Source organism: Chitinibacter fontanus, assembly GCF_013423785.1.
Lineage (GTDB): Bacteria > Pseudomonadota > Gammaproteobacteria > Burkholderiales > Chitinibacteraceae > Chitinibacter > Chitinibacter fontanus.
This window is the reverse complement of sequence record NZ_CP058952.1, coordinates 1,671,583-1,729,253: the sequence shown is the minus strand read 5'-3', so window position 1 is coordinate 1,729,253 and position 57,671 is coordinate 1,671,583. Positions and strand designations below refer to the sequence as shown.

Below are 57,671 nucleotides of genomic sequence, written 5' to 3'. Positions count from 1 at the left end.
TTGGCGGGGCGCGAGAATGAGCCAATGGCAGCTGGCACAACTGAATATTGCTCGGGCAGTCGCACCACTGGACGATCCTATAATGGCGGGTTTCACTGGGCAACTGGATGCTATTAATTTGCTAGCCGAGCAAAGCCCTGGCTTTGTTTGGCGTCTGCAAAGCGAAAGCGGCAATGCGACCGATATTGCTTATGACAGCGATCCACTGTTAATTGCCAATATGTCGGTGTGGACATCGTTGGCGGCCTTGCGTCGTTACGTCTATACCGGGGAACATTTGGCATTACTCAAACAACGCAAAGCCTGGTTTAGCAAACACGAAGGGCCAACACAGGTATTGTGGTGGATTCGAGCAGGGCATATTCCCGCACTCAGCGAAGGCCAAGCCGCACTGGAGATACTGCGGCTTAATGGCAGCACACCGCTAGCCTTTACTTTTGCCCAGCCATTTAGCGCCCCGAAGCGGCAAACACACATAGAGCCAGTGGGTATTACCTAGCGGATAGCTATTTTCCTAGCTTGAGCAATGATACCCACCCGATCAAACAAACCCGCTTCTTATCATGCCAGATTAATAATGGTTAATCTGGCCTTCAGCATTCTGCAATATAAGCTCCGGCATACTGCATTCACCTCATCAGCAAACCGCTGAAGGCACATGGACAAATAACTGGAGTCGTTTAACATGAAATTCGTAAAACACATCGTTTTAGCATTGGCATTGACTGGCTTCGGCACCGCCGCTTTTGCTAGCACTGCTTCTGCACCAGCAAAACACCACAAAGCTACTCACGCTTCTAAAGCCTCAACTGCACAAAAAGCTCAGGCTAAAAAAGCATCACACGTAGCATCTAAAGCTTCAACCGCACAAAAAGCCCAAGCTAAAAAAGCATCACACGCTTCTAAAGCTTCAGCAGCACAAAAAGCTCAAGCCAAAAAAGCATCACACGCTTCAAAAGCCTCAGCAGCACAAAAAGCTCAAGCTAAAAAAGCATCACACGCTTCAAAAGCTTCAGCAGCGCAAAAAGCTCAAGCTAAAAAAGCATCACACGCTTCAAAAGCTTCAGCAGCGCAAAAAGCTCAAGCTAAAAAAGCATCGCACGCTTCAAAAGCTTCAGCAGCACAAAAAGCTCAAGCTAAAAAAGCATCACACGCTTCAAAAGCTTCAGCAGCGCAAAAAGCTCAAGCTAAAAAAGCATCACACGCTTCTAAAGCTTCAGCAGCACAAAAAGCTCAAGCTAAAAAACACCACAAACATCACCACGCTGCAAAATAATCGGTACCCGTCTCCTTCTCAGGGTGTGTTGAAATGCCTTGCTGAGCAATCGGCAGGGCATTTTTTTGATCGGAGTTCACAATGCTCATCTCTGCAGCACTTTTCCTAGCAGTGGCGACCATACCGTCTCCCACCAGCGAACGCGATCAATTACGACAATCCGAACACATGTATTGGCGCGCCATCAATACCCAGCAGATTGATCTGTGGATGGGTAAAGAAGAAGTATGGCGCCTGACAGTGAGCCCCAACTGTCCAGCCTGGCCGACGGGCAATCTCACCTTGGTGACCCGCAAAGGGCACTTCAAACGTCAGCAGAGCATTGTGGCTAACGCGAGCGATAGCTGCCGATTGATGCGGATCGAGCCGCAACCAGGCAGTGCAAATCACAGTTTACCGACGCTCAAAGTATTAACAGTTGATGTTAATAGCCCGAAAGGCAACAATAAGCCATAAGCTCATTTCCAAGCGAGGCCCTATGCGAATTTTACTGGTTGAAGATCAACTGCAGCAGGCGCACTACACCCAAAAAGCGCTGCAAGAAGGTGGACACACTGTTGATCATGCCGCGGAAGGACGCACCGGCTTATTTATGGCGACCACAGAGCAGTACGACGCGCTCGTACTCGATCGCATGCTGCCGTTGGTTGATGGGCTAACAATTTTACGTACCTTGCGTGCTTCCGACATTCATACCCCAGTATTGCTACTTTCGTCACTGGGCGAACCTGATGAGCGAGTAGAGGGCCTGCGTGCGGGTGCCGATGACTATCTGGCGAAGCCGTTTCACAGTGCCGAATTGCTGGCCCGGATTGAAGTCATCACCCGCCGGATTCAAACCAGCCAAAGCACCAACCAATCCAATTTGCAAGTCGCTGATCTGGAGCTAGATCGCCTCGCCCGAACCGTTCACCGAGGGGGCAAATTAATTGATCTACAACCACGTGAATATCAGTTATTGGAATATTTGATGCGTCATGCTGGGCAAGTTGTAACGCGCACCATGCTGCTAGAAGGGGTCTGGAATTACCATTTTGACCCCAATACCAATGTCATTGATGTCCACATCAGCAAACTACGCGCAAAAATAGATACCGAAGGTCTCAAGCCCTTGCTGCATACCGTGCGTGGTGCTGGCTATCGCATGGCTGAGCAATGACACTACGCGGGATTATTCGCACCCTGCGCAGCCCATTTACCCGCTGGGCAATCGCGCTCCCCGTACTCATGTGCATTGTGGTCACCATTTTTGGTGCCTTGGCTTTTCGTGAAACACAGCAGGCTTTAATTGGTGAGTTTTATACTGCTCTGCGTGAAGAAGTGGTGATCTTGGAGCTAATTTACCGTGAAGATGGCATTTCGGCGCTCCAGTCTGCCATTGCCCGACGCGGCAATCGACAAGAAACCCAGCGCGTATATTTACTCACAGATCATCAAGGGCGGTTTCTAGCTGGCAACCTCAAGCAGTGGCCTCACAATGTTCCGGTCAAAGACGAAACCTCAGTGCTATTTGCCGACCCGGCAACCGGAGAAACCATCGCAGCCGAAGTATTTTTACTGTTTGGCGATAATCGTTTGCTGGTTGGTCGACGAGCTATTTACGAGCAAGTTGGGCAACATCTAATTCAAAACTATTTGGCTCTATGTGCAGCGATGTTTGCAGCGGCCATCGTAGCGGGATTGATTTTCTCCCGACTAATCCAGCGACGGCTCAATACCATCAGTCAAACTGCCCACCATATTCGGATTGGCCATCAAGACTCCCGCATCCCCTTGGCGGGCAGCCAAGATGAAATCGACGGGGTGATCACCGAGCTCAATGCCTTGCTGGATCAACAAAATAAATTGTTATCCTACGCACGGCAAACTTCGTCGGCGATTGCTCATGATTTGCGCCAACCGCTATCTATCTTGCGCGGTAAATTGCAAGAGCTGTCCGACTCCGGCCCAGATGCACCAGTGAAACACGCGGCACTTGAACAGCTGGAACAAATTCAAGCTCTATTTTCAGCTGTATTACGTTTGGGGCGGCTGGAGTCTGGCGCCCAAATACTTGATCACTCAGCACAATCACTCAAGAACATTGCAGAGGATGTTGCAGAGCTGTATCAACCGATGCTCGAAGATGCCAATTTGCAAATTCGGGTACTTGGTCAAGACATAATCAAATCGGTCGATCGCGAGCTGATTTTCACTGCTCTGTGCAATTTGATTGAAAATGCACTCCGCTATGCAGCGAGTAATATTGATATTGAATTGAGTGAACAGGCCATTAGTGTGCGCGACTACGGCCCCGGCGTTGCCGATAGCGAATTAAAGCGGCTGATTGAGCCATTTTATAAGGCAGAAGCTAGCCGCAATAGCAGTGGCCACGGGCTAGGGCTCGCCTTAGTCAAAGCCATTGCCGAATTACATGGTGGCCAATTAAATTTAAGCCAGCAACACCCCGGCCTTTTGGTCAGCATTGTGCTGCCCTGAACGCCAATTTTAACGAAGCTGCGGTTCTCTGCTAGACTTAGCCGCAATTCATCATCTGGTTTCACGTGAAACAATGGCTGCTCCTAAATACGACGAATCCTCGGTCAAGGTCCTCAAAGGCCTAGACCCTGTCCGCCACCGTCCGGGTATGTACACCCGTACCGACAATCCACTGCACATCTGCCAAGAGGTCATCGACAATGCTGCCGACGAGGCGCTCGGTGGCTACGCGACGCAGATTGAGGTCACGCTGTATCGTAACCAATCGATGCGCGTCATCGACAATGGTCGCGGCATTCCGGTCGGTTTGCATCCGGAAGAGGGCGTGCCAACGGTGCAAGTCGTTTTCACCCAGCTTCATGCTGGCGGTAAATTCGACAAAAAAGACGGCGGCGCGTACGCGTTTTCGGGCGGTTTGCACGGCGTTGGCGTATCGGTCACGAATGCGCTATCGACCCGCCTCGAAGTTGAAGTGCGTCGTGAAGGCCAGATTAACAAATTGGTGTTCTCCGGCGGCGATGTGATCGAGCCACTGTCTGTGCTGGGCACGACGACAAAAAAAGACACGGGTACGCGCGTTTTCGTGCAGCCTGATGCGCAATATTTTGATAGCCCAACCATTCCGCAAGCCGAGCTAGAACATCTACTGAAATCCAAAGCGGTGTTGTTGCCCGGCCTTGTTGTCATTCTGAATGTCGAGCAAGCCAGTGGCGAATTACTCGAAAAACGCTGGTGCTACCCCGATGGACTGCAAGGCTATCTGAACGAACAAGTCACTGGTTTCACGCAAATCGTACCGATTTTGCAAGGCGAGAAATACATCGAGGGCGAAGATGACACCTTTAGCCGCGGCGAAGGCTGCGCTTGGGCGTTAACGTGGACTGAAGACGGCACGATCAATCGTGAATCGTACGTCAATCTGATCCCGACGCCCGCTGGCGGTACGCACGAAAGCGGCCTGCGCGATGGCGTATTTCAGGTGGTGAAAACTTTTATCGATTTCCACAATTTGCTGCCGAAAGGCGTCAAGCTTCTGCCCGAGGATTTATTCAGCCGCTGCTCATTCGTGCTGTCGGCCAAAGTGCTCGATCCGCAATTTCAAGGTCAAACCAAAGATAAACTGACCAGCCGCGATGGCTTGAAACTCGTCTCAGCGATGGTGCGTGCGCCATTCGAGCTGTGGCTGAACGAGCACGTCGATCTGGGCAAAAAGCTCGCCGAGCTGGCGATTCGCGCCGCGCAATCGCGGCAGAAAAATGCGCAGAAAGTCGAAAAGAAAAAATCCTCAGGGGTGGCGGTGCTGCCGGGCAAGCTGACCGATTGCGCATCGGATGAAACCGAGCGCTGCGAATTATTCCTCGTCGAGGGTGATTCGGCGGGTGGCTCGGCCAAGCTCGGTCGGGATAAAGATTTCCAGGCCATTTTGCCGCTGCGCGGTAAGGTACTGAACACGTGGGAAGTCGATAAAGACCAGATTTTCGCCAATAACGAAGTCCACGATATGGCGGTCGCCATCGGCGTTGACCCGCACACGCTCGATAGCACTGTTGATTTATCCGGTCTGCGCTACGGCAAAGTCATCATCATGTCCGATGCGGACGTGGACGGCTCGCACATTCAGGTACTGCTGCTTACGCTGTTCTACCGCCATTTCCCGCAGCTGATCATGAATGGCCACATCTATGTCGCGCAGCCACCGCTATACCGCGTAGACGTGGCGGGCAGTGGCAAAGCCAAGCCACCACGTAAATTCTATGCGCTCGATGAAGGCGAATTGACGGCGATTTTGGATAAACTGCGCGGAGAAAAAATCCGCGAAGGCGCGTGGAGCATTTCGCGCTTCAAAGGTCTGGGCGAGATGAATGCCGAGCAATTGTTCGACACCACGATGAACCCCGACACTCGCCGCGTCATGCGCGTCTCTATCCCGCAGGACGTCAGCGCCAATACGCGCGATCTGATGAATATGTTGATGGGCAAAGGTGAAGCCAGCAGCCGCCGCGCATGGCTGGAAGCGCGTGGTAATGAGGTAGAGGCCGATTTGTAATACCCTGCCTGGTATTGCCATGTGGATCTTGAATAAACGAATCTGCATGGCAATACCTAGCCGTAGTCCAGGTGATACTGAGGCTAACTAGCGTATGGCATCATGAATTAATCAACTCCAACACGTTTTCCCACTGCCCAATCAACGACTCAATCAGCAACTCATCCGCTTTGGGCGCCAGCGCTTCGGCGCTGGCTTTGTGTCCAGTCGGTTTAGCGGTCAGCTCACCGGTTTCTGAGGCCGCCCATTGGTATTCTCCACAGCAACTTGGGCAGGCCAGCGTATCGCCAGCCTGTGCATTACGCACACGCACCAAGGTTGGGCCGCACATCATGCAATGCCCCAGCGGTATGCCGTCATCCGAATGCGAGACGATGTGGTCAAATTCACCGGCTCGGCCAAGTCGCACAAAGACTTCACCACACTGCTGATCAAACTGTTGGCCTAACTCAGATTCAATAATATTGAGTGCTTTTGCAATCGGCATGCCTTTACGGTAGGGGCGTGAGCTAGTCATTGCATCAAAAGCATCACTGATAGCGACAATTTTAGCATCCAAACTCATTTCTGCGCCCAGTAAACCTTCAGGATAGCCACGGCCATTGGGCATTTCGTGATGCCCCACAATCGCTTTGATGACCAAGGGAGCAAAAGGATGATGCGCGATCAAACGTTCACCAATACGCGGGTGAGTTTTAATCACCGCATATTCATCATCGGTAAGTTTTTCCGGCTTGCGCAAAATAGCATCAGGAATACCTATTTTGCCCAAGTCATGCAAAAACCCAGCCATAGCAATCCGATTAGTCTCTAAACGAGATAATCCTAGTGCCGTCGCTAAACGGGCCGAATACATCGCCACACGCCATAGATGCCCACCGGTATAAGGATCGCGCGCCTCAACTACCCAAGCCGAGGCTAATAAACTCGCGAGAAGGGACTTTTGCTGCCCACTCAGCTGAGTTTTTAGTTTGGCTAATTCACTATTGGCACTAGTTTTAAAAAACATGATGAGCTTTCCTTTGCAAGGCATTTAATTCGCTGGGCATATCATTTCATATTAGCCACCACATGCATTTCGCGATGCAAAAACCATCACAAAGCAAAACAGCCACATCAGAGTGGCTGTTTTCGAGTCGAGCGCTTGAATGATTAAGCGTTAACTTTACGACGACGCGTCGCGAGCAAACCCACCAAGCCCATGCCCATCAAGGCATAGGTTTCAGGTTCTGGCACCGGAGCTACAGCAGCTTCTGCACCAAAGCCATAACCAAGAGTAGGGAAGCCACCAGGATTCCACTGATCATTGAGCGGATTTACAGTGCCATTAGCCGCAAAAGTTTTGCCCTGCTCGAAGCCTTGGAAAAAGCCCGTAATAGTGGCTATGCTACCCACTTGTTTAATCGTGAAACTGAAACCACTTGATGAACCTTTTTCACCATACAAAGCACTAGCCGTTTTGCCATCCAAAGCGGCACCAGCAAAAAAAGTACCGATAAACGAGTGACGAACACCATCGGCAAATTTAGCCGCATCGAGATTAATAATCGCCCCATCGTTATTCAACGCAAGGGCTACACCATTGACCGATAAAGAACTAAAACCATGAACGCCAATTTCAACTTGATTGTTCGGTAGCATATCGCCAAAACCAACAAATGTTGCGTGTGCGCTGGCAGAAGATAATACCAGTGCGGCTGTTGCAATCTTCAGTGCTAATGCTTTCATCTAATAATTATCCCTTAATTTATGATTGATTACCCTGTAAGGGTGAGCCTATTCTTCCGGAATAGCTATGACGGAGCAATATATCGAAAGTACAATCAACGACCGATTTTGCGTAAGTTTTTGTAACTGGCGATGTGATGTCAGCCTATATCGCACTGTAAATTGGTATTATCTATCTAATAAATAAAAACCAATATTGCTCCGGTTGCGCTCGGCGGCATGGCTTAAGGCAATAAAAAAGCCCGCATAATGCGGGCTTTTAAGCTTGGGTGTATCTCTTAGCTTGCTATACGATCCAAAATAGCAACCATTTTCATGCTGGTTTGCTCCATGCGATTAAGTGCATCGAGCACCTGAGGTTTTTGCCCAGCAGAAGCCGCGTTGATTGCAGCCATACCTGCCTGATGAATTTCATTATGAGGTGTTTCCATTTCACGATAAGCTGGATGTTTACCCATCTGAGCCTGCCCTTCACCATCGTAATACCAACGCCCAAAGCGGCATTGATGCGGATCCCCCACCACGTGGCTATGCCCATGACTTGAACCAGAAACACTTTCATAGACTTTAAATTTGAAGAGCAAATGATCCAATTTGCTGACTTCCACAAAGCTATGCAGCATATTCTGCTCGACCAGCTCTTCCATCTCGCCTGAAACAGTGATTAGCAACTCCATGTCGCCAGCCGCATCGCGGCCCATACTGCTGTACTGCGCGGTTTGTTCGGCCATTGCATTCATGGTTTGCTTAACCGACTGAGTTTCTTGTCTGATTTCACCGACTAACTGCGTGATGTCTTTGGTCGCATTGCCGGTACGCTCAGCCAATTTACGTACTTCATCAGCCACCACAGCAAAACCACGCCCTTGCTCACCCGCACGGGCGGCTTCAATTGCCGCATTGAGTGCCAATAAATTGGTTTGATCTGCAATTTCTTTAATCAGTTGCACAATACCGCTAATTTGATCTGATTGCTGATCGAGTTTATCCACTTCAGTCACGGAAAGTGCGGCCGTATTCGATAGATTGGTCAGGTTTTCTGCAATCGCGCTGATAGTTTGGCTGTTATCGCTCGATACTCGGCTTAAAGCTGCCGCACAGCGACGCTCTTCTTTCATTTTTTCGCTGACCATACCCAAGGTTTGCGAAGAGGCCTCCAGCGAGGCCCCAAACTGGGTCATGGATTCAAAAATCGACGCAAGGAATTTACTATCGCCGGTATCTTGGTTTTGCAGTGTGCTGATGAAATCTTGGTCTTTAATCAGCTTGGCATTTTCCCTTTTGAGGTTTTGGTTTTCTTGCTCTAGATTGGCGATTTTTTCGTACAAACTAGCAATTAACTGCTTTTGACCAAAAAACATCTTAGTCCCCTGCGCAACGTAATAATCCAAGCAGTATAGTCAACCTACGTGACATATGCTTTGACTCAACCACAATAGGTGCAAAATGCAGACGATCTACTTAGCTGGCCCGGGTGTATTTCGCCCAGATGCACACAACTGGGGACTACAACTACAACAAGCGTGCCAGCAGTTTGGGCTGCGCGGCTTGTATCCGCTTGATCAGGCTGCGCCAGCGAATCTATCACCAGCCAAAACCGCAGCATGGATTTTTGCGGCAAATTGTGCGCTCATTCGCCAAGCGGATGCAGTTTTCGCCGATGTTCGCGCATTTCGTAGCATCAGCGAGCCCGATAGCGGCACGGCATTTGAGATTGGATTTGCTCATGCCTTAGGAAAACCCATTTTGCTGTGGCTACCTGATGTTCCGGCGAATATCACGATGTTGGATCGGGTAGGCCAGCGACACGATTTAGCAGGGTGGAGCGTCGAAGATTTCGATGCTCCACTAAATTTGATGTTGTGGCACAGTGCCTCACATGTGATTTACCACACAGAAGTACTCAGCGCCATCGAGTCAGCAGCGAATTATCTTAATAATTCAACAACTTAATCTATTAGCGATTAGCGAAAACCCTAATAGCATTACTTATAGCGTGGCGTAGCATCGGCGGCCTTGTCTGTCATTCTTACATTTCTAATCCATGAAAAAAATGCTTATTGGCGCCATCGTGATTGCCGCCGGCGCAGCTACTGCTTGGCAGTATCTTGGTACAGCCCAATCTAAACAAGCATCTTCAGGCAATACACCCCAAGTTGCTTCGACTGCGACTGAGCAAAAAACACTGCGAATTGCACTGGAAGGCAAATATCCACCGTTTGAATACGTAGATGCCAATAATCAGCTCGTTGGTTTTAATGTCGATTTAGCCAATGCTTTGTGCGCCGAAATGAAAGTGCGCTGCGAATTTACCCGCTTTGAATTCGACCAGCTGATTCCATCACTAAACGAAAACAAAGCTGACGCAATCGTCGCCTCATTGTCGATCACAGACGAACGTGAAAAACAGGTGCAATTTACTGACGTATATTCACGCGTCCCCGGCACCTATGTGGCCAGCAAGCAATCCAAAATCATCTGGCCAGTGATTACCGCCGAGCGCATTCGGGGGGCCAGCATCGGTGTAGTGGCAAAAACCACCTTTGATGATTACCTCAGCAATGAAATGGATCAAAGCAAGGTAACGATCAAGCGATTTGCCAGCGCCGATGCCATGATGAGCGCGTTGGAAAAAGGCGAAGTGAAACTGGTATTTGATGACAGCGCGGTACTGGGGCATTTCTTAAAATCGGCCAGCAATCAGGATCGTTTTGAAATGGTCGGCAATCGCATCGACTCGCCAAAATGGTTAGGTCGCGGCGAGGCCATTGCACTACGCAAAGACGATATCGAGCTGCGTAATCAATTTAACAGCGCGTTGCACAAATTGATCGAAAGCGGGCAGCATCAGCAACTAGGTTATAAATACTTCACTTTGCGCGTTTTATAACGCCAGATCACTCCAGAAAAAGCAGCAAAACCCGAGGCCTGTTTCACGTGAAACAGGCCTTAGATTTTTGTACTTGGATAAAATAGTCGATTACCCGCTAAAATAGCTGCAATTGTATAAACCAGCAGCAACGGAAACCATGTCTGAAACGATTGACTTGCTAGACGACAGCCCAGAATTTAGCCCTGAAGTAACACCTCTCGCCAGCAGCGGTGGGCAAGGGGGGCGATTTATCGAAGCACAAGTGTCTGCCACACCCGATGATGGCGAATCGGTTCAGCTCGGCCTCTATGCTGAAAAAAGCTATCTCGAATACGCCATGAGCGTGGTGAAAAGCCGCGCTTTGCCGCAGGTGGAAGATGGGCAAAAACCGGTACAGCGCCGTATTTTGTATGCGATGCACGAGCTAGGCCTCACGGCGACGGCAAAACCAATGAAGTCGGCACGTATCGTCGGCGATGTACTGGGTAAATATCACCCGCACGGCGACCAATCAGCCTACGACGCGCTAGTCCGGATTGCGCAGGATTTCTCGCTACGCTATCCACTCATCGACGGCCACGGCAATTTTGGCTCGCGTGATGGAGATGGCGCAGCCGCTTATCGTTACACCGAGGCGCGTTTAACGCCAGTGGCTGATTTGCTGTTGGGCGAACTCGATCAAGGTACGACCGACTTTATTCCAAACTACGACGGCGCGTTTAAAGAGCCGGTGTTGCTGCCAGCGCGCTTGCCGATGCTATTGCTTAATGGCGCATCGGGCATTGCTGTCGGGATGGCGACTGAGATGCCATCGCACAATCTGGGCGAAGTTGCTGACGCTAGCGTTGCCTTGATTCGCAACCCGAACCTCACCACTGCCGAGTTGATGGCCTATATCCAAGGCCCAGATTTACCCGGTGGCGGACAAATTATTTCATCGCCTCGTGATATTACTGCGGCGTATGAAAATGGTCGCGGCAGCCTGAAAGTACGTGCGCGTTGGGAAAAAGAAGACCTTGCGCGTGGCCAATGGCAACTGATTATTACCGAGTTACCACACGGCGCTTCGAGCCAGAAAATCCTCGAAGAAATCGAAGATCTGACCAATCCAAAGGTTAAAAAAGGCAAAAAAGCGCTTTCGCAAGAACAAATTCAGACCAAGCAATTGATCCTGAGCGTGCTCGATCGCGTGCGCGACGAATCAGGCCGTCATTGCGATGTGCGACTGGTATTCGAGCCAAAATCTTCGCGCCAAAATCCTGACGAGTTGATGAATCTGCTGATGGCACACACCAGCCTCGAAACCAGCTTGTCGATCAATATGGTAACGATCGGTCGTGATGGCCGCCCGGGGCAGAAAACGCTGCGCGATGTGATTGCCGAATGGGTCGATTTCCGCTTTGTGACCGTGACGCGCCGGGTGCAACATCGTCTTGGCCAAGTGAACGATCGGATTCATATTTTGGAAGGCCGCTTGCTGGTCTTGCTCAATATCGACGAAGTAATCCGCATTATCCGCAATGCCGATGATCCGAAAGCCGATCTGATGGCGGCGTTCAATCTATCCGAACGTCAGGCCGAAGATATTTTGGAAATCCGCTTGCGCCAATTGGCGCGACTGGAAGGCATTAAGATTGAGCAAGAATTAACTAACTTGCGCAATGAAAAAGCCGAGCTGGAAAACCTGCTCTCGAACCCGCAGGCAATGCAGCGCCAAATCATCAAAGAAATCGAGCAGGACAAGAAAAAATACGCCGATCCACGCCGCACGCTGATCGAACACGCCGAGCGCGCCTCAGTTGAAGTGGCCGTCGTAGATGAGCCGTGCACGATTATCTTATCGGAAAAAGGCTGGCTGCGTTCACGCCAAGGCCATGGCTTAGATTTACAAAATCTGACGTTCAAAGACGGCGATACACTGCTCGCGTCGATCGAGTGCCGTACCGTCGATCAGCTGGCGCTGTTTGGCAGCGATGGCCGCGTGTACACCATCCAGGCCTCCGTCGTACCGGGCGGACGTGGTGATGGTGTGCCGGTCACAACGCTGGTCGATCTGGTCGCTAAAACCCGCATCACGCAAATGATCGTGGCCAAACTAGGCGAATGGCTGGTGATTGCCAATTCAGCCGGTTATGGCTTTGCCTGTCAGGCCGATAATCTGATCAGTCGCCAAAAAGCCGGTAAGAGCTTTATCACGCTCGAAGGCGATGAAACCTTGCTGCGCGTGACCAGCTTTACACCAAGCGCGGAAGCCATGGTGGCTTGTTTGTCCAAAGCCGGTAAGCTGCATCTGTTTGCCTACAGCGAATTCAAGCAATTGGCTGGTGGCGGTCGCGGTGTAATTACGATGGCGCTGGATGATAAAGACGAGCTAGCGGCAATTACCGTGTGCGATGGACAAACACTTAAGCTCACAGGCACAGGCCGTGGTGGTGTGCCAAAAGAAATGATCTTGGATGCCAATGAAATGGCCCCCTACATCGGCAAACGCGCACGTAAAGGCAAGCCGATTAACGCCGGGTTGAAATTCCCAGGGTTCTAAAATGGCACTCCGGCTCCTGTTATTGGCTTTGTTTGCAGCGATCATTTACCGCTACTTCAAATCACGTCGACAACAGGAGCAATTTTATTACCTCAATCATTATCAGTTCCCAAGCGGGATTCGCCGACGACTCAGTAGCAAGTATCCGCAATTGAGTGATCAACAATGGGATTTGGTCGCAGATGCAATGCGGCAATATTTCCGCCTGCATCGGCATAGCAAACGTGCGACACTGGCGATGCCATCGCGCATCGTTGATGATTTCTGGCATGAGTTTATTTTGCACACCGCCGTTTACCAAGAATTTTGCCAAAAAGCACTCGGGCGCTTTATTCATCACACGCCCGCAGAAAGCACTGTTCAAAGCAAATCAGTGCGCAGATCATGGAACCTAGCTTGCCGTGACGAAGGCATCCAAGCAGGTCAAATTGCCAGCATGCCACTACTATTTGCCATTGATCGCCATCTGCAGATTCCTGAAGGTTTTCTGTACAGCGCCACTACATTTCAAAACTCAAATAAAGACACCAGCAGTTGCAGTGGCGGCAGCTGCGGCTCTGGCTCAACTTGCAGTAGTAATGATTGCGGAGATAGTGGCAGTTGCAGTAGTTGTGGGGGTGGCGGAGATTAATGATGTATTTACCTGAACATTTAGAAACTATCTGGCAGCAATTGGGCATTGCGCCCGAAATACTGCAGCAAAAATCTCTGTGTGTATTTGAAGAAGCAGCTGAGCTGGTTGATGTCGAAACCGCTGCCGATGGCCGCGTTTGGCAACTGATACCTGCGGCCGCACAAGCATGGCAAGCGATGCAAGCTACGGCGCTTAGTAATGGCATTGAGCTAAAAATCGCCTCAGCTTACCGCGCCAGCTCACGCCAAGTTGAGCTGATCGAGCGCAAGCTCAATCTCGGTCAATCAATCGATGAAATCCTGCAAGTGCTCGCACCACCCGGTTGCAGCGAACACCATACCGGCCGAGCTATCGACATTTATCAACCTGGTGGGCCAGTGATTGAAGAAGCTTTTGAACAGACGACTGCATTTGCTTGGCTTTCACAATTTGCCGTCGAGTATGGATTTAGCCTATCTTTCCCACGCAACAATCCATTTGGCTATGTGTATGAACCCTGGCATTGGTGCTGGCAAGCCCAGCTAGGACAAAAGAACTAGGGGATAAAAGGTACTTCAATATTTGCCCAAACGCACGATATTAGCAGTGTAGGCAATAGAATCACGGCATCCGCCGCATCGCCTCAAGAAGTACATCATGATCTATGCTATTCATCCCGTGTGGGGCACCACGCAGCGTCCAGAGTCATTACGCTATGGCTTATACCAAGTAAGCCCTCAGGGCGAAATCGAAATCGCACGCGCAAATCGGCTAGCCTTCATCGAAAACCTACGCCAACATCTATTAAACCAACACAGATTTAAGTAAATAATTGGTAAGTTACTGTGATGCACTACATTTTTCCCGCGCTCAGCCCGTTGGCAATTTTGTGAAGTACATCATTGTTTTAAAGGTGAAAGATCGGAGTTTCACCGCATAATCACCGCATGTACTTCATGCTAGCAATTATTACAAATCTTACAAAAAATCACCTATTCGTCGGATGCCCAACAACATTTATTAGGGTTTACACTTAGATATATCACTGAAAACACATCATTTTTACTAGATATTCACATTTAATTTACTAATTACTTTCCAAATAAACAAATAGTAGTAAGTTATATTTGAGTACACACGTACACTCACGAACAATACCCCTGCCAGTTTGGCACTAAATAACCAAAAAATTTCAGGGGAAAATGACGTGAGATTCACGGCACTTCATGCAATGATTGCACTCGGTTCGCTTACCATAGGGTCGATGGCGTCCGCCGCCGCGTGTGCGCCAAGTTGGCAAACCACCACAACTTATCTCGCTGGCAACAGTGTCAATTATCAAGGCCAAGACTATCGAGCCAAATGGTGGACACAGGGGGAAAATCCGGCAAATAACAGCACTGTAGGTAAACCATGGGAACTGGTTGCTGCGTGCAACCCAACGAATGCAACACCAATACCAACCCCCAGTATCACTCCAAGCATAAGACCAAGCAATGCACCAACATTAATACCCCAAACCCCAACGCCAACCAGCACGCCTACATTAAAACCCACCACAAACCCGAGTAGCACTCCTCGTCCATCGGCAAGCCCATCACCCACTGCGAGCCCGACTGCGACGCCAATACCATCGAGCAGTACTTGCTTTAACGAATGGAACGGCAGCTCTGTTTACGTCGTGGGAAATAAAGTAACGCGCAATGGCATCAACTACCAAGCCAAATGGTGGACGCAAGGTAATGATCCTGCGGTCAACTCTGGTGATGCACAGCCTTGGCAAAATCTAGGCAGCTGCGGTAATACCAATACGACGCCGGCACCAAGCCCAAGCAACAACCCTACGAGCAGTCCCAATCCTAACCCCACAACCACGCCGCCCAATACTGGGGTCATAGATCATTTGGTCATCAACGAGGTTGCTGCTGATGCCACGGGGCAAGGTAGCTGGTTTGAAATATACAACCCAACCCAACAAACGGTTTCGCTCAATGACATCAGTGTCCGCATCCAAAGCAAAACCCAATCAACGATCAATAGTTATGCATTGAGTGGGTCACTAGATGCAAATAGCTATGTTGTGATTTCCAGCAACAGCGAAGCCAACCCCCCAAAGAAAAACCAGCAAATCCAATTTATCGGCAACTATCAAGATTGGCCGGTCTGGAGCAATGACAGCGGCGCTATCGAATTAGTGCGTAATGGGCAAACGGTCGATTTTGTACGCTTTGGCAATAATGTCACCTTGCCACTAACCACCAATGCTTGGCAGGGTAAAGCAGCACCAGCATTAAGCGGTAATGCTAGTTATTCTTTGGTGCGCTATTTCACGCAAACCAGCGATACTGATAGTGCTGCGGATTGGCGAGTGGTGCCATTTGGCACACCCGCTGGACGTAATGATGTGGATAGCAATGCCACTGATAACGATCACGATGGTATTCCCACCAGTGCCAAACAGCCTGGCGGTAGCTATGCAGGCCTAGATTTATACGCAATGGGTGTGCGAGCGGGACGCCCAAGCATTTTATTGCATGTCGACTGGATGCAAAGCTCAACAGACGAAGGCATCAAACCTCGCAAAGAAGCGCTGCAAATGGTGCGCGAAGCATTTAATCGCAAGGGAATCGATCTGCTGATCGATGCAGGTCAGTTATATAGCCCTGTATTTAACCCTGCCGATTTCAACTTGGGCAATGGTAAAGAAGTACCTTTTGCCCGTTGCGTAAGCCTGTACAAAAACCCCGATTGTGCTGATGTAATCAGCTACAAAAACGACAGCATGGACGTACGTCGCCGTTTGATTTTCCACTATATGCTGATGGGCTCCACCCAGAATACCAATGGCTACGGGGGGTCTTCCGGCTTGGCAGAAATCAACGGCAATGATCTGCTAGTCAGCTTAGGGTTTTGGGGGCTTAACAGTAGTAGCGCCAACAATCTATATATGCTGATCAATTATCAGGCTGGAACCATCATGCATGAGCTTGGGCATAATCTAGGCTTGCAGCATGGTGGAAATGAAGCCACCAACGATAAGCCCAATTATTTGAGTGTGATGAATTACTTGTATCAGCTTAATGGAGTTCCGAGCGATCCAAGCGGCCAAAGCATGATGGAACGTATTTATTACAACCTAAATAACCGAGGCAAAGCGACGCCAGGCCGTGCGGCCAATACCTATGGGGTTTGCGATGTACTCGATGGCCCGTGTGGTAACCGCTTTGTGATTGATTACTCTAATGGGAGCAGCACATCATTAAATGAAAATGCGCTCAATGAGGCCAAACTAGTAGGCCGTGGCGCTAATAATGGCACCTTTGCCGACTGGAATGCCAATGCAATTGTGGATAGCAATGTGAGTTTTGATACCAACAATGATGGGCAAATTCAAACAAGCCTTAGTGACTATGATGACTGGGGCAAAATCCAGTTGGCATTTAATGGTGGGCTATATAGCGTATTTGGGGTCAGTCTAGAACCGATCCTAAACTCAAAACAGAATCGCACCTTGAAAGAAACACAATTGGAAACCGCAATAGAAACACCACCTGCCGCATATTTATTACCGCGTTAAACTCGAACATCCATCCACAAAAAAGCCGCGTCAATCGCGGCTTTTTATTTTGACCGAAAACCCAATCACCCATCGATAACTCAGTGGTTGTAGGCTATCTGCATATCATCCACACCTTGATCATCCGGGTCGGCATACTCAATTGCTATTTGATTAAATTGATCTGCAATGGTTAAAAATGCGTCCACCAGATCAGGGTCAAAGTGCTTGGCTCGCCCTTCCACAATAATTTTGACCGCCATTTCGTGGCTAAACGGCGGTTTATAAACCCGACGGCTTAGCAGTGCGTCGTAAACGTCAGCCAATGCCATCAAACGTGCGGCGATCGGGATTTCATCACCTTGCAAACCTTCTGGGTAACCACTGCCATCCCATTTTTCCTGATGACCGTAGGCAATTTCACGGGCATAGCGTAAAAATACACTCCCTTCGCCCACAACCCGCTCTACTTCGTGAATGATGTTTCGCCCGTAGCGCGGGTGATGCTTCATGATTGCAAATTCTTCTTCGCTTAGTTTGCCCGGCTTATGCAAAATGGCATCTGGAATACCCACTTTGCCAATATCATGCAGAGGTGCCGATTTGGCCATCCACTCGATATTTTCTGGGGTCAACTCTGGGCTAAATCTAGGATTATCAGCAACTGCACTTGCCAGCAAGCGCAGATATTCCTGTGTTCGTTTCAAATGCAAACCGGTTTCTTCATCCCGCATTTCGGCCATTACCCCCATGGCCATAATGGTGGCATTCTGCATTTTCAGTAGCTCTGCCGTACGCTCAACAACACGCTCTTCCAAGGTGTGGTTGTGCATGCGCAGTGCTGTTTTTAAATCTTGAACCTGCAAATGTGTTTTCACGCGGGTCAGTACAATCGCCGGCACTAAAGGCTTGTGGATATAATCTGCAGCCCCGACATCAAAGCCTTCAATTTCGTCCGATTCTTGAATTTTGGCAGTAAGAAAAATAACTGGAATCTCTGCAGTCAGCGGGTTAGCCTTCAGGCGACGACACACCTCAAAGCCATCTATATCCGGCATCATGACATCCAGCAAAATCAGATCCGGAATCGGATCTCGCTGCGCCAATTCCAAGGCTAATTGCCCATGCGTAGCAATACGCAATTTGTATTGATCTTTGAGAATGGCATTTAATACCACCAAATTACTTGGGGTATCGTCCACTACCAAAATCGTGCGCCGATATTGCAGATTAAATTCATCCATGGGACGCCCCCCATACTGCTTGTTTTAGCTCCTGCAAATATTGCTGTGCGTGTACAAAATTGAAATCACTGGTTATTGCATACCCAAGGCGATCGAGCATTTTTTGATCAGGCCAGCGTTTTAACTGCAGCTGTAATTGCTCGTAACGATCTACCGCATCACCATCATAGTTTTGCAGCAACTGCTCTAACTCATCAAACAATGCCATTACATCAGGGGTGTTAAAAGCAAACTCCGGTGGTGTGGGCTCTTGCGCTGGATACACTTTGGCAACAGCCTGTAGCATCTGATTCAAGCTTGAAGTAAATGCCAGCTTTAGGTCGCCAGCATCACCCGGATTCAGACGTAGCCGTTGCTCTAGTTTAGCGGCAACCTCGGCGAGCTGACTCATACCTAAGGTGCCAGCAACCCCCTTAATCGAATGTGCTAAACGCTCGGCAGCCTGCCAATCACTGCCCAATAATTGTTCAAATTGCTGATCGGCCGCTTGATAATCGTGCAAAAACTGCCGAAACAACATTTCATACAATTGCACATCACCCATCAGTCTTGCCACTACATCATGGGTATCCACCCCTTCAATAACTGGAAAGAGGCTTTCATCAAAATACCCAAATGGAGTATGACAAATTTCTGGCGTAGTGATTTTATCTCCTACCCATTTAGCAATGGTGGCAAACAAAATATCAGGTTGAATTGGCTTTGTTACATAGTCATTCATCCCAGCATCGAGACAGCGTTGCCGCTCATCCGACATCGCATGGGCGGTCATAGCAATAATAGGAACACTCTGCAAGCGCGGATCAGAGCGTAATAAACGGGTAGTTTCATTCCCATCCAGCACCGGCATTTGCAGATCCATCAAAATCACATCACACGGCAAAGGCTCAATCGATAGCCATCCCAGCGCTTCACCACCGTGCTGCGCCAAAATTACACTGGCCCCGACACCACTCAGTAGCTCACTGGCCACCTGCTGATTAAGTGGGTTATCTTCCACCAGCAAAATACGAATCCCATGCAAAAACTTCGCATCGCGATGAGCATCATTTTCTGCTTGTAATTGAGCTTCATGGCATTTGTCGAGTAATAAGGTGAAGTGGAAAATACTCCCAATATTCGGGGTGCTTTCAACCCAGATATCCCCGCCCATCAACTCCACCAAGCGCTTTGAAATGGACAAACCTAAACCAGTACCGCCAAATTTTCGGGTGGTTGAACCATCGGCCTGGCTAAATGGTTTGAACAATTTCTTGATTTGATCCGCGTTCAGACCAATCCCCGAGTCCTGCACCGTAGCGTGTAAACGTATCTGCTTGTCCAGCTCGGCCACTCGCTCAAGATGGACGTTTACACTACCTTTCTGAGTAAATTTAATGGCGTTTCCCACCAGATTATTCAAAATCTGTCCCAGCCTTAATGGATCACCTATCACTGCTGGTGGGCAATCAGCTGCCAGCGTTACATTCAGGCTTAGCCCTTTTTCTTCGGCCTTCATCTGATGCAAGGCACATACCTGCTCAATCACCGACGCCAAACGGAACGGGGTTATTTCAATTTGAAGACGATTGGCTTCAATTTTGGAAAAGTCGAGAATGTCATTCAGGATATGCAATAAAGACTCAGCCGCCGCACTGGTTTTTTGCAAATAATCGCGCTGCTTACTACTTAAATCTGTTTTCAGCGTTAAATGTGTCATGCCTAAAATGGCATTCATCGGTGTACGAATTTCATGGCTCATATTGGCCAAAAAATCACTTTTTAACTGATTGGCCTGATCGGCTGCTTCTTTGGCCGCCACTAATTGTGCTTCAGCATTTTTGCGGACATCAATGTCTTCATACACCGCCACGTAGTGCGTCATCCCTTGCTCTTCGCTATAGATAGGCGAAATGGATAGCGACATCCACAATTCGTGACCACGCCGATGCCGATGCAAAATATCGTAATGCCAATCTAGTTCAGGCGTGACATCTGCAGCCCATAAGCTCTGAAACCGTGCATGATCAACCGGATGGGCGACAAAAAAATCCAGCCGTCGCTGCTTCACGTCATCCATTTGATAACCCAGAATGGATTCAAACTTGGGGTTGATATACTCGATTAAGCCCTGCGCATTGGTGATTACCACCGGGCTTGGGCTTGCCTCAATCGCCGCGGAAAGCTGGCGTAAACGCTCGGCGGCGTGTTTTTGCTCGGTAATATCAAAGATAATCCCGTCCAAATAGAGAGCGTGTCCTTCGGTACTACGCACAACTTGCCCGCGCTCAAATACCCAGCGGATTGCGCCATCACGATGATGAATTCGGTATTCGATGTTGTAACGGCCATCGCCCGCTAATGCATTATTAATCACTTGCTCAACAGCGGGTAAATCACTGGCTTGAATAAACTCGCCATAATGAACTTCAGCGGCATCACCCATAAATGCCTCAGGGGTATAGCCCGTGATGGCATGTATTTGCTGGTTGATAAACAACATACTCCATGGGTATTCCAATTGACAACGGAAAACAACCCCCGGGATATTGCCAACCAAGGTACTAAATTGTGCTTCTTTGCGCAGCATGGCGGCTTCGGCTTGCTGCTTTTCCTGCACCAAACTAAGCATCAAATTGCTCAGCTGTTCAAGATTGGTCTGATCACGCGCCAAGGTGGGGCGGCCCAAATCTTGTAGCAACACATTAGTGGTATCCCACAGCGAATCAATGACCCGCTGGCGTGCGATCGCTTCTTGACGTAAATCTTGATTGGCTTGGGTTAATTCTGTCGAGCTCAATTCCAAACTGCGGGAGCGCAGCTCCAAATCACGCTCACCCTGCTCATACGCTTCAGCAACCGCAGTTAAAAAGCCACGGATTTTTTCAGGCGGCAATAGATCTAGCCGGCCCAATTCAATTGCCGACAACGCAGCCTCACAGGCAGCCTCATCTTGCCAGCCAAAATGGCGTTTAAGTTGCCGAAATAACAAGCGATTCATAGCTAAGCTTCACGCAATACGCTGATGGTCATCGTTTGATTATGTAATTTGCAATCGGTTGAATTTACAAAGGGGCTAATCTCGCCATATGAATAAAACCCTGTGAGCGTTGCACCCTGGCCCAACACATCTGCCACGGCTTCAACTTCTTCTTCTACCCTCCCACCCATCACCAGCTTGCGACCGACACAGCTCACCAAAATAGCCAATGAAGAATCGGTATCGGCCAACATTGCATGCGCATGATTGGCAGCCACTTCCGCACCATCAATGAGGGCATCATTACTGGCGTGCATCAAACGTAAATATCCATCCTGCACAATATCGCCCGCCAAAATCAGTGATCCGGCAGCTTCATCAACTCCCAAAATGGTGCGTACTAAGCCCATTTCGGAATGATCTTGCCCCAACATTTCAAATGGAAATAGCAAGCCAGATGATGGTAATTGCGCGGCATAATCGCCCAAATAGCGTTTATAAATGTCCAAAGCCGATTCACCATCGAGCTCATACAAAACATTACCAACACAACGTGTGACCTTGCGGGCGGGGCCAAATGGCTTCCAGCCACCGTAGGAGCCATGCCCCACTTTAATCCCCGCAGGTAAGCCCAGTGCTACGACGGTTTGTTCGCTCACCCCCTCATTATTGAGCACACACGTTTGCTTGAATGCGCCACCATCTCCAGCCAAGCCACCAATAATCGGCAATTGCGATCCCAGCTGGCTCACCAAGCCGGTAATCAAAGCACTACCATTAATGTTTACCCCTTGCCCCAGCACCAGCACACCCGCCAATTCAAGGCCCGCGAGTTGCTGCCCCAAGCGCAAGCCAGCCGCTTCGCTGTCTTCCATATTGGCTAACTGAGTCGATGCCAATGTAGGTTTGCCAAAAGACCAATTGATCGTGGTAATCAGGGCACTGGCATCTTCCACGCCTTTGCCGCTAATTTCGCCGGCTGTAGAGCAACCTAGCAGCACTGAATCGGGAAATGCCTGACGCAATTGAGCATAGAAAACCGGGTTTTCCAGTAGGCTAATGCCTGAAAATACCAACACCCAATCCGGCACCAAACCGTTAAAGTGGCTTAAGGCGGGGTGAAGCTCATTAATGTTGCGAATATGTTGTTGCGCGATTTGCATAAACAAATTCCTCCGAACGTATGAGTCAGTCTAGACAAGCCTTGCCAATTTATCAGGCAGAAAATATGCCCCGCTTGCGGCATGAAGCACTGATTGGCCTATTTTTTGCCCACAAAAAAGCCGCCGGAATCATCTGACTCGCGGCGGCTGCTTGGCTATAACGGGTAACTTTTAAACTTGCCCTAGAAAATCTGCTTTGCCAATCTCAACTCCGTTACTGCGTAGCAGCGCATACGCAGTAGAAATATGGAAATACAGATTGGGTGCCACAAATTGCAACAAATACACTTCAGCAGTCATTGGATTGGGCAAAAATGATAACTGGATGGTTTTCTGGCTGGCATTTGCGAATGCGGCTTCAGGAATGCTGTTAATAAACGCAATCGTTTGCTCAACACGTTGTTTAAGCTCGGCAAAAGTTTTTTCATTATCGTCGTGCTTTGGCGCTGCGGTATCTGAAAAGCGCGCAGCCGCAAATTTAGCCGTATCACAGGCAATCTGAATCTGCTTCACAAACGGCAGCATATCTGGCGCCAAGCGCAGGCCCAGCATCGTTTCGTCGCTGACTTTCTTGCTCAAAGCAAATTCCATGGCTTTATCCAGCAAATGGGATAGCTGAGTCAATGCACGGGTATAAACAGGTACGCTAAGTTGGTAGTAACTAAACATCAGATAGCTCCATAAGGAATGAGGTCGGACTTATGCATCACGCAGTGATGACATTTGCTCTAGCATTGGTGCTTAACCCAACATAATCAAGTTTTCCAGCGAATCTATCGCTGCATTCAATATACATCCATCCTGTATATATTTATAAATATTATTGGCATTATCTTCTGGAGATATACCCATAGTATTAATCTCTAGATCATAGCTCATATCTTGATGAACGCGTTCATACTCCCAAGCAGCCATACCGATGGGGCAATCTTTACGTACAGCCTCACGTTCAACGAGTACCGCTAAATCACAATGTACCCCAATCAGTAAACAGCGATACCCAGCCAACTCGGTGAGTAATTCACGCTTCTGTATGCGTTCACACCATGCATGATCCAAAATCACACAGCACCCAGCCTGTAACAAACCCGGCAACGCATAATGATAGGCACGTACTAGTTGTGCCAAATCGTGTCCTTGTCGCTGAACAGGCTGCGCAGTTTGTAGCGATGTCAGATCACTGGCAGGCAGCGTCTGCAAAAAACTATCCAGACTAAAATTCAGATATTGCTGGGGTAATAGCTCTTGTAATGCACGAGCGAGGCTGGTTTTTCCGGCACCTCGACAACCATTTAGAATAATAATTTGTGGGTAATTCAGCATCGATCTGACTCAAAAAAGCCCGATCAAAACCGGGCTGTTCATGGATTACTGCGGGGGATTACTGGACTGTTTTTGGTTCATCATCACTGGGATCAAAATCAATCACCGTGGTCGGCACTTCTTCGGCTGGCGGCCGCGCCCAGAACAGGCGATCTGGAATCATTTGTCCCATCCCTGGACGATAGGCATTGGATAAGGCTTGGAAAGTGTAATCCTGAGCTTCCTGCATTGCCGTAGCGATATCCGCACCGTTGGCCATCGCACCAGCAATCGCGGATGCCAAGGTCGCCCCTGCACCATGAAAACTACCCGGTAGACGCTCCCAATTATCGCTGCGTACCCGGCCTAAGGCGCTGTATAAGGTATTCACAACCTTCGGGGTTTTTTCATGCGTGCCCGCAATCAGTACATATTCGCAGCCGCACTGCAAAATGCGCTGTGCAGCTGCATCAAGCGGCAGATCTTCTTGCTCTTCGGGGTCTTCAGTGCCTAATTTGCGCGCATCATTACTATTGCAACTCACCAAATAAGTATGGGGAATCAGTAGCTCGCGCATTGCACTGTACAAATCTTCATCAGCCAGCTCTTCACCGCGGCCCATGCTAAATACAGGCTCTAAAATCAGCGGAATATCTGGGTAATCAGAAGCAATTTCGGCAATGACCGCCAGATTTTCCACGGTGCCCACCATGCCAACTTTAATGGCATCGATTTTAATGTCTTCCAGAATAAAACGCGCTTGTTCGTCCAGAAACTCACTATCAACAGCCTGAAAACTTTGCACACCAGCGGAATCTTGCACGGTCATTGCTGTCACAATTGGTAATGCATGACAGCCCAGTGAAGCCAGCGTCAAAATATCAGCCATCAGGCCAGCACCGCCTGAAGGATCATTGGCAGCAAAAACCAATACGGTGGGCGGAGTCGAAATCATAAGTGGAAAGAGCCCAGAATAAGTTTAAAATCGGTCACATTGAATTCTAAACCACTCTGCCTGGATTGACGCTGATGAAAAAATATATGTGCCTGATTTGTGCGTTTATTTACGACGAAGCTGCTGGCCGCCCAGAAGACAATATTGCCCCGGGTACCAAATGGGAAGACGTGCCAGTGAATTGGACTTGCCCCGACTGTGGCGCACGTAAAGACGACTTCGAGATGGTTCAAATCTAAAAGGTCAACCATGAAACCCTGTTTCATCATTACTGCACTCACGCTGGCACTGCTCACGGGTTGCCAACAAGTCAACACTACTCAAGCTGGCGCCGTCGGTGCCACTCGCAAGCAAAAAATGAGTACCTTGCTACCCAGTGAGCAAGTAGATCAAATGGCTGCCGCCGCATATAGCCAAACGATTAATGAAGCACGGCAAAAAAATGTTTTATTACCAGCCAATCACCCAACCACACTGCGGGTGAAAAAAATCGCCGAGCGCTTAATTCCACAAACCGGGGTTTTCCGGCCCGAAGCCGTTAATTGGAAATGGGAAGTCAACGTCGAGCATAACAAGCAGCTCAACGCCTATTGCATGGCGGGTGGCAAGATCATGTTTTTCACCGGCATTATTGATCAACTTAAACTCAGTGATGATGAAATTGCTCAAATTATGGGCCATGAAATCAGCCATGCCTTACGCGAACACAGTCGTGAACGCATGAGTGAGGAATATAATAAACAAATGGGTATGCGCGGCATCTCAGTTGCAGCCTCGATTCTCGGCGGCGGCAAATATGCTGATTTAACCAATACCGCCTTAGGCGTTGGCAGTCAGGCCTACGATCTTGCTTTAGCATTACCCAATAGCCGTACCCATGAATCCGAAGCCGATATGATGGGTTTGGAATTGGCAGCACGCGCCGGTTATAACCCGCAAGCAGCAGTAAGCCTATGGCAAAAAATGGCGGCGGCTAACCGCGGCGCACCGCCAGAGTTTCTGTCGACTCACCCATCCAGCCAAACCCGAATCGCTGAACTGCAGGCCAAAATTCCGCTGGTACAACCGCTATACGATGCCAGCGTGAAACAACCCGCACCACCAGCGAGTAACGGTAAAAAGAAAAAAGGCTGATCTAGGCTAAAACCGACATCCTGTGTCCCCCTTACAGTGATCGCTTATGCGGGGACACATGATGTGACTCCGACTCATTAATTGCTCTGGAATCAATATGCTTTGGGTTAAAGCGTTTCACCTTATTTTTGTTATTAGCTGGTTTGCTGGGCTGTTTTATTTGCCACGGATTTTCGTCAATCAAGCCATGGCAACCCAGCCAGCCGAAATTGAACGATTGGGTTTAATGACCAGAAAACTCTATCGCTTTATGACTCCGATCGCCGGATTAGCTTTAATTTTTGGTATCTGGACTTGGGCTTATTATGATTTTTATCTCGGACCCGGCTGGGTATGGATGCACATCAAGCTGACATTGGTGGCCTTCTTAATTGCGTATCACGCTTGGTGTGGCAAAATCTATCGCGACTTTGCCGCGGGTAAAAATACTCGCAGCCACGTGTGGTATCGGGTGTTTAACGAAATACCAGTACTGGTCTTGATGGCCGTGGTGATATTGGTCATCGTCAAACCCTTTTAATCGCCCTGTGATCATCACAGGCCTTCATCAATTTGATTGAAAATATTATGAAAACTATCATTCTGGCCGCCAGTCTGGCAGCCCTGTTGTCGGCCTGTGGCGAACCCAAAGCCCAATGCGGCGTTTACGCCATTGGGCCAAATCAAATCAAAGAATTTCTAAAAGAAAACAAAGCTGAACCCGCACCAGGGCGCACTGAAAAGGCCAAACTACCTGCCGATTTTCCCGCTCAACTGATCGATAAAGAGGGTTATTACCGCGGCATGCAGGTTTTCTGCAAAATTGATGAAGCCAAAGCAGCACTCAGCAGCCAAGGCCATCAAGATTGGGGCGTTTACGAGCTCAATACCGAGTGGGATAAAGGTGTTTATCAAGCCGACGATCAGGCCTACCACCTAAAAGACATCACCACGATTAAGCAGGCAATCGAATAATGGCGCTAGAAATCGAACGCAAATTTCTGCTAAACAACGATAACTGGCGACCATTGGTACATAAAAGCACACGGATAGCACAAGGCTACCTGAATGCCGAGCCTGAGCGCACCGTACGCGTGCGGGTAAAAGGTGACAGCGGTTTTCTGACCATCAAAGGCAAAAACGATGGCATCAGTAGATTGGAGTTTGAATACCCAATTCCGGTAGCTGATGCGCTCGACTTACTCAAGTTGTGCCCCAATGTGCTTGATAAAACCCGTCATTTGGTCAATATCGATGGTCATACGTTTGAAATCGACGAATTTCATGGTTTGAACGATGGATTGATCGTCGCCGAAATTGAATTGGAAAGCGAAACTGCGAGTTACCCGCAACCCGATTGGCTGGGCGATGAAGTCTCTGGTGATGCGCGTTATTACAATAGTGCGCTATCGGAAAAACCGTTTTCAAGCTGGTAAAATAGCCATACACCATCGGGTCGACTCAGTCGGCCCTTATTTTTATCTAGGGTATATCGCTGAATATTAATCAGCATAATGCAAATAGATAAATACCATAATGAGGTATCTATGAATCGCAACGAACAACTCTTCGCAGCAGCGCAGCAACACATTCCTGGTGGCGTCAATTCGCCGGTGCGTGCTTTTGGCTCGGTTGGTGGCACACCACGCTTTTTCAAAAAAGGCGAAGGCGCTTATGTATGGGATGCCGACGGCAAAAAGTATATTGATTATGTCGGCTCTTGGGGCCCGTTGATTCTCGGCCACGCGCATCCTGCCGTGATCGAAGCTGTCACCCGCACCGCGCAAAACGGCATGAGTTTTGGCGCGCCAACCGAAGGCGAAGTTGAAATCGCCGATTTACTGTGCCAAATGTTGCCATCGATGCAGCAAGTGCGTCTGGTTTCCAGCGGCACCGAAGCGACAATGAGCGCGATTCGCCTCGCACGCGGTTTTACCGGCCGCGATAAATTGGTCAAATTTGAAGGCTGCTACCACGGCCACGCCGATAGCTTGCTGGTAAAAGCCGGCTCGGGCTTGCTGACTTTTGGCAATCCATCTTCAGCGGGTGTACCAGCCGCCGTTGCAGCCGATACCATCGTGCTACCGTACAACGACGTTGCCGCGCTGGAAACGCTGTTTGCCGAACAAGGCGACAAAATCGCAGCGCTGATTGTCGAGCCGATCGCAGGCAATATGAATCTGGTTCAACCGAGTAAAGCGTTCGTCGCAGCGATGCGCAAGTTAACGCAAGATCACGGTGCAGTGCTTATTTATGATGAAGTAATGACGGGGTTTCGCGTTGGACTCCAATGCTCACAAGGCCTGCACGGCATTACCCCCGATCTCACCTGCCTAGGCAAAGTCGTTGGTGGTGGCCTGCCACTGGCTGCATTCGGTGGTCGCGCCGACATCATGGGCAAATTAGCCCCGCTCGGCCCCGTTTACCAAGCCGGCACTTTATCGGGTAATCCACTGGCCGTTGCTGCGGGGATGGCGACCTTGCAGGAAATCAGTAAACCGGGCTTTTTTGAAGCACTCACCGCCAAAACCAAGGCGTTTGCTGATGGCCTTAATGCCATTGGCGCACAATTTCCGAGTGACAAAACCATCAGCGCACAAGCCGTTGGTGGCATGTTCGGCATTTACTGCAGCCCAAGCATTCCGCACAGCTACAATGACGTTATGAACAGCGACCGAGCGCGCTTTAATGCCTTCTTCCACGCCATGCTCGAAGAAGGCGTCTACCTCGCCCCATCGGCATTTGAGGCTGGGTTTGTAAGCGCTGCACATGACGATATCGATATTCAATATACTTTACATGCCACGCAGAGAGTCCTACAAAATCTCTAAGCACTAAGCTATATCAAAATATAAACCCCTAATTTTTAGGGGTTTTTTTTCGCCTAACTATAAGTGACCACTCATCATCCAATCTTATCCCATTATCGCCTTCAAATGACAGTTGGATAACTTAGGCCTAACTTAAAAATACGAGTGGATATAGACGCAAACAAAATCTGAAAAGCAACAACACACTGACCACCTATCCTCTCTAAACCTGCACTGGTCAGAAAATGGCCACGTACAAACCAGCCTGTATATTATTAAACTCTAATGTATGTTGGAGCAAAGAATATGAAGCATCACGGGTTTACGTTGATTGAAATGCTAATCGTCGTAGCGATTCTTGGCATCGTTCTGGCTGTAGCGTTTCCCTCATATCAACAACTGATCGCAAAACAAGCCTTGATTGATCAGGCCGAGGAAATGGTGCAAACCATTAATGCTGGTCGAGTAGCTGCATTTACCCAAAAAAAACCAGTTTATCTAAGTGCAAAATCCACAGTTGCAGATGATGCAGTGACATGGTGCTATGGAACAAATTACACAGCTAGCTGTGATTGTGCAGATACATCATGCAGCTTAAGCGTCAAACAATTTAGTGATGCAAATACAACTGCACAATTAAATGGTTTATCGGCTAATGATGTTTTCATCGATCCAGTTAGAGGGTTATTGAATAAATCAGTTGCTGTAATGACTCTAACTGATAAATACAACCAAGTTGTAAAAATTGAAATTGCACAAAATGGTACTGCTACCCGAGTTAAGTGAGATCAGCCATGAATAAAATAAAAGGTTTTACTTTAATTGAATTATTGATAGCAATGAGCTTAGCCATATTAATTTTAGGTGCGCTTGGTGTTCAACTTACCAGTCAATTAAACGCGAGCACATTTAATATTAAACAGCATAAGGTCAACGCTAATTTGCGTACAACGTTAGACATTTTAGCAAATGATATTATGCGAGCAGGCTATACCAGTAATACAACTAATCAATCAGTTTTTATAGATAAAACAAAATTTAACTTATATACCATTAAAAAAACAGACAGCAAAAGTTTTGCTACCACTTCCGATGCAAGCTGTCTAACCTTTGCTTATGATCGAAATGATAATGGCACACTGGGCAATGATGAATATTTCGGATTTGCATACCGTAGTAGTGATAAAACAGTCGTTGCCTATACGGGATCAAGCCCAGATTGCTCTGATTTAAGTGGCTGGACTCCGATTACAAATAAAAATGCGATTCTAGTTAATGAGCTTAGATTTACGCTGATCGAACCAGAAGCCACCGTAGGTGCCACAGAACTTCCTGCTGGAATTTGCCCACTATCAATTAATATTTTTATTAGTGCAACAAGCGCTGAAACAAATAACACCTACACCAGTAATCAAGATATGAATATTAAAATTCGTAACGACACAGGCTTAGATTGGAATACCGGCACTAGCAAATGTGATTACACAAGAACATAAGGAATAATTAAATGTCTAAAATAAAACAATCAGGCGCAGTGAGTTTAATTGTTTCTGTACTCACTTTAATCCTAGCTTCTGGTGTAGTGGTTTATGTTAATCGCAGTACCATCGGTGAGATTATATCTAGACAAAATCAATATAACACCAAAATATCCAAAGATGCCGCGGAGGCAGGATTAGCATATGTGATTGCCAAAATTAATGCCAGTGGGGCTACATATATAGACAGCACTACTGGGTTAATTAAAGGTGGTGTTTCACCTGTTACTGGCCAATTACCAGATATTACTATCGATGGTAATACTGTTAATTTGAAACAATATTTCGAAGTGACATTATCTAGAGCCAGCAATACTTCACCAATTGAAATTACGAGTACAGGTGGTTACAACTGTAGTGCTAGCACTGACTTAGCAAACAAATGCAAAGCCACTAGCACGGTAAAACTCAAAGTGAATATTACAAACACTACAGGTACAGGGCCTACAGATGCAATGATTACAGTTGGATCAGCGGTATTTGATGGCTCCACCTGTATTGAAGGTGGTGCCAATGGTAATGCAATCCATGCAGGTGGCACAATTGAACGAAATAAAACGTTCTCAGGTGAAAATTGTACCGATCAAAATGGTAAAGGAATTTACGGTGATTCATTTCAAACCGATGGTAATTTAGCTTCTTTGGCTGGGGCAAATAGTCTGGCTGCAGAATATATTTGGGGGAAATCACCGAAAGATTTGTGTGCTAATAATCAGGCTTCTGGCTCAAAAGATTCAAATAATATGGTGAGTGCATCAGGAAAATTGGACCCAGCTAATTTTACTGGTGGAGTCTATTGCTTCAAGGGAAATGTCACTTTTGGTGGCTCCGGTAATGATACCTTTGGTTCGGCAAGTAGCCCAGTCATTATTTATGTAGATGGAACGGTCACATTTAACGGTAATGCTGAAATTAATGGCGTAGTTCATTCAACTGGTTCTGCAGAACAAGCAGGTGGAAACGTAACGATTAATGGATCATATATTTCAAATGGCTCAATGCACCAAGGGTCAGGGAATATGAAAATTCGTTATGTTGATTACAATTCCATACTAAATCCAGGTGGTGATGGTAAATACCGTGCCTTATCTGGAAGCTGGAAAGATTGGAATTAATAGGTATTTGGAGAAGATCATGAAAAAATATCAGCTAAAGCAAGGTTTTGCATTGATTGAAATCCTTGTATCTGCATTTATCTTAACAGTTGGACTACTGGCAATAGCGAAATTACAAGTTTATTTAATGCAAGAATCAACATTAAGTGCAGAAAAATCTAAGGCATTAACTGAATCTGGTCAAATGCTGGAAAACATACGTTATAATAATTATCAATATTCAAATTTGAATATAGACCATATTAAAGCAGCTAATAATAATAGCTCATCAGCGAGTTTTACATTCAATATGCTGAGCGCCGCAACCACGGTAGCCGATTTAGCACAATATGTAACGCAAACTAAATGGACAGATGCATTTGGTAGAACACAAAATTTGTATAGTGTGTCATATATAAGTAGTTTACTGCAAATATCTGGTAGTACTACTGGTGGTACAACTGCTAAGAATAAAAGTGGCATTAATCCAATTGAATTTGATAGAAACAAAACTTACTATAAAGATAGTATAGTCAAAAAAGATGGTAAGCAATATATTCTAGATGGAAGTGGATATACTACACCCGTATTGAATCCAGTAAATGGGAATACTAATGATCCTGGTGTAAACAGCAAGTGGCAAGAAATTGATTACTATGCTGAAGGTAGTTTATTTTGGGAAAATACTAATGCAACGCATGGTATTTGTACGATTAAAATTAAAAACGCCGACAATTTTAAATGTGCGCCGAATGAATTTAGCGGAATTACTAAACGAACCTTATGCGAAGATCAATCAGGTCCTAGCACCGATTGTACTGCTGTCACAGAAAAAGGAAAAACTAGTTACTACAAATATGGTGGTAAATATATTATGCAGGCTGATTTTTCTTGCGCAATTGTTGCTTCATCATCTGACTCAGCTTTGGTTGAATTAAGTTGCGATTCATTACAAGGTAGTCAAACAACGCTAGTAGGTACTTTGAATTTAACATCAAAATCTACGCTTGCAACAGCCACAAAACAATTTGATGATCATACAATGCCATTGCAAAACCTAGGTACTCAGTATGTTTCTTCAAATACCGCATCTACTATCCCAGATTCGTGCACTCCAGATGTAATTTTCTGGGAACCTAAAAATATTAGCGGTACTACTTATGCATACAATGCTGGTGATGCTGTGTGTTACAACAAAGTAATTTATGTAGCTAAAACAGGTGTTGGTGGGCCTTATGCAGCATATGCAACTAATAGCCCGCCTGATGTTATGAGTTCAACCTCTGCTGTATGGGCATACAGTAAGGCATGTACCAATAGTGTTTCTACGCCAGAGTGGACTACTGCTAATAATAAAGACTTTTTAACAGTAGGGCAGAAAGCTTGTTATCAAGGCGTTGAGATTTATATTTCAAGCAATTTGCAAACAACAGGTAGTAATAAAAATACGACTAGCTTGCCAGGTGCTACAAATAGCAAATGGTTGTTTAGCTATTCGACCAGTACGGTGACACCTACGCCTAGTGTTACCACTTCGCCAACAGTAACACCTAGTGTAACTGCTACACCATCACCAACTGCCACACCTGATTCTACTGGCTTATGTCCGACTTATTCCAATAGTGTGACATATAGTAAAGACATGGTAGTTAAGTACGACAGTAAATATTGGAATTCTCTGACTACTATTTATGCCAACAGTAATTGGTCACCAGGTGTACCAGGTACATGGGGTACAATTATTAATTGGAATAGTACAACAAAATATGTAGCTAATACTTTTGTACTTTACTCAGGCAAAGTATACAAAACTGCGAATGGTACCAATAAAAATGAAACAGACCCAAGTGTGAATACAAAATGGGCATTTGTTTGTCAGTAATAAATCATTAGTTAATAAAAAAGGGGCATAAGCCCCTTTTTTATTTTATAACTCTTATAGAACTATAGCTTACTTATAATTTCAGCATAATCAGGAATTCCAATATATTTTTTAACTAAATTACCATTTTTCCCAATTAAAAAATTAGTGGGTGTTAATGTAACACCGCCAAATTCTTCAGCAATTTTCCCATCGGTATCATGAATAATTTTAAAAGGAATATTTTCCTTTTTATTGTAGTTTTTAATGTATTCAATATTGTCATAGCTCATTGCAATTGCAATGGTTTGAAAGCGGTCAGTACCATACTTGAGCTGTAGTTTTTTCAATTCTGGCATTTCTTGCATACAGCCTGTGCAGCTGGTTGCCCAAAAGTTGACGAGTACAACTTTACCTTTGTAGTCAGACAGCTTGATCTGCTGACCTTCTAAAGTGGTCATCATACGTTCACTGGGTAACTTTGCTTCACTTGAAAGTACCAAGTAGCTAGTTAGAGCTACTGCTAGTAGCCCAATAATGAATATTGGTAGACGGGTTTTCATGGTTTTCCTCACTTTAGAGTGTCTATTTTACGGGATAGCCGATGAATTTGATCATTTTTCGTGATTTTGCAAGATAGGTTCTCTTTACATATATATTGATAAGGAAAAGATAGTAATAATAGATAAGGGCATAACTTGGCTGTGGATAAGCTAAAATTAACAAATAATTCATATACTTACGTTATCCACAACCCTTCTGAGCGTTCTGGTAAAGCCTGTGGGTAATTTGGTGAGGCTTTTATCCACATGCGCCGTTTGATATTTATCCACAGAGCCGACTTGCTTTGCTCACATGCCAAGTGGCTGATTTGATAAGACGTTTGTGAATAAGCGTATAATCGCGCTTTTTCTTGAGGGTGCATGATGGCAATTCAGTGGTTTCCGGGGCACATGCATGTGGCTCGCAAGAAAGTGGCGGAGACGTTAGCCAAGGTTGATGTCGTGATTGAGATTGTCGATGCACGAATGCCTTTATCCAGTAGCAACCCTATGATTGAAAAGTTGCGGATGCATCGGCAGCGGCCTGCTCTGAAAATTTTGAATAAGGCAGATCTAGCTGATCCCGTTCTTAATAAGATATGGCTCGAATGGTTTAGGGCTCAGCCTGGTACCGAGGCAATCTTGCTGGGTGAAGATAATAAGCAAGAAGCCCTGAAAAAAATCCCACAACTGTGTTTGCGCCTTGCCCCATTTCGAACTGGCATTGAAAAACCCTTGCGAGCCATGATTATGGGTATTCCCAATGTTGGTAAATCAACCCTGCTCAATACTTTGGCGCAGCGAAAAGTGGCTAAAGTTGCGGATACTCCGGGTGTAACTAAGTCCCAGCAAAGGATTGAAACTTTGGGTGGGGTAATTTTGTACGATACCCCTGGTTTGATGTGGCCTAAGGTTGAGCATGAGCCATCCGGTTTCCGTCTTGCACTGGGTGGCTCAATAGGTCGTAATGCCTATGATGAAGTTGAAGTAGCCTACTTTGCCTTGGAAGAGCTTAAAGTGCGTTACCCTGAGCTATTGATGAAGCGCTACAAACTGCCAGATCTCAATGGTGAAGCAGATGAGTTATTTGAGCGTATTGGCCGCAAACGTGGGGCGGTGATGAGTGGCGGTGTTATTGATGAGCAAAAAACCGCTGATTTGATCATTACAGACTATCGCACTAAAGCAATTGGCCGAATGACGCTGGAGACGCCTGATGATTTTATTGGTGTTGACTTAGGTTCAGGTGAAGATGTGCCTGAACAGGCCGCAAGCAGTGATGAAGAGCTTTAGTATGCGGATGCTGCAAACCTACCTTGTAGGTATATTGCAGAAAACTTTCCTGTGATTGGGCTGGATTAGAATACTGGGTTAGGTATCTTTATCTGAAGGTACCCGTAGTATAAGCCGAAGCAATAATGCAAAATTGGCTTTACTATTGCCTTAGTGTGATACGAATGGATGCTTGTGATGGATACAGAATTAACTGCACTAGAAACCAAAGTACAGTTGTTGGCTGATTTATGTCGCCAGCTGCGTGATGAAAATCGAACCTTGCGGCAAACGTTGTTGCAAACCAGCCAGGAAAATCAACAGCTACAGCAAAAGCTGGCGGGTACAAAAGAGCGCGTTGCAACTATTTTGGCTAAATTGCCGGAGGATATGGCATGAGCGAAATAATCAAGCAGTTAGATATTTCGATTATGGGGCGCGAGTTTCGAGTTGCTTGCCCTGAAAGTGAAGAGGCAACTCTATTACAAGCTGTTCAATTGCTCGATACTCGCATGCACGAAATTCGCAATAATGGAAAAGTCATCGGTTTGGAAAAAATCGCGATTATGGCTGCCTTGAATATGACGCATGAGTTTCTGCAAACCAAGGTTCCGGGTGGAATTGACATTGGTTCGTTTCAGCGTAGAATCGATAGCATGAATTCAACAGTTGATGCTGTGTTACAAGAGCAAACCGAGCTTTTCTAATGCATCAATTGCACCCTTGCTTTCCTGCGGTGTTCGTAACGGCTCAGATTCTTTGAACCGATAAGCTGTATAGCATGTCCGCCGGGTCTCCCGACGCCTGTTGTGAGCGCTCTCGCTGTTTCGGCAGTTGACGAACGCACCTGATGGCATCGACCTGGTGGCAACTTGAACCATTGGGTTCAAGATGCGAGTCGGTACGGCATTCGCGGGAAGCCCCCCTTTCAAATCTATGTTCCCACACCAGCAACTCGATAAAGCTTCCACTCGGCGTAATTTACGCGCCGCACGAGCGGCTATTACACCAGAACAGCGTTTAGCTGCAGCGTGGGCGGTCACTCGTTCCCCCCAAATTTTAAGACGTTTGCGGCACGGGCAAAAAATAGCGATATATGTTCCAGTTGCTGGTGAATTTCCCACCTGGCCTTTAATCTTGCACGCCATGCAGCGTGGTTGCGAAGTGTATTTACCACGTACACCGCGATTTGGACGGCAGCTGCAATTTGTTAGGCTCGATCAGCAATCACGCTGGCAGCTGGGGAAATTTGGAATTCCTGTGCCTTGCCACCCGCAAACGTGCGATCCCAAACAACTTGATACCGTGTTTGTGCCTTTAGTAGGTTTTGATCTGCAAATGGCGCGTTTAGGGCAGGGAGGCGGCTATTACGATACGACCTTTGCATTTCGGCGTTTAAGACGTTTATGGCAAAAGCCCAAATTGATTGGGTTGGCCTTTAGCGTACAGCAGCTAGCCAATATTCCAACCGAGCCATGGGATCTGCATCTCGATGCCGTACAAACTGAATGTAAATATTTGCAAGCTGCTGTGGATCAAATTACCAACTGATAATGGTTATTCCGCAGGTACATTCAGCTAGAATTTAGCTATGATGTGTGCATGATAATTTTTCTGTCAGGCATTTTTTTGTGCCTGTTCTCCATTTCACGCTTGAGGTAATTATGGCTGCTATCGTATCTAATCCTGTTAGTATCGTTAACGCGACTGGCCTGCATGCTCGCCCCGCCGCCAATGTTGTGAATGTTGCTAAGCAATATCAATCAGATATCAAATTGGTGTTCAAATCAATCGAAGCGAATGCCAAGTCTGTTGTATCAGTGATGGGTCTGGATGTGAGCTTGGGTGACAAGATCCAAATCAAGGCTGATGGCCCGGACGCTCAGGCAGCGATTACCGCCCTGACTCAGGTGATTAGCAGTGGCTGCGGTGAGAAATAAACCGCTAAACATAACGAGGGCAGCTAGCTGCCCTTTTTGTTTGCCTATTTCTCTGTAAATCAAAATATGTAATTGTAAACTTACGTAATTACAAGCGTTTATCACACTGCGAATCTGACGACAGACAATTTTTTGCGTGCTTGATGATTGCACAATGTGCATCTACAAAATGTACCGCACTACAAATGAGTAATTATTGGCTTTGCAGAGGCAACTATTTACTTCATGCAGATGGAATAGCGTTCTAAACTGATTTTCATCGAATATTGCTTTTTTGCTTTAGCCAGAAATCGAACAAAACGAGGTATTTATGTCGAATCCTGCAACCCAGATTGAATTGAAAGCCCCTTTATCTGGGGTTATGGTGCCATTAGAAAAAGTGCCCGACCCCGTGTTTGCCCAAAAAATGGTGGGTGATGGGATCTCGATTGATCCAACCAGCAATATTTTGTTGGCACCGTTAACCGGCAAAGTGACCCAGCTACATTCTTCTAAGCATGCCGTGACGATTACAGCGCCTAGTGGTGTTGAAGTTTTGATGCACATTGGCTTAGATACCGTGATGCTCAAAGGCAATGGTTTCATTGCCAAAGTGAAAGAGGGCGATATTGTCGATGTAGGTCAACCACTGATTGAATTCGATATGGACCTGGTGGCACGCAAAGCAGTGTCATTGCTTACTCAAATCGTGATAACTAACAGTGATTTGGTTGCGAAATTCATACCAGCTACTGGTTTAGTGCAAGCCGGTCAGCAAACGGCATTGACCTTGCAATTGGCGGCAGGCGCAGGCAGCGTAACTGCAAATACGGGCGCAGCAAGTGAGGCTTATTCTGACCCAATTAAGGTGCCAAACCACACAGGGCTGCATGCACGTCCATCTGCAGTATTAGCTAACGCAGCCAAAACTTTCCAATCTGATATCAAATTGGTACGCGCAGGTGAAGAAGCCAATGCCAAATCAGTCGTGGCCATCATGGGTTTGGAAGTACAACATGGTGATGAGATTCGTGTACGAGCTGCGGGTGCGGATGCTGCGGCGGCAGTCAAAGCAATTTCGGAGTTGATTCAAACTGGTTGTGGTGAAGACGTTGGAGGCCCTGCCCCAAAAGCTAAACCGGCACCGATGAATATCAAAACAGCAAAACCAAAACCAAAATCTGATGATCCAAATATCCTAACAGGCGTTTCAGCATCACCTGGCTTGGCCGTTGGTAATGTGTTTCATGTGAAACAAGAAGAAATCACTGTCGTTGAACAAGGCGAAGGCCAGCAAGTTGAAAAGCGTCGCTTGGATAAAGCGCTAAAAGATGCACATCAACAGCTTGAAGCGTTGAAGTCTGAAATTACTGATGCAAGCAAAGCAGAAATTTTTGCCGCCCACCAAGAGTTGCTCGAAGATCCAGATTTGCTCGCTATTGCGATTGCCAATATTGGCAAGGAAAAAAGCGCGGCCTTTGCCTGGAAAGTGGCATTCAACACTTACGCAGATAAATTGGCTGGTTTGAAAAACGAAGTCTTGGCTGGTCGCGCCAATGATATTCGTGACGTTGGTCGCCGCGTATTACGTCTGATTGCTGGTATTGAAGAAGCTGCGATGGTCGTTCCAGAAAATGCAATTTTGATTGCCGAGGAACTAACTCCATCAGATACCGCGAGCATGGATCGCACCAAAGTATTGGGTTTCTGCACCACTGGTGGTGGTGCGACTAGTCACGTAGCGATTCTGGCGCGCTCGCTGAATATCCCTGCGATTTGCGGCATTGATGAAGATGTGATGCAGCTGGCGAACGGTACCCCCGTAATTTTGGATGGTACTCGCGGCACGCTGCGCAAAAACCCATCGGAAGCCGAAATCACCGATATCCGTGAAAAACAAGCCAAGCAAGCCGCGAAGCGTGAAGCCGAATTGGCCGCTGCCTTTCAGCCGGCCGTGACTAAAGATGGTGTCCACGTTGAAGTTGTGGCCAATATTGGTGGTCTGGATGATGCCGAGCAAGGCGTGAAGCTGGGTAGTGAAGGCGTAGGTCTGCTGCGCAGCGAGTTCCTCTATTTGGAGCGCACCGATGCGCCGACTGAAGACGAACAAAGCCAAATCTACATCGACATCGCCAAAGCTTTGGGTACCGACAAAACCTTCGTGGTACGCACGCTGGATGTCGGTGGCGATAAACCTCTGCCATATCTGCCAATGCCCGCCGAAGAAAATCCATTCCTTGGCGTGCGCGGGGTGCGCTTGTGTCTGGCCGAGCCAGAGCTCTTGCATACCCAAGTACGCGCGGTACTACGTTCAGCCCCATTCTCGAAACTGGCGATCATGTTCCCAATGATCACCAGCCTAGAAGAAGTACGCGAAGTAAAACGCATCGTGGCCGAAGAAAAAGCGGCGCTGGGTATTACGCAGGAAGTCCAAGTCGGCATCATGGTCGAAGTTCCTGCCACCGCAGTGTTGGCCGAGCAATTTGCTCGTGAAGTGGATTTCTTCTCGATCGGTACCAACGATCTGACCCAGTACACGCTGGCGATGGACCGTGGTCATCCGAAGCTGGCCAAGCAAGCTGATGCAATGCACCCAGGCGTATTGAATCTGATCAATATGACTGTGCAAGGAGCACATAAGCACGGTAAGTGGGTAGGCGTTTGTGGTGGTATCGCTTCGGATCCGATGGCAATTCCACTATTGCTTGGTATTGGTGTTGATGAATTATCGGCTAGCGTGCCAACGATTCCAGCAATCAAAGCACTTGTTCGTACTTTGGATAAAGCCGAATGTCAGAAATTGGCAACGGAAGTCTTGCAATTGGGTACTGCGGCTGAAGTCCGTGCCCGTTTGTCTCAACTGGTTGATTAAGGAGAGCCAAAATGGCGTTGGTAATCAGTTTTATCGTAGGTTTGGTGTTGGGTGTAATTGGTGTACAACTCACGCGCAAAAAACCTGAAGCTAAGCAATCTGTTGTATCACAGCCAGTTGTTGTGGCACCAGTCGCGCCAACAGTGAAGGCACTGACTAAACCTGCATCCGTATTAAAGGATGCTTGGTTTGTTGGCCTTGGTGGCGAGCACAATGTGCAACAAGCAGAAGCGATTGCTGCTACACGGGTGCGCGTCAGTCTGCAAGACGGTACTCGTTTAAACGAATCTGTTTTGAAAAAAGCAGGTGTGCTTGCTGTGGCGCCAATTAATGCGCAAGTGTTCCACCTGATTGTTGGCCCGCAAGCTGCCTAATTTTTGAATTGAATAAACCCATAGCAATGGTTGGTCAGATTGATGCTGAAGCGATCTTTGTGTGTCATACCCTGATCGGGTAATGGCAAACGGTTTCAAGCTCAACTGACCCACCTTTATGGTGGGTTTATTTTTGATCTAAATCAATAAATACCCCGTACTAGTATTTCTATGTAGGTCTTTTAATGTATTGCTCGCGTCTTTATACCCAAGAATAATCAATAAAAATTATTCAAGTTTTATAGTCGACCATTTGGATCGGCTGGAAAAACAGGAGAAAGTCGATGTTTAAAAATGCATTTGCAGTACTGCAGCAGATTGGTAAAGCGCTAATGCTACCGGTAGCTGTATTACCGGTAGCCGGCCTATTACTGGGTATTGGTGCTTCACATTTTTCCTTCCTGCCGACCGTAGTGTCGCAGTTAATGGAAGCCGGTGGCGGGGCCATTTTTGGCCATCTGCCGCTGATTTTTGCCATTGGTGTGGCCTTAGGTTTAACCGAAAATGATGGCGTTGCCGCCATTGCTGCGTCCGTAGGTTTTGTTGTGTTGCTGGCGACGATGGGTGTAATGGCACCGATCATGGGTGTAGAGCCTGCCACTGTCATGGGCATGAAATCGATGGAAACCGGCGTGTTTGGCGGGATTATCATCGGTGGCGTGGCCGCAACCTTATTCAACAAGTATTACCGCATCGAGCTGCCACCGTATCTGGGGTTCTTTGCCGGTAAACGCTTTGTGCCGATCGTAACCGGAATTGCCGCGATTTTCGTCGGTGTGATCATGTCGGTGATTTGGCCTTCGATCCAAGGCGCGATCAACAGCTTCTCACAATGGGCGGCGCATTCTGATCCGCGTATGGCGGCCACCGTGTATGGTTTCATCGAGCGTCTGCTGATTCCATTCGGTTTGCACCATATCTGGAACGTACCATTCTTCTTTGAAATCGGTAGCTTTACCGATGCAGCAGGCAAAGTGGTGCACGGTGATATCGCGCGCTTCTTCGCCGGTGACCCAACTGCAGGGATCTTGTCAGGCGCCTTCTTCTTCAAAATGTTTGGTTTGCCAGCTGCAGCATTTGCGATTTGGCATACTGCCAAACCAGAGAAGAAAGTCATGGTCGGCGGGATTATGATCTCCGCGGCACTAACTTCCTTCCTTACCGGGATTACCGAGCCGATCGAATTTGCCTTTATGTTTGTGGCACCGGTGCTGTATGTGATTCACGCCTTCCTGGCGGCCAGCGGTCAGTTCATTGCCAATACGCTCGACATGCATATGGGCTTTACTTTCTCGCAGGGCGGGATCGACTTCCTGATGTTCAATGCCTTGGGTAAATATGCGCAAAACTGGTGGTATGTGCTGATCATCGGCCCAATCTACGCCGCGATTTACTACAGTGTATTCCGCTTTGTGATTGTGAAATGGAATCTGAAAACCCCTGGTCGTGAAGATGAAAGCGCGGAAGAAGTGATTGCAGGTGTAAGTGGTTCTGGCATGGCGCATGATCTGGTACTCGCATTTGGTGGCGCAGCCAATATCAAATCGCTGGATGCATGTATCACACGCTTGCGTATTTCAGTTGATGATGTGGCAAAAGTTGATCAAGCAAAACTGAAAGCCTTGGGTGCAGCCGGAGTGATGCAGGTCGGCAATAATATGCAGGCTATCTTCGGTACTCGCTCTGAAAACCTCAAAACGGATATGTCCGAATATATCAAAGCAGGTGGCGGTAAAGTGGCCGCAGCAACGGCAGTGCAACAAACTGCAAGCCCAGTTGCGAAGCAGGCAGCCAATCCAGCGCTACTTTCTGCATTAGGTGGTAAAGCCAATATTCGCAGTGCTGCACCGATGGCGGCCACGCGAGTGCGTGTTGAATTGGCTGATGCGAATCTGCTTGATTTGGCTGCACTGAAAACGCAAGGAATCGATGCCGTGGCTCCACTCGCGGATGGTGTGGTGCATTTGATTGTGGGTGAGCGTGCGGAACAGATTGCAGGGTCATTGCTATAAAAGTGCAATTTAGTCGCTAAATGAAAAAGCCATCGCAATGCGATGGCTTTTTTCTTACCGGCGTTGAGTCATGCCATTATTTTGCTGGATAGTCACCGTAGTTTCAGCCACACTTTCGCTATGGCACGTGAAAAGCATTTAGACCTTCCGATATATCATTCGTCATCTTGGCTACCCGGTGGGCATGCCCAGACGATCTACCCTGCCACCTTGTTATGGCAGCGCCCCCTCAACTACAAGCGTGAGCACTGGATTACGCCCGATTTAGATTCGATTGGTGTAGATTGGACTGATGGCCGTGCTGGTACACCGCTAATCGTGTTGTTTCATGGTTTGGAAGGCAGCTCACGCAGCCATTACGCAATTTCCTTATTCCATCATGCCTACCGTCAGGGCTGGCGTGGTGTGGTGCCGCATTTTCGGACTTGCGGTAATGTGCCAAATCGTTTGCCGCGTAGCTATCACGCAGGGGATTCGGCCGAGATCGATTGGATTTTGCATCGTTTAAAGAAAACTTTCCCAGATACACCATTATTTGCCGTCGGGTATTCATTGGGCGGCAATGCCTTATTGAAATGGTTGGGCGAGCAAGGTGATACTGCCAACGAATTAATCTATGCAGCTGCTGCAGTCTCTGCGCCCATGGATTTGGCGGCCTGCGGGAATGCTTTAGATAACGGAATAAATCGCCATCTATACACTCGGGAATTTCTTGGCACGATGCGCAAGAAAGCGCAGTACAAGCTCAAATTATCAGAAAACCCGTTTATTGATTGGCAACAGGTTAAAAAAGTGCGAACGCTGCGAGAATTCGATGATCTGGTTACCGCGCCCTTGCATGGTTTTTTTGGGGTCGAAGATTATTGGTCGCGGGCGAGCAGCAAAAGCGTACTCAAACAAATTGCGGTGCCGACTTTGCTTATTAATGCGCTGAATGATCCATTTATGCCTGCACACAGTTTGCCCTCGGTGCATGATGTATCCAAAGCGGTGCATCTAATCCAGCCACGTGAAGGTGGGCACGTTGGTTTTCTTTCTGGGCCGCCACCAGGACGCTTGAGTTGGTTACCAGAAACCTTATTGAAATTTTTCCAATACCACCGGCCTTTGGTGAGATAGATGAGTCGTGTTCCAGCAGCAATTTTCAAAGCCTATGACGTACGAGGCCCGGTTTCACTATTAACGCCAGAGGTTGCATATTGGGTTGGTCGTGCGGTCGGTGCGCAAGCGATCGCGCGGAATATCCGCAGCATTGCGCTGGCGGGGGACGGACGTTTATCCACCCCCGAGTTAATGGCGGCGATGCAGCGTGGTCTAGTTGAAGCAGGGGTATTAGTCTGTAACCTAGGTATGGCATGTACTCCATTGCTATACTTCGCAGCAAAATACCATGCTGACGCATCAGGCATTATGATTACCGGCAGCCACAATCCACCAGAATATAATGGCATCAAGCTGGTGCTGGGTGGCGAAACCATTGACGGCTCAGCGCTGCAAGCTTTGCGAGAGCAGATTGAAGCCGATCAATTGCCAGTGTTGGCAGGCGGTGCCGCCAGTGAAATGGATGCTTACCCCGCGTATCTGGCTGTGCTAAAGCAAGATGTTCAAATTAATCAACCGTTAAAGATCGTGATCGACTGTGGCAATGGGGCCCCCGGTGCGATAGCGCCGCAATTATTTCGTGCGCTCGGTTGCAAAGTTATTGAGTTATATTGCGAAGTTGACGGTCATTTCCCCAATCATCATCCCGATCCGCAAGTGGTCGATAACCTGCGCGAGTTGCGCGCCAGCGTGTTGGAGCAGGGGGCAGATCTGGGCATCGCTTTTGATGGTGATGGCGATCGCCTAGGTGTCGTGACTCGTACTGGGCAGATGATTCCCGGTGATCGTTTGCTGATGATTTTCGCCAGCGTGGTATTGGCACAAAACAGTGGCCATGTTTTATATGATGTGAAATCCAGCCGCTCAGTGGCGCAATGGGTGCAGCAGCTCGGCGGCACTTCGGAAGCGATCCCTACTGGCCATTCGCATATGAAGCGCAAGCTCAAGCAAAGCAAGGCGCTGTTGGCGGGCGAGCTGTCTGGGCATTTTGCCTTTGCCGGCTGGGATGTGGATGATGCCTTGTATGCCGCCGCACGATTATTAGCGGCGGTTAGCGCTGGGTTGGATCTGGATGCCGAGCTGGTGCGGCTGCCGCAATGCTTGGCCACGCATGAATTACAAATTCCGCTCTCGGGCGCTGGGCACATATTGGTGAAAGACATTGCCGCCAAAGCGCAATTTCCCAGCGCAACGGCGATTAGCTTTGTCGATGGTCTACGCATAGAATACGCCGATGGCTTTGGGCTGATCCGCGCATCCAACACTACGCCAGTACTAACGTTGCGGATTGAGGCCGATGAAGCGCAGGCTTTACGCCGTATTGAACAAGAACTCGCGGCCGCCATCGCGCCGCTTCCCTTTCCAACCTATACCGTCGAATAAATGATTAACTTACCCCCTCAGCACCTGATTGCCGCTAATGTTGCCACTGCGCTGGCCGAAGATATCGGTGAATGTGATTGGACTGCTCAGCTAATCCCCGCAGATCAGCAGGGCACGGCCCGCATTATCGTACGAGAAGCCGCTGTGATATGTGGCCTGCCATGGGCTAATGAAGTGATTCGCCAGGTTGACGCCAGCATTCAAGTCGAATGGCAAGTTACTGAAGGGGAGTATGCCGTTGCAGATCAATTGCTATGTGTTCTACGAGGGAATGCCCGCTCTTTATTAACTGCTGAGCGCAGCATCCTCAATTTCATCCAGACTTTATCGGCCGTCGCAACAGAAACGCGTCGTTATGCTGAAGTGGTCGCAGGTACTAATGCTGTGGTTCACGACACGCGCAAAACTATCCCCGGCCTACGTCGCGCACAAAAATACGCTGTCACTGTTGGTGGTGGCGCCAATCAGCGCATGGCCTTATACGACGGTATCTTAATTAAAGAAAACCACATCGCCGCCGCTGGTAGCATTGCCAATGCACTGGCCGCCGCCCAGCAAATCGCACCCAAACATGTGAGCATTCAGATCGAAGTCGAAAACCTCGATGAACTTACGCAAGCTTTGGCTGGCGGAGCTGTTTCGGTCCTATTAGATAATATGAGTCTGGCCGACATGCGCAGCGCGGTTGAAATGGCGCAAGGTAACGCAATACTGGAAGCATCGGGCGGCGTCGATTTAACGACGATCCGCGCCATTGCCGAAACCGGCGTGGATCGGATCTCAGTAGGTAAACTCACCAAAGACATTCAGGCCATCGATCTCTCAATGCGCTTTAGCTAATAAAGATCAGATCAAAACGAACTCAATAGATATTTGATGTGTAGAAACTCAGCCCGCTTTAGCGGGCTTTGTGCTTTTTAGTCCGGTTTTTGCGCGATTTGACCGTTCGATTCAGGGTGTTTCTTCTTGTTGTTGGCGGTTTTGCTCTGTTTTTCTGAATTTTTGCGGGTTTTGTTGGTGGCTACACTGGTGCTGTGCGTTTGCATTTGGCGTTGTTTGCCAAAATATTTCGATTTTCGTTTCCTTTCCGATCAATCACTTAGCGCCTTTGTTCCATTTTCTTTGTCGATAGGTGTTGACGTGTTTCAGGCTGGTGGGTATAGTTCGGCCTCTCTGCTGATGACGCAACGAAACGAAGCGATGCCAGCAACGATCTTTAACAATATACAGCCGATGAGTGTGAGTGCTTGATTCGTAAGTCGAAACAAGTGCTTGCACTCAGATGATAGGAAATAAACAAGACGAACTTTTTAAGTTTTTCTCGTTTCTTTCTTTGAGTATTGAAGTACAAGCCAAGTAGTAAAAATAGCATAGCGATTAAACGAAAGAGTTTGATCCTGGCTCAGATTGAACGCTGGCGGCATGCTTTACACATGCAAGTCGAACGGCAGCACGGACTTCGGTCTGGTGGCGAGTGGCGAACGGGTGAGTAATACATCGGAACGTACCCAGTAATGGGGGATAACTATCCGAAAGGATAGCTAATACCGCATACGCCCTACGGGGGAAAGAGGGGGATCGCAAGACCTCTTGTTATTGGAGCGGCCGATGGCTGATTAGCTAGTTGGTGAGGTAAAGGCTCACCAAGGCGACGATCAGTAGCGGGTCTTAGAGGACGATCCGCCACACTGGAACTGAGACACGGTCCAGACTCCTACGGGAGGCAGCAGTGGGGAATCTTGGACAATGGGCGCAAGCCTGATCCAGCAATGCCGCGTGCGTGAAGAAGGCCTTCGGGTTGTAAAGCGCTTTTGTCAGGGAGCAAAAGGTGGTGGCTAATATCCATCGCTCTTGAGAGTACCTGAAGAATAAGGACCGGCTAACTACGTGCCAGCAGCCGCGGTAATACGTAGGGTCCAAGCGTTAATCGGAATTACTGGGCGTAAAGCGTGCGCAGGTGGTTTGTTAAGCACGATGTGAAATCCCCGAGCTCAACTTGGGAATTGCATTGTGAACTGGCTAACTAGAGTACGGCAGAGGGGGGTGGAATTCCACGTGTAGCAGTGAAATGCGTAGAGATGTGGAGGAACACCGATGGCGAAGGCAACCCCCTGGGCTGATACTGACACTCATGCACGAAAGCGTGGGGAGCAAACAGGATTAGATACCCTGGTAGTCCACGCCCTAAACGATGTCAACTAGTTGTTGGGCTTTTCGGAGCTTAGTAACGCAGCTAACGCGTGAAGTTGACCGCCTGGGGAGTACGGTCGCAAGACTAAAACTCAAAGGAATTGACGGGGGCCCGCACAAGCGGTGGATGATGTGGATTAATTCGATGCAACGCGAAAAACCTTACCTGGTCTTGACATGTACGGAATCCTTTAGAGATAGAGGAGTGCCTTCGGGAACCGTAACACAGGTGCTGCATGGCTGTCGTCAGCTCGTGTCGTGAGATGTTGGGTTAAGTCCCGCAACGAGCGCAACCCTTGCCACTAGTTGCTACCATTCAGTTGAGCACTTTAGTGGGACTGCCGGTGACAAACCGGAGGAAGGTGGGGATGACGTCAAGTCCTCATGGCCCTTATGACCAGGGCTTCACACGTCATACAATGGTCGGTACAGAGGGTCGCTAACCCGCGAGGGGGTGCCAATCTCACAAAACCGATCGTAGTCCGGATTGCACTCTGCAACTCGAGTGCATGAAGTCGGAATCGCTAGTAATCGCGGATCAGCATGTCGCGGTGAATACGTTCCCGGGCCTTGTACACACCGCCCGTCACACCATGGGAGTGGGTTTCACCAGAAGTAGGTAGGCTAACCGCAAGGAGGCCGCTTACCACGGTGGGATTCATGACTGGGGTGAAGTCGTAACAAGGTAGCCGTAGGGGAACCTGCGGCTGGATCACCTCCTTTCAAGAGAAAGACCTGCGGGTCAAGTACTCACACTCATCGGCTGTAGATTTTGAAGATACAGAGACAGTGCTCAAGGGAACTTGAACACTACTCGGTTGGAAAGCTGGGTCAGTAGCTCAGTCGGTTAGAGCACCGTCTTGATAAGGCGGGGGTCGCTGGTTCGATTCCAGCTTGACCCACCACTTACCTGTAAGTGGAAACAGCTTAGTAATGCCAGATTGGGGGATTAGCTCAGTTGGGAGAGCACCTGCTTTGCAAGCAGGGGGTCGTCGGTTCGATCCCGTCATCCTCCACCAATCACAAGAGTTCAGAATTCAGTCAATTGACGAATCGTTTGATTCGGGTAATTGATTTTGTTCTGGTTTCTTAAATCGGAATGTCGCAAGACATCTGTATCGTTCTTTAACAAAATAGAAGAAGTAATATCTCCTAATTAAACAATGTGAGCATCAGGTAAAACTGATGTGAACAGTAAAAAAATTGGGTTGATTGTATCTGCTAGTCGAAAGACTAGCCGTTGAATAGCCTGAGAAACTATTCAACAAGTCGTAAATACCGATACTCTAAACCGAGATCACGGTAAAACGTGTTTGAGGTTATAGGATCAAGCGAATAAGTGCATCTGGTGGATGCCTTGGCGATGATAGGCGACGAAGGACGTGATAGCCTGCGATAAGCGTGGGGGAGCTGGCAAAGTGCTTTGATCCCACGATTTCCGAATGGGGAAACCCGGCCCTTTTGGGTCATCCTTGACTGAATACATAGGTCATGTGAAGCGAACGCGGTGAACTGAAACATCTAAGTAACCGCAGGAAAAGAAATCAACCGAGATTCCCAAAGTAGTGGCGAGCGAAATGGGAAGAGCCTGTACGTGATAGCAGTCGTGTTAATAGAACGGAATGGAAAGTCCGGCCATAGTGGGTGATAGCCCCGTATATGAAAGCACAATTGTGGTACTAAGCGTACGAGAAGTAGGGCGGGACACGAGAAATCCTGTTTGAAGATGGGGGGACCATCCTCCAAGGCTAAATACTCATCATCGACCGATAGTGAACCAGTACCGTGAGGGAAAGGCGAAAAGAACCCCGGGAGGGGAGTGAAATAGAACCTGAAACCGGATGCATACAAACAGTGGGAGCGGACTTGTTCCGTGACTGCGTACCTTTTGTATAATGGGTCAGCGACTTACGTTCAGTAGCAAGCTTAACCAAATAGGGGAGGCGTAGGGAAACCGAGTCCGAATAGGGCGCACAGTTGCTGGGCGTAGACCCGAAACCAAGTGATCTATCCATGGCCAGGATGAAGGTGCGGTAACACGCACTGGAGGTCCGAACCCACTAACGTTGCAAAGTTAGGGGATGAGCTGTGGATAGGGGTGAAAGGCTAAACAAACTTGGAAATAGCTGGTTCTCCTCGAAAACTATTTAGGTAGTGCCTCATGTATCACTGACGGGGGTAAAGCACTGTTATGGCTAGGGGGTCATCGCGACTTACCAAACCATGGCAAACTCTGAATACCGTCAAGTGCGAGCATGGGAGACAGTCCTGGGGTGCTAACGTCCTGGGACAAGAGGGAAACAACCCAGACCGCCGTCTAAGGTCCCAAATGATCAATTAAGTGGAAAACGAGGTGGGAAGGCATAGACAGCCAGGATGTTGGCTTAGAAGCAGCCATCATTTAAAGAAAGCGTAATAGCTCACTGGTCGAGTCGTCCTGCGCGGAAGATGTAACGGGGCTCAAATTGATAACCGAAGACGCGGATATGTACGATGTACATATGGTAGAGGAGCGTTCTGTAAGCCTGTGAAGGTGTCTTGAGAAGGATGCTGGAGGTATCAGAAGTGCGAATGCTGACATGAGTAGCGATAAAGGGGGTGAAAAGCCCCCTCACCGAAAGCCCAAGGTTTCCTGCGCAACGTTCATCGGCGCAGGGTGAGTCGGCCCCTAAGGCGAGGCAGAAATGCGTAGTCGATGGGAAACAGGTTAATATTCCTGTACTTGGTATTAGTGCGATGTGGGGACGGAGAAGGTTACCTCAGCCAACGGTTGGAAGAGTTGGTTTAAGTGTGTAGGTGTGTAGCTTAGGCAAATCCGGGCTACTTTAACACTGAGGCATGATGACGAGTCTACTTGTAGACGAAGTGAGCGATACCCTGCTTCCAAGAAAAGCCACTAAGCTTCAGCTAATATCGAACCGTACCGCAAACCGACACAGGTGGGTAGGAAGAGTATTCTAAGGTGCTTGAGAGAACTCGGGAGAAGGAACTCGGCAAATTGACACCGTAACTTCGGGAGAAGGTGTGCCTCTAGTAGGTGAAGGTGTACAACCGGAGCCCAATGAGGCCGCAGAGAAATGAGGGCTGCGACTGTTTATCAAAAACACAGCACTGTGCTAACACGAAAGTGGATGTATACGGTGTGACGCCTGCCCGGTGCTGGAAGATTAAATGATGGGGTGCAAGCTCTTGATTGAAGTCCCAGTAAACGGCGGCCGTAACTATAACGGTCCTAAGGTAGCGAAATTCCTTGTCGGGTAAGTTCCGACCCGCACGAATGGCGTAACGATGGCCCTACTGTCTCCTCCCGAGACTCAGCGAAGTTGAAGTGTTTGTGAAGATGCAATCTCCCCGCTGCTAGACGGAAAGACCCCGTGAACCTTTACTGTAGCTTTGCATTGGACTTTGAAGTGGTTTGTGTAGGATAGGTGGGAGGCTTTGAAGCAGGAACGCCAGTTTCTGTGGAGCCGTCCTTGAAATACCACCCTGACCCCTTTGAGGTTCTAACCTAGGTCCATTATCTGGATCGGGGACCGTGCATGGTAGGCAGTTTGACTGGGGCGGTCTCCTCCCAAATTGTAACGGAGGAGCTCGAAGGTCGCCTAGGTACGGTCGGACATCGTACTGATAGTGTAATGGCAAAAGGCGGCTTAACTGCGAGACCGACAAGTCGAGCAGGTGCGAAAGCAGGACATAGTGATCCGGTGGTTCTGAATGGAAGGGCCATCGCTCAACGGATAAAAGGTACTCCGGGGATAACAGGCTGATTCCGCCCAAGAGTTCACATCGACGGCGGAGTTTGGCACCTCGATGTCGGCTCATCACATCCTGGGGCTGTAGCCGGTCCCAAGGGTATGGCTGTTCGCCATTTAAAGTGGTACGTGAGCTGGGTTCAAAACGTCGTGAGACAGTTTGGTCCCTATCTGCAGTGGGCGTTGGAAGTTTGAGGGGGGCTGCTCCTAGTACGAGAGGACCGGAGTGGACTGACCTCTGGTGTACCGGTTGTCACGCCAGTGGCATTGCCGGGTAGCTAAGTCGGGAATAGATAAGCGCTGAAAGCATCTAAGCGCGAAACTAGCCTCAAGATGAGACTTCCCTAGGTCTATAAGACCTCTAAAGGATCGTTCGAGACCAGGACGTTGATAGGTCGGGTGTGGAAGCGCAGTAATGCGTTAAGCTAACCGATACTAATTGCCCGTGAGGCTTGATCCTATAACCTGAGACGCGTTGATATGACGTGATACAGTTGACCCAAAGAAATTGTTTGGTGAAGAGAAACAAGATTACTTCTTCTATTGATTTCGAGTGGTTGTGCATCAAGTACAGCTAACTCACCCAGTTTTGTCTGGTGACCATAGCGAGGTGGTCCCACTCCTTCCCATCCCGAACAGGACAGTGAAACGCCTCAGCGCCGATGATAGTGCGGATTGCCCGTGTGAAAGTAGGACATTGCCAGACTCCCTAAAGAGAAGCCCAGCTAGAAATAGCTGGGCTTTTTGCTGTGTGTTCTCGAAAATGAACTAGATATACCGATCTAGGTATTGTTCTTTAGGTTACTCCAGTAGTCCCATTTAAACAAATACCCCCTTGTTCATTAGTAATTTGTGCTTGTGGCGTAGAAAAAGAAAACACCTTAAGGCTTTTTCCTTGCTGTTTTGTCGTGCGCTTGCGGTTAAAATAGCGCCAATTCTTTCGATGATATGGATTTAAGCTGATGAGCACTGTACTGAATGTGGTGATTTTGGCGGCCGGTAAGGGTACGCGCATGTATTCAAGCTTGCCCAAGGTATTGCATAAGCTGGCAGGTAAACCATTGGTGCAGCATGTTATCGATACCGCGCGTCGTTTGGCGCCGGAAAAACTGGTGGTGGTGTATGGGTTTGGCGGTGAGAAATTGCAAGGAGCACTCGCGGGCCAAGAGTTGGGTTTTGCATTGCAGGCCGAACAGTTAGGTACTGGCCATGCTTTGGCACAGGCGGTTCCGCAGCTGAATGGTGATACCACATTAATGCTCTATGGTGATGTGCCCTTAACGCGCCTGACAACCTTGCAACAATTATTGGCCGCGTGTGAAGGCGGTAAACTCGGGATCTTGACCGATGTTTTAGCAGATGCAAGCGGCTATGGGCGTATCGTGCGCAACGCGCAGGGCCAAGTCACGCATATTGTAGAGCAGAAAGACTGCACACCTGAAGAAGCGGCAATTCGCGAAATGAACACCGGCATTTTGGTATTGCCGACGGCCAAATTGCAGGGCTGGTTGTCTGAGCTGAAAAACGACAATGCACAAGGTGAATACTACGCGACCGATTTAATTGCCTTAGCGGTTCGTGATGGGATCGAGATTGCCACGGTACACCCAAAAGATCATTGGGAAGCTGAAGGCATTAATAATAAGCTGCAACTGGCCGCGCTCGAGCGAATTAATCAACAAGAAATTGCTAAATCTTTACTCACTGCGGGTGTGGGATTGGCCGACCCCGCGCGCATTGATGTGCGTGGTAAGGTGACACATGGTCAGGATGTCTATATCGATGTCAATTGTGTTTTGGAAGGCGAGGTGACGCTGGGTAAAGGCGTTAGCATTGGTGCGAATTGCTATCTGAAAAATGTAACGATCGCCGATGGTGCAGTCATTCATCCGTTCTGCCATTTGGAAGATGCGATTGTTGGTGCTGGTAGCTTAATTGGCCCCTACGCGCGTTTGCGCCCTGGCGCCGAATTGGCCGCCGAGGTGCATATCGGCAATTTTGTTGAAGTGAAAAAATCGACAATTGCCCAAGGTAGTAAGGTGAATCACCTCACTTATATCGGCGATACGACAATGGGTTCTGGCGTCAATGTCGGTGCTGGCACGATTACCGCTAATTACGATGGCGTGAATAAATTCCGTACCGTGATTGAAGATAATGTGCGGATTGGCTCAAATAATGTGCTGGTTGCGCCAGTGACCATTGGCGCAGGTGCAACGACAGGAGCAGGTTCGGTAATTAGCAAGAATGCCCCTGCTGGTGAATTGACTGTGGCCAGGGCCAAGCAAGTGACGATTGCTGGGTGGCAGCGCCCAGTTAAAAAATAAGCTATCAGCGATTCATTTTCCGAGAACCCGGCCTTTGGTCGGGTTTTTTGCTTTCTTAAGTTGAAAAAAATCAACTCCTGTTTAATCGCCTATCAAATTACATGGTTTATCAGTAATATGTTTTCTTCACCTATTTGTTGAGTTTTGATAATGAAACACTTACCACTCACCTTACTTGCAGTTTCTGTCTCTCTGGCCCTGTTAGCTTGTGGCGGAGGTGGTGGCGGTGGTGGCTCTGCAACGCCGACGGCTGCACCTAGTTATACGCCACCGCCAGCAGATGCCGTTTCTGCAGATCCAACAATTCCAGCCCCGCAGGCAATCACACTACAGTCTGGTTCTTTGCTCATTAGTGAAATCTCGAATAGTGGCTGGATTGAGATCTACAACACAACAGATTTCCCAATTGATGTAAGTCGCATGAAGGTGCGGACACGTGATACTTCTGGTTTGATTAGCGAGTTTGCACTACCTGCTGCAACCATCTTGCCCAAGGGTTATTTGGTGGTTGCTGCACGCCCATCGACTGATATTCAATCATCGAACCAAGTGGTGTTTGTTGGAACGACATCTTTGAAGCCAAACTGGGGCAGTAGTAATTCTGGCTTTGTGGAATTAACCATCCCGGGGCAAACCATCGACTTTGTGCGATTTGGTTCAGGTGAAACAACTGCGCCAACATCACCTTCTGAATGGGGGTCTGGCAATGCACCAGCACTTGATATTGGCAGCGATGTCGGCAGTACTTACGGCCACAGTATTGTCCGCCCTGCCAGCAGTATCAATTCTGATACCAATTTGGGTACAGATTGGCAACCCGCCAATTTTTCGACGCCATTTGGACCTAATGATGTACCGAGTGGTGCGCTGGATGCCGATAATGATGGTATCCCAGATAGTGCAGAGGTTGCGGGTGGTACATTCGCAGGCTTGGATTTATATGCCATGGGCGCTCGGGCTGGTCAGCGTGATATTTTCCTAGAAATTGACTACATGTCCGCAGCAGATGAAGGCGTGAAGCCACGCCCAGAAGCCTTGCAAAAAATAGTTGCAGCTTTTGCCGCAAAGGGTTTCAGTTTGCATATTGATGCTGGTGCCAATGTGGCTGGTTTCAATTTGGGGAATGCAAAATCAGTACTAGCTTACAATTCATGTTTAGACATGGGGAATCCGAAGTTGGGTTGTGCCGATGTCTATGCATTGAAAACCAATTCATTTGATTTGCGCCGTAGCCCGATTTTCCATTATGCAGTGATGGGTTATAAATCGGGGACCTATGCAGGTGCTGCTGGCCTTGGCGAAATTTCCGGTAATGACTTTTATGTTGCTTTGGGTGGATTGGGTTTATCTGCTAAATCTACGCTCGAGAAAAATTTCCTGATCAATACCCAAGCGGGCACGATCATGCATGAGTTGGGGCATAATCTGGGTCTGCGCCACGGTGGGTTTGAAGACCAGAATAGCAAACCCAATTACATCAGTGTGATGAACTATATGTACTCGCAAGCGGGGATTCCGCCTAATGTAACTGGTGTGAATGCGGGGCAACGCTGGTATATCAACAATAACTTGAAAGGTTTGGGTTTGTGCACCACTGAAGTGGAGGCCAACACGTGTTCAGATACCTTTATCCTCGATTATTCAAATGGGAACTCGCTTGCGCTGAATGAACAGAGCTTACTCGAGAGTGAATTACTGGGGCGTGGATCGACAGTGGCGGGGGCTTTTGTAGACTGGAATCGTGATGGTCTAAATACTACCAGTCGAATTAGCGCCAATATTGATTCACCAGATTCGACAGTGGTTTCAAGTGTGCCACTGCGCGATTATAACGATTGGGCCAATTTGATCTTACCATTCGCGCGTCAATTTAGCGGTCGTTTAGGTAAAACCCCAGGTTCGGGTACTGTTTATAACGACGTGCATTTCCTTAATGATCGTCAACCCGTTGCCAGCGAGCAACCAATGGTCAAACCAATGCCATGAGAGTACTCATAGGTATGCTGGTTTGTGCTTCTGCGCTGGTGCAAGCCCAAGAACTGCAAATTAGCGGTTCTTGGCTGCAAAAACAGCCGATAGAGCAGATTGCGCACTCTATATCCGCTTGGCATTTTAGCTCGGCCGAGCAGCAGTTAGTGCTGCAATCACCTCCGACCGGCTTTAAGGCGCCGCAAGTCGGTGATTGGTTAGAGGTGCAAATGCGGATGAACCCTGCTGGTATGATGCGCCGGCTGAGCTGGTCACACACCGCTGATGCTGAGCCATGGCTAGTGTTGGGTCACAATAGCCGCTTAAGCGATGCCGCCATGGGTGATTGGCGCTGGGAGGTTGCAAGTACCGGTGCTGTACCAGTGCTTGTTACCCCCACTCAGCGAATTGTGCTCCGCCTTAACCGGATGACCAAAGTAGGAGCTTGGTGTGTGTTGATTAGCGATATTCGCCTTGCTAAGCCAAGTACCGCCGAAGTGGCCAACGAATCAGAAACCCGCTTTGATTGGTGGGCACAGCGTGACGTGGCTTGCGTAGCATATCGACCAAATTCTTAGTGTTCCTGAACTCGCAGAGGAATGCAGACGAAGCAAACAACAACGGCAGCCTTGAGCTGTCGTTGTTGTTTTTATACCGTTCAGAAGAAAATATAACTGCATAGTGTTAAATACTACTAATTGGTAGTATATTTACTTAGCGGTAATTGTACGCGTCTGGATGGTTATAAAAAACGTCGGTATTTCCTTGCAACACTGGAGAATAATCATGATTACACTCAGTAAATGGTTGGTAATGATCGCTGCGAGTGCCGGGTTGGTGGCTTGTGGCGGTGGCAGCGACCCCGCGCCAGAGCAGGCACAGGTTCGCGTTATTCATGCATCACCTGATGCGCCTAATGTGGATGTTTATGCCGCGGGGGCTAAAGCATTAAGTAATGTGCCTTACAAAGCAGCTAGTGGTTTACTCACGGTGAATGCAGGTGATTTACCAGTCAAAGTCACCCCAACGGGTAGTGATACGGGTGTAATTAGCGCTACGCTGAAGTTGGCTAAAGATACGGTTACCACCGTAATTGCAGTGAACGAAGTCGCCAAAATCGAACCACTGGTAATTACCGAGAGCGCAATGAAACCTAGCGCAGGTAAGGCTCGTTTGCGGGTAGTACACGCCGCAGCAACAGCGCCTGCAGTTGATATCTATGTGACTGCACCAACTGCAGATTTGGCCACAACTACTGCAACTTTAAGCAATGTCGCATTCAAAGCGTTTTCTGATGGCTTAGAAGTACCAGCAGCAGATTATCGCGTACGGGTAACTGCTGCGGGTAGCAAAACCGTGGTATTTGATTCCGGTACTTTGCCAGTGCCAGCGGGAGCCGATTTGCTCGCGGTCGCAGTGCCACAAGCCAATGGTAGCTCGCCGATCAGTTTGCTACTGATTAGCCGCGATGCAACTGCCAATGTAACGCAGGTGGCTGATGTGAATGCCAAACTGCGAGTTGTGCATGCGTCACCTGATGCGCCAGCTGTGGATGTATTAGCCAATGGCAGCGCCATTTTGAGCAATGTGCCATTTTTTACCGCCTCTAACTACCTGACTGTTGAAGCCAAAAAATACACTGTGGCGCTCAATCTGGCAGGAACGAGTACTCAGGCACTCACGGCTGATTTAACTTTGGATAAGGCAACAAACTACACGGTATTTGCTACCGGCCTAGCTGCGGGAACGCCTGCACTGCAATACCTAGTTGCTAAAGATGATGCTAGCTTGCCACCTACTGGTCAGATCAAAGTGCGCGTGATTCATGCTTCACCAAATGCGCCAGCCGTTGACGTATATGCCAACGATGCGTTGGTGATGAGCAATGTCGCCTTCCCTGCTGCTGGTGATTACCTGAAAGTGCCTGCTGGTGATTATGTATTCAAACTGCGTGCGGCAGGTGCAGCAGCTAGCTCAGCGCCAGCCTTCACTTCAGGCACAGTAACGACCACTGCAGGCAAAATCTACACTGTGGTAGCGCGTGGCCTGTTGCCAAATACAACGGGTGATACCGCGAAAGACTTTACTTTGAGTGTCTTGAACGACAACTAAACTTAGTTTGTCGCCAAAACAAAAGCCGCATTAGCGGCTTTTGTTTTGTGTAGATGGCGGGGATCGTGGCTTTTAAATTCTAGGCAGCATCGTCGGCAGCCCATTTTTTTAGCGTGACATAATCAGTTTTGCCGGTGCCCAGCAGCGGAATCGCGGCTACAACGCGAATCTCGCGTGGCACCGCCAGTTCAGGTGCACCGATCTCGCGTGCTGCAGCCAATAAATGGTCGCGGCTTAGATCGGCTTGCGTGGTGAACAGTACAATCGCTTCACCCTTGGCCTCATCAGGGCGCGAGCTGGCCGAGTGCATAAAGTCGGGCGCTGCTTTGCGGGCAATGGTTTCGACGACTTCGAGCGAAATCATTTCACCGGCAATTTTGGCAAAGCGCTTGGCGCGGCCCTGAATCGTAATAAAGCCGTCGATATCCAGCTTCACAATATCGCCGGTGTCGTACCATGCCACGCCGTCTTCCTGCGGTAAGCTTTCGAGCTGGCCGGGATTTTCATAGCGCAAATAACCCTTCATTACGTTCGGGCCGCTAACCAAAAGCTGCCCGCCTTCTGGTACACCCGGGATGGGTATAAGCTTGTGGCGCATACCGGGAGTGAGTTGGCCGACAGTACCCAGTCTGCTAGCCATCGGTACATTCACCGCGACGACCGGCGCACATTCGGTGACGCCATAGCCCTCTAAAA

Annotated in this window: 49 protein-coding genes, 2 tRNA genes, 3 rRNA genes, 1 other RNA gene and 1 pseudogene (2 of these 56 only partly in view); 44 read left to right on the top strand and 12 right to left on the bottom strand. The window is 48.3% G+C overall.

Going from position 1 to position 57,671, the window contains the following annotated elements; translation table 11 throughout:
- The 7 genes from HZU75_RS07955 to parE all read left to right on the top strand — a co-directional run.
- Positions 1–20, top strand: partial view of a glutathione S-transferase family protein gene (locus tag HZU75_RS07955; protein ID WP_180308590.1) — the end only. The gene continues 658 nt to the left of window position 1, outside the view; the window shows 20 of its 678 coding nt (coding positions 659–678); its start codon lies off the left edge, out of view; its stop codon occupies positions 18–20.
- Positions 17–499 (top strand): DUF3291 domain-containing protein, encoded by a 483-nt coding sequence (locus HZU75_RS07950; protein ID WP_180308589.1) that lies wholly within the window; start codon positions 17–19, stop codon positions 497–499. Before HZU75_RS07955 ends, HZU75_RS07950 begins: the two co-directional genes overlap by 4 nt.
- Before the next feature lie 186 nt (positions 500–685).
- Positions 686–1,276 carry a hypothetical protein gene (locus HZU75_RS07945; protein WP_180308588.1) on the top strand — a complete coding sequence of 197 codons (591 nt, stop codon included), beginning with the start codon at positions 686–688 and terminating at the stop codon, positions 1,274–1,276.
- A gap of 81 nt (positions 1,277–1,357) precedes the next feature.
- On the top strand, positions 1,358–1,732 hold the full coding sequence (locus HZU75_RS07940) for a hypothetical protein (protein WP_180308587.1): 375 nt from the start codon (positions 1,358–1,360) through the stop codon (positions 1,730–1,732).
- A 22-nt stretch (positions 1,733–1,754) separates the two neighbouring features.
- Positions 1,755–2,435 carry a response regulator transcription factor gene (locus HZU75_RS07935; RefSeq protein WP_180308586.1) on the top strand — a complete coding sequence of 227 codons (681 nt, stop codon included), beginning with the start codon at positions 1,755–1,757 and terminating at the stop codon, positions 2,433–2,435.
- Entirely contained in the window at positions 2,432–3,754 is a 1,323-nt protein-coding gene (locus tag HZU75_RS07930; protein ID WP_180308585.1) for a sensor histidine kinase, read from the top strand. Before HZU75_RS07935 ends, HZU75_RS07930 begins: the two co-directional genes overlap by 4 nt.
- 73 nt (positions 3,755–3,827) lie before the next feature.
- Entirely contained in the window at positions 3,828–5,801 is a 1,974-nt protein-coding gene (gene parE / locus HZU75_RS07925; protein ID WP_180308584.1) for a DNA topoisomerase IV subunit B, read from the top strand.
- A 100-nt stretch (positions 5,802–5,901) separates the two neighbouring features.
- On the opposite strand, the gene HZU75_RS07920 is transcribed toward parE, so the two are convergent.
- The 4 genes and pseudogenes from HZU75_RS07920 to HZU75_RS17400 all read right to left on the bottom strand — a co-directional run.
- Complete coding sequence (locus tag HZU75_RS07920) at positions 5,902–6,810, bottom strand: HD-GYP domain-containing protein (RefSeq protein ID WP_180308583.1); 909 nt, start codon at positions 6,808–6,810, stop codon at positions 5,902–5,904.
- Between the two features lie 143 nt (positions 6,811–6,953).
- Entirely contained in the window at positions 6,954–7,529 is a 576-nt protein-coding gene (locus HZU75_RS07915; protein WP_180308582.1) for a PEP-CTERM sorting domain-containing protein, read from the bottom strand.
- 278 nt (positions 7,530–7,807) lie between these two features.
- Positions 7,808–8,152 carry a CZB domain-containing protein gene (locus HZU75_RS17405; RefSeq protein WP_228028264.1) on the bottom strand — a complete coding sequence of 115 codons (345 nt, stop codon included), beginning with the start codon at positions 8,150–8,152 and terminating at the stop codon, positions 7,808–7,810.
- Positions 8,153–8,218: 66 nt separating this feature from the next.
- Positions 8,219–8,476, bottom strand: a pseudogene (locus HZU75_RS17400) (methyl-accepting chemotaxis protein); the annotation flags it as partial.
- A gap of 499 nt (positions 8,477–8,975) precedes the next feature.
- On the opposite strand from HZU75_RS17400, the gene HZU75_RS07905 reads away from it, so the two are divergent.
- From HZU75_RS07905 to HZU75_RS07880, 6 genes are all read left to right on the top strand, one after another.
- Entirely contained in the window at positions 8,976–9,482 is a 507-nt protein-coding gene (locus HZU75_RS07905; protein WP_180308580.1) for a nucleoside 2-deoxyribosyltransferase, read from the top strand.
- 91 nt (positions 9,483–9,573) lie between these two features.
- Complete coding sequence (locus HZU75_RS07900; RefSeq protein ID WP_180308579.1) at positions 9,574–10,419, top strand: transporter substrate-binding domain-containing protein; 846 nt, start codon at positions 9,574–9,576, stop codon at positions 10,417–10,419.
- Between the two features lie 139 nt (positions 10,420–10,558).
- Positions 10,559–12,943, top strand: coding sequence for a DNA topoisomerase IV subunit A (parC, locus tag HZU75_RS07895; RefSeq protein WP_180308578.1), 2,385 nt, complete (start codon positions 10,559–10,561; stop codon positions 12,941–12,943).
- Position 12,944: 1 nt separating this feature from the next.
- Complete coding sequence (locus tag HZU75_RS07890; RefSeq protein ID WP_180308577.1) at positions 12,945–13,574, top strand: glycine-rich domain-containing protein; 630 nt, start codon at positions 12,945–12,947, stop codon at positions 13,572–13,574.
- Positions 13,574–14,116, top strand: coding sequence for a M15 family metallopeptidase (locus HZU75_RS07885; protein ID WP_228028238.1), 543 nt, complete (start codon positions 13,574–13,576; stop codon positions 14,114–14,116). Before HZU75_RS07890 ends, HZU75_RS07885 begins: the two co-directional genes overlap by 1 nt.
- Before the next feature lie 704 nt (positions 14,117–14,820).
- On the top strand, positions 14,821–17,133 hold the full coding sequence (locus HZU75_RS07880) for a carbohydrate-binding protein (protein WP_180308576.1): 2,313 nt from the start codon (positions 14,821–14,823) through the stop codon (positions 17,131–17,133).
- Between the two features lie 80 nt (positions 17,134–17,213).
- Here the strand turns inward: HZU75_RS07880 and HZU75_RS07875 are convergent, their stop codons facing one another.
- The 6 genes from HZU75_RS07875 to thiD form a co-directional block, all read right to left on the bottom strand.
- Positions 17,214–18,356, bottom strand: a complete 1,143-nt coding sequence (locus HZU75_RS07875) for an HD-GYP domain-containing protein (protein ID WP_180308575.1) — start codon at positions 18,354–18,356, stop codon at positions 17,214–17,216.
- Positions 18,349–21,336: a PAS domain S-box protein gene (locus HZU75_RS07870; protein WP_180308574.1), complete on the bottom strand. Its 2,988-nt coding sequence runs from the start codon at positions 21,334–21,336 to the stop codon at positions 18,349–18,351. Before HZU75_RS07870 ends, HZU75_RS07875 begins: the two co-directional genes overlap by 8 nt.
- 2 nt (positions 21,337–21,338) lie before the next feature.
- Positions 21,339–22,478 (bottom strand): FIST signal transduction protein, encoded by a 1,140-nt coding sequence (locus HZU75_RS07865; RefSeq protein ID WP_180308573.1) that lies wholly within the window; start codon positions 22,476–22,478, stop codon positions 21,339–21,341.
- Between the two features lie 171 nt (positions 22,479–22,649).
- Complete coding sequence (locus HZU75_RS07860) at positions 22,650–23,147, bottom strand: DUF1993 domain-containing protein (protein WP_180308572.1); 498 nt, start codon at positions 23,145–23,147, stop codon at positions 22,650–22,652.
- A 72-nt stretch (positions 23,148–23,219) separates the two neighbouring features.
- A complete protein-coding gene (locus HZU75_RS07855; RefSeq protein ID WP_228028237.1) occupies positions 23,220–23,801 on the bottom strand; it encodes a chloramphenicol phosphotransferase CPT family protein in 582 nt (193 codons plus the stop codon).
- A 58-nt stretch (positions 23,802–23,859) separates the two neighbouring features.
- On the bottom strand, positions 23,860–24,735 hold the full coding sequence (thiD, locus tag HZU75_RS07850; RefSeq protein WP_180308571.1) for a bifunctional hydroxymethylpyrimidine kinase/phosphomethylpyrimidine kinase: 876 nt from the start codon (positions 24,733–24,735) through the stop codon (positions 23,860–23,862).
- 74 nt (positions 24,736–24,809) lie between these two features.
- Between thiD and HZU75_RS07845 the strand changes: the two genes are divergently transcribed.
- The 10 genes from HZU75_RS07845 to HZU75_RS07800 all read left to right on the top strand — a co-directional run bounded on the left by HZU75_RS07845 (position 24,810) and on the right by HZU75_RS07800 (position 33,172).
- Positions 24,810–24,974: a rubredoxin gene (locus tag HZU75_RS07845; RefSeq protein WP_180308570.1), complete on the top strand. Its 165-nt coding sequence runs from the start codon at positions 24,810–24,812 to the stop codon at positions 24,972–24,974.
- Between the two features lie 10 nt (positions 24,975–24,984).
- A complete protein-coding gene (locus HZU75_RS07840) occupies positions 24,985–25,869 on the top strand; it encodes a M48 family metallopeptidase (protein ID WP_180308569.1) in 885 nt (294 codons plus the stop codon).
- A 97-nt stretch (positions 25,870–25,966) separates the two neighbouring features.
- Complete coding sequence (locus HZU75_RS07835; RefSeq protein WP_180308568.1) at positions 25,967–26,389, top strand: CopD family protein; 423 nt, start codon at positions 25,967–25,969, stop codon at positions 26,387–26,389.
- A gap of 47 nt (positions 26,390–26,436) precedes the next feature.
- The gene (locus HZU75_RS07830) at positions 26,437–26,823 is read left to right on the top strand and encodes a DVU_2496 family lipoprotein (RefSeq protein ID WP_180308567.1); all 387 of its coding nucleotides are present in this window, start codon (positions 26,437–26,439) and stop codon (positions 26,821–26,823) included.
- The gene (locus HZU75_RS07825; RefSeq protein WP_180308566.1) at positions 26,823–27,284 is read left to right on the top strand and encodes a CYTH domain-containing protein; all 462 of its coding nucleotides are present in this window, start codon (positions 26,823–26,825) and stop codon (positions 27,282–27,284) included. The genes HZU75_RS07830 and HZU75_RS07825 overlap by 1 nt, the downstream gene beginning before the upstream one ends.
- A gap of 111 nt (positions 27,285–27,395) precedes the next feature.
- Positions 27,396–28,679, top strand: a complete 1,284-nt coding sequence (gene hemL, locus HZU75_RS07820; RefSeq protein ID WP_180308565.1) for a glutamate-1-semialdehyde 2,1-aminomutase — start codon at positions 27,396–27,398, stop codon at positions 28,677–28,679.
- 285 nt (positions 28,680–28,964) lie between these two features.
- Complete coding sequence (locus tag HZU75_RS17570; protein ID WP_194249541.1) at positions 28,965–29,444, top strand: pilus assembly FimT family protein; 480 nt, start codon at positions 28,965–28,967, stop codon at positions 29,442–29,444.
- A gap of 8 nt (positions 29,445–29,452) precedes the next feature.
- Positions 29,453–30,154 (top strand): PilW family protein, encoded by a 702-nt coding sequence (locus HZU75_RS07810; protein WP_180308563.1) that lies wholly within the window; start codon positions 29,453–29,455, stop codon positions 30,152–30,154.
- Positions 30,155–30,165: 11 nt separating this feature from the next.
- Positions 30,166–31,311, top strand: a complete 1,146-nt coding sequence (locus tag HZU75_RS07805) for a hypothetical protein (protein WP_180308562.1) — start codon at positions 30,166–30,168, stop codon at positions 31,309–31,311.
- 19 nt (positions 31,312–31,330) lie between these two features.
- The gene (locus tag HZU75_RS07800) at positions 31,331–33,172 is read left to right on the top strand and encodes a type IV pilus modification PilV family protein (RefSeq protein ID WP_180308561.1); all 1,842 of its coding nucleotides are present in this window, start codon (positions 31,331–31,333) and stop codon (positions 33,170–33,172) included.
- 62 nt (positions 33,173–33,234) lie between these two features.
- On the opposite strand, the gene HZU75_RS07795 is transcribed toward HZU75_RS07800, so the two are convergent.
- A complete protein-coding gene (locus HZU75_RS07795; protein ID WP_180308560.1) occupies positions 33,235–33,714 on the bottom strand; it encodes a TlpA disulfide reductase family protein in 480 nt (159 codons plus the stop codon).
- A gap of 360 nt (positions 33,715–34,074) precedes the next feature.
- On the opposite strand from HZU75_RS07795, the gene ylqF reads away from it, so the two are divergent.
- From ylqF to HZU75_RS07690, 21 genes are all read left to right on the top strand, one after another.
- Positions 34,075–34,986: a ribosome biogenesis GTPase YlqF gene (gene ylqF, locus HZU75_RS07790; RefSeq protein WP_228028236.1), complete on the top strand. Its 912-nt coding sequence runs from the start codon at positions 34,075–34,077 to the stop codon at positions 34,984–34,986.
- Positions 34,987–35,163: 177 nt separating this feature from the next.
- Positions 35,164–35,364, top strand: a complete 201-nt coding sequence (gene zapB / locus HZU75_RS07785; RefSeq protein ID WP_180308559.1) for a cell division protein ZapB — start codon at positions 35,164–35,166, stop codon at positions 35,362–35,364.
- The gene (locus HZU75_RS07780; protein ID WP_180308558.1) at positions 35,361–35,672 is read left to right on the top strand and encodes a cell division protein ZapA; all 312 of its coding nucleotides are present in this window, start codon (positions 35,361–35,363) and stop codon (positions 35,670–35,672) included. Before zapB ends, HZU75_RS07780 begins: the two co-directional genes overlap by 4 nt.
- 18 nt (positions 35,673–35,690) lie before the next feature.
- A non-coding RNA gene (gene ssrS / locus HZU75_RS07775) (6S RNA) lies at positions 35,691–35,888 on the top strand.
- A 13-nt stretch (positions 35,889–35,901) separates the two neighbouring features.
- Complete coding sequence (locus HZU75_RS07770) at positions 35,902–36,516, top strand: 5-formyltetrahydrofolate cyclo-ligase (protein WP_180308557.1); 615 nt, start codon at positions 35,902–35,904, stop codon at positions 36,514–36,516.
- A 113-nt stretch (positions 36,517–36,629) separates the two neighbouring features.
- Positions 36,630–36,905 (top strand): HPr family phosphocarrier protein, encoded by a 276-nt coding sequence (locus HZU75_RS07765; protein WP_180308556.1) that lies wholly within the window; start codon positions 36,630–36,632, stop codon positions 36,903–36,905.
- Positions 36,906–37,215: 310 nt separating this feature from the next.
- Entirely contained in the window at positions 37,216–39,756 is a 2,541-nt protein-coding gene (gene ptsP / locus HZU75_RS07760) for a phosphoenolpyruvate--protein phosphotransferase (RefSeq protein WP_180308555.1), read from the top strand.
- 11 nt (positions 39,757–39,767) lie between these two features.
- Complete coding sequence (locus tag HZU75_RS07755) at positions 39,768–40,130, top strand: PTS sugar transporter subunit IIB (protein ID WP_180308554.1); 363 nt, start codon at positions 39,768–39,770, stop codon at positions 40,128–40,130.
- A 284-nt stretch (positions 40,131–40,414) separates the two neighbouring features.
- Entirely contained in the window at positions 40,415–42,142 is a 1,728-nt protein-coding gene (ptsG, locus tag HZU75_RS07750) for a PTS glucose transporter subunit IIBC (protein ID WP_180308553.1), read from the top strand.
- A 42-nt stretch (positions 42,143–42,184) separates the two neighbouring features.
- Positions 42,185–43,261: a YheT family hydrolase gene (locus HZU75_RS07745; protein ID WP_228028235.1), complete on the top strand. Its 1,077-nt coding sequence runs from the start codon at positions 42,185–42,187 to the stop codon at positions 43,259–43,261.
- Positions 43,262–44,626, top strand: a complete 1,365-nt coding sequence (locus tag HZU75_RS07740; protein ID WP_180308552.1) for a phosphomannomutase/phosphoglucomutase — start codon at positions 43,262–43,264, stop codon at positions 44,624–44,626. It abuts the gene before it with no gap.
- Positions 44,627–45,466: a carboxylating nicotinate-nucleotide diphosphorylase gene (gene nadC, locus HZU75_RS07735; RefSeq protein WP_180308551.1), complete on the top strand. Its 840-nt coding sequence runs from the start codon at positions 44,627–44,629 to the stop codon at positions 45,464–45,466.
- A gap of 539 nt (positions 45,467–46,005) precedes the next feature.
- Positions 46,006–47,539: ribosomal RNA gene (locus HZU75_RS07730) — 16S ribosomal RNA — on the top strand.
- A gap of 105 nt (positions 47,540–47,644) precedes the next feature.
- Positions 47,645–47,721, top strand: a tRNA-Ile gene (locus HZU75_RS07725).
- A gap of 38 nt (positions 47,722–47,759) precedes the next feature.
- A tRNA-Ala gene (locus HZU75_RS07720) sits at positions 47,760–47,835 on the top strand.
- A gap of 306 nt (positions 47,836–48,141) precedes the next feature.
- A 23S ribosomal RNA gene (locus tag HZU75_RS07715) occupies positions 48,142–51,028 on the top strand.
- 132 nt (positions 51,029–51,160) lie between these two features.
- A 5S ribosomal RNA gene (gene rrf / locus HZU75_RS07710) occupies positions 51,161–51,274 on the top strand.
- Together the 16S, 23S and 5S rRNA genes with 2 tRNA genes alongside form the textbook arrangement of a ribosomal RNA operon.
- A gap of 256 nt (positions 51,275–51,530) precedes the next feature.
- Positions 51,531–52,895, top strand: coding sequence for a bifunctional UDP-N-acetylglucosamine diphosphorylase/glucosamine-1-phosphate N-acetyltransferase GlmU (gene glmU / locus HZU75_RS07705; RefSeq protein WP_228028234.1), 1,365 nt, complete (start codon positions 51,531–51,533; stop codon positions 52,893–52,895).
- 150 nt (positions 52,896–53,045) lie between these two features.
- Entirely contained in the window at positions 53,046–54,881 is a 1,836-nt protein-coding gene (locus HZU75_RS07700) for a zinc-dependent metalloprotease family protein (protein ID WP_180308550.1), read from the top strand.
- Positions 54,878–55,441 (top strand): hypothetical protein, encoded by a 564-nt coding sequence (locus HZU75_RS07695; RefSeq protein ID WP_180308549.1) that lies wholly within the window; start codon positions 54,878–54,880, stop codon positions 55,439–55,441. The genes HZU75_RS07700 and HZU75_RS07695 overlap by 4 nt, the downstream gene beginning before the upstream one ends.
- Positions 55,442–55,649: 208 nt before the next feature.
- Positions 55,650–56,975 carry a DUF4397 domain-containing protein gene (locus HZU75_RS07690; RefSeq protein WP_180308548.1) on the top strand — a complete coding sequence of 442 codons (1,326 nt, stop codon included), beginning with the start codon at positions 55,650–55,652 and terminating at the stop codon, positions 56,973–56,975.
- A 79-nt stretch (positions 56,976–57,054) separates the two neighbouring features.
- On the opposite strand, the gene aas is transcribed toward HZU75_RS07690, so the two are convergent.
- On the bottom strand, positions 57,055–57,671 hold the final stretch of the coding sequence (gene aas / locus HZU75_RS07685) for a bifunctional acyl-ACP--phospholipid O-acyltransferase/long-chain-fatty-acid--ACP ligase (RefSeq protein WP_180308547.1). Its footprint extends 1,531 nt past the window's final position; only the last 617 of its 2,148 coding nucleotides appear in the window; the start codon falls outside the window, past its right edge; it ends in the stop codon at positions 57,055–57,057.

Excerpts from the sequence above, each read along its gene's own strand:
- HZU75_RS07825 (WP_180308566.1), top strand. The coding sequence starts at position 26,823 with ATGGCGCTAGAAATCGAACGCAAATTTCTGCTAAACAACGATAACTGG.
- HZU75_RS07915 (WP_180308582.1), bottom strand. The coding sequence starts at position 7,529 with ATGAAAGCATTAGCACTGAAGATTGCAACAGCCGCACTGGTATTATCT.
- HZU75_RS07950 (WP_180308589.1), top strand. The coding sequence starts at position 17 with ATGAGCCAATGGCAGCTGGCACAACTGAATATTGCTCGGGCAGTCGCA.
- zapB (WP_180308559.1), top strand. The coding sequence starts at position 35,164 with ATGGATACAGAATTAACTGCACTAGAAACCAAAGTACAGTTGTTGGCT.
- HZU75_RS07695 (WP_180308549.1), top strand. The coding sequence starts at position 54,878 with ATGAGAGTACTCATAGGTATGCTGGTTTGTGCTTCTGCGCTGGTGCAA.
- HZU75_RS07945 (WP_180308588.1), top strand. The coding sequence starts at position 686 with ATGAAATTCGTAAAACACATCGTTTTAGCATTGGCATTGACTGGCTTC.
- thiD (WP_180308571.1), bottom strand. The coding sequence starts at position 24,735 with ATGATTTCGACTCCGCCCACCGTATTGGTTTTTGCTGCCAATGATCCT.
- HZU75_RS07855 (WP_228028237.1), bottom strand. The coding sequence starts at position 23,801 with ATGCTGAATTACCCACAAATTATTATTCTAAATGGTTGTCGAGGTGCC.
- HZU75_RS07770 (WP_180308557.1), top strand. The coding sequence starts at position 35,902 with ATGTTCCCACACCAGCAACTCGATAAAGCTTCCACTCGGCGTAATTTA.
- HZU75_RS07845 (WP_180308570.1), top strand. The coding sequence starts at position 24,810 with ATGAAAAAATATATGTGCCTGATTTGTGCGTTTATTTACGACGAAGCT.
- HZU75_RS07700 (WP_180308550.1), top strand. The coding sequence starts at position 53,046 with ATGAAACACTTACCACTCACCTTACTTGCAGTTTCTGTCTCTCTGGCC.
- HZU75_RS07805 (WP_180308562.1), top strand. The coding sequence starts at position 30,166 with ATGTCTAAAATAAAACAATCAGGCGCAGTGAGTTTAATTGTTTCTGTA.
- HZU75_RS07745 (WP_228028235.1), top strand. The coding sequence starts at position 42,185 with ATGGCTTTTTTCTTACCGGCGTTGAGTCATGCCATTATTTTGCTGGAT.
- HZU75_RS07920 (WP_180308583.1), bottom strand. The coding sequence starts at position 6,810 with ATGTTTTTTAAAACTAGTGCCAATAGTGAATTAGCCAAACTAAAAACT.
- HZU75_RS07740 (WP_180308552.1), top strand. The coding sequence starts at position 43,262 with ATGAGTCGTGTTCCAGCAGCAATTTTCAAAGCCTATGACGTACGAGGC.
- HZU75_RS17405 (WP_228028264.1), bottom strand. The coding sequence starts at position 8,152 with ATGCTGCATAGCTTTGTGGAAGTCAGCAAATTGGATCATTTGCTCTTC.
- HZU75_RS07810 (WP_180308563.1), top strand. The coding sequence starts at position 29,453 with ATGAATAAAATAAAAGGTTTTACTTTAATTGAATTATTGATAGCAATG.
- glmU (WP_228028234.1), top strand. The coding sequence starts at position 51,531 with ATGAGCACTGTACTGAATGTGGTGATTTTGGCGGCCGGTAAGGGTACG.
- ptsG (WP_180308553.1), top strand. The coding sequence starts at position 40,415 with ATGTTTAAAAATGCATTTGCAGTACTGCAGCAGATTGGTAAAGCGCTA.
- HZU75_RS07755 (WP_180308554.1), top strand. The coding sequence starts at position 39,768 with ATGGCGTTGGTAATCAGTTTTATCGTAGGTTTGGTGTTGGGTGTAATT.
- HZU75_RS07870 (WP_180308574.1), bottom strand. The coding sequence starts at position 21,336 with ATGAATCGCTTGTTATTTCGGCAACTTAAACGCCATTTTGGCTGGCAA.
- ylqF (WP_228028236.1), top strand. The coding sequence starts at position 34,075 with ATGATGGCAATTCAGTGGTTTCCGGGGCACATGCATGTGGCTCGCAAG.
- parC (WP_180308578.1), top strand. The coding sequence starts at position 10,559 with ATGTCTGAAACGATTGACTTGCTAGACGACAGCCCAGAATTTAGCCCT.
- HZU75_RS07930 (WP_180308585.1), top strand. The coding sequence starts at position 2,432 with ATGACACTACGCGGGATTATTCGCACCCTGCGCAGCCCATTTACCCGC.
- HZU75_RS07690 (WP_180308548.1), top strand. The coding sequence starts at position 55,650 with ATGATTACACTCAGTAAATGGTTGGTAATGATCGCTGCGAGTGCCGGG.
- HZU75_RS07900 (WP_180308579.1), top strand. The coding sequence starts at position 9,574 with ATGAAAAAAATGCTTATTGGCGCCATCGTGATTGCCGCCGGCGCAGCT.
- HZU75_RS07865 (WP_180308573.1), bottom strand. The coding sequence starts at position 22,478 with ATGCAAATCGCGCAACAACATATTCGCAACATTAATGAGCTTCACCCC.
- hemL (WP_180308565.1), top strand. The coding sequence starts at position 27,396 with ATGAATCGCAACGAACAACTCTTCGCAGCAGCGCAGCAACACATTCCT.
- HZU75_RS07830 (WP_180308567.1), top strand. The coding sequence starts at position 26,437 with ATGAAAACTATCATTCTGGCCGCCAGTCTGGCAGCCCTGTTGTCGGCC.
- ptsP (WP_180308555.1), top strand. The coding sequence starts at position 37,216 with ATGTCGAATCCTGCAACCCAGATTGAATTGAAAGCCCCTTTATCTGGG.
- HZU75_RS07875 (WP_180308575.1), bottom strand. The coding sequence starts at position 18,356 with ATGGATGAATTTAATCTGCAATATCGGCGCACGATTTTGGTAGTGGAC.
- HZU75_RS07765 (WP_180308556.1), top strand. The coding sequence starts at position 36,630 with ATGGCTGCTATCGTATCTAATCCTGTTAGTATCGTTAACGCGACTGGC.
- HZU75_RS17570 (WP_194249541.1), top strand. The coding sequence starts at position 28,965 with ATGAAGCATCACGGGTTTACGTTGATTGAAATGCTAATCGTCGTAGCG.
- HZU75_RS07800 (WP_180308561.1), top strand. The coding sequence starts at position 31,331 with ATGAAAAAATATCAGCTAAAGCAAGGTTTTGCATTGATTGAAATCCTT.
- HZU75_RS07780 (WP_180308558.1), top strand. The coding sequence starts at position 35,361 with ATGAGCGAAATAATCAAGCAGTTAGATATTTCGATTATGGGGCGCGAG.
- HZU75_RS07840 (WP_180308569.1), top strand. The coding sequence starts at position 24,985 with ATGAAACCCTGTTTCATCATTACTGCACTCACGCTGGCACTGCTCACG.
- HZU75_RS07905 (WP_180308580.1), top strand. The coding sequence starts at position 8,976 with ATGCAGACGATCTACTTAGCTGGCCCGGGTGTATTTCGCCCAGATGCA.
- HZU75_RS07940 (WP_180308587.1), top strand. The coding sequence starts at position 1,358 with ATGCTCATCTCTGCAGCACTTTTCCTAGCAGTGGCGACCATACCGTCT.
- HZU75_RS07885 (WP_228028238.1), top strand. The coding sequence starts at position 13,574 with ATGATGTATTTACCTGAACATTTAGAAACTATCTGGCAGCAATTGGGC.
- HZU75_RS07795 (WP_180308560.1), bottom strand. The coding sequence starts at position 33,714 with ATGAAAACCCGTCTACCAATATTCATTATTGGGCTACTAGCAGTAGCT.
- HZU75_RS07880 (WP_180308576.1), top strand. The coding sequence starts at position 14,821 with ATGGCGTCCGCCGCCGCGTGTGCGCCAAGTTGGCAAACCACCACAACT.
- parE (WP_180308584.1), top strand. The coding sequence starts at position 3,828 with ATGGCTGCTCCTAAATACGACGAATCCTCGGTCAAGGTCCTCAAAGGC.
- HZU75_RS07935 (WP_180308586.1), top strand. The coding sequence starts at position 1,755 with ATGCGAATTTTACTGGTTGAAGATCAACTGCAGCAGGCGCACTACACC.
- HZU75_RS07835 (WP_180308568.1), top strand. The coding sequence starts at position 25,967 with ATGCTTTGGGTTAAAGCGTTTCACCTTATTTTTGTTATTAGCTGGTTT.
- nadC (WP_180308551.1), top strand. The coding sequence starts at position 44,627 with ATGATTAACTTACCCCCTCAGCACCTGATTGCCGCTAATGTTGCCACT.
- HZU75_RS07890 (WP_180308577.1), top strand. The coding sequence starts at position 12,945 with ATGGCACTCCGGCTCCTGTTATTGGCTTTGTTTGCAGCGATCATTTAC.
- HZU75_RS07860 (WP_180308572.1), bottom strand. The coding sequence starts at position 23,147 with ATGTTTAGTTACTACCAACTTAGCGTACCTGTTTATACCCGTGCATTG.